Genomic DNA, 54,999 nt, shown 5'->3' on the forward strand with positions numbered 1-54,999 from the left:
GAACACGCGGCCGATCAGCGCATGCGCCGCCGCCAGCGCGCCGAGGAGATGGCCCAGAAGGTCCCGGTGAAGCTCCTGTTCCCCGTCATGTTCTGCATGTTCCCCGCCATCTTCATCGTCGTCGTCGGCCCAGCCGTCATCACCCTCTCGAAGTCCTTCGGCTGACCCTGTCGTCGCGGCTGCGCCGTTCGCTCTCCAGGGCCGTTAAGGTGACCGGCCAGGATGCCGATCGGAGAAGATGATGTCCGACCTCGGATCGGAGAGGGAGCGGCGCCGGCTGGCGGCGCTGCACGAGTACCGCCTGCTCGACGCGCCGGCCGACGACGAGCTGTCAGCCGTCGTCCGGGTCGCCGCGATGGTGGCCGAGGTGCCGACCGCGACTCTCAACCTGATCGACGAGAACCGGCAGTGTCAGCTCACCACCGTCGGCTTCGAGGGCGGCGACTCGGCGCGCTCCGACTCGATGTGCGACATTCAGCTGCGCACGGGCCGGTTCGTGTACGTTCCGGACGCCCGCGAGCACCCGCTGTACGCCGGCAACCCGTGGGTCGACGGCCGGATGGCGAACGTCCGCTTCTACGCCTCGGCCCCGCTGATCGCCCCGAGCGGCTACCCCCTGGGCACGCTCTGCGTCTTCGACGACGTGGTCAGACACCTCACGCCCGGTCAGATCGAACGGCTCACCGACCTGGCCGGTGTGCTGGTCGGGCTCTTCGAACGCCGTCGGCAGGGCCGTCTCGCGGCGGAGATGGCGGTGAACGCCGAACGGAGCCGCAAATTCGTCGAGACCCTGGTCGACACCGTGGACATCGGCATCGCCGCCGCCGACGAACAAGGTCAACTGACGATTCTCAACCGGGCCGTACGGCGGTGGGGTGGCGCCCTGAGCGGCGCCGGCGACCTGACCGAGATCGCCGGACGCATCAACCTGCTCGAACCGGACGGCGTGACCGAGTTGCCCCAGGAGAACGCGCCCCTGTTCCGAGCCCTGCGCGAGGATGTCAGGGTCGACGACGAGGAGCTCGTCCTGCGTACGGCCGATGATGCTCTCCTGACGTTGACGGCCAGCGCCCGCAGCATGATCGCCGACAGCGGCGAGCGGATCGGCGCGGTCGTCGCCCTGACCGACGTCACCCGCGAACGCGCGAACCTGCGCCAGATCGAGGACCTGGTCACCGAGCTGCGGCGTTCGAACGACGAGCTGGAGGGTTTCGCGGCCGCGGTCAGCCACGACCTCGTGCGTCCCCTGGCCGGCGCCCGGGGCTACCTGGAGATGCTGTTCGAGACGTACGGCGATGTGATGGACGACCGGGCGCGGAAGTGGATGTCCGGCGCGGTCGCCGCGACGGACCGCATGCAACAGCTGGTTCAGGCCTTGCTTTCGTACGCCCGGGCGGGCCACGCCCCGAGCACGGCCGAGCCGGTCGACCTGACGGACGTGCTGACCCACGTGACGACCGACCTGCGCACCCTGATCGAGACCAGCGGCGCCACGGTGACCGCCCAGGACCCGCTGCCCACGGTCACCGGCGACCCGACACTGCTCCGCCAGCTCCTGCAGAACCTGATCGACAACGCCATCAAGTACCGCCACCCCGACCGTTCCCCACGGGTGTCGGTGGCCGGCACGCCCTCCTCGTCCGGCTGGGACATCACGGTGACCGACAACGGCCAGGGCATCCCATCCGACCAGCGCGCCCGCGTCTTCGACATGTTCGCCCAGGTGGACCCCACCTCCCGCCAGGGACACGGCATAGGCCTGTCCACCTGCCGCCGCATCGTCGAACGCCACGGCGGCCACATGACCATCGACGAGGCCCCCGGCGGCGGCACCGTCCTGCACCTCCACTTGGCCCGCTGACATAGGCGTGGAGCAAGAGCCAGGAGGCGCGCCACCCGAGGGCTTCGTGCGCTCTGCCAAGATCGAGGACTTCTTGAAGCGCAGGTCGAAGGCCGCCTGACGGTGCTGGATCGCCGAAGATCTTGCCGGTTTTGTGGGGCTGCGGCGGTTCAGCGGTTAGGTCGCGGCCGCTCGGACGGCGGTCAGGAGGATGCCGGCGGTCACCAGGCCGGTGATCAGGACTGTGACGACCGTGGAAGTGTCGAGGCCTACGCCTCGGCGGTCGGCCACGCGCTTGGCGGCGACCACCGCGAGCACCGGGCAGGCCAGCAGGACCAGGAGGGCCACCACCGGGAGGGCGTCCTTCCACGTGCCGGTGGCCGAGCCGCCGTTCTCGCGCAGCGCCTGGTGCAGGATCACGCCGACGACGCCGCCCAGGAAGCCGAAGACGCCGAACAGCAGCTTCACGCCCCCGGTGATCGGGCGGGCCGGGGCCGTGTACTTGACCTTCGTGGCCACCTCGTCGAAGTAGTCGTCCGCGTCGCGGTCGGAGCGCTGGCGCGGGATCGCCGCCGTCGGGACCGTGCGGCCGTAGCGTTCGGCCACCGGGCCCACCTTGTGGACGTACTCCGACCACAGGCCCGCCGCCCGGGCGTCCGCCTCCTCGAGGGCTCGCTGGGCCCGGGCCACCTCCTGCGACGCCGCGAGCACCGCCTCGTCGGCCGCGTGGATCGCCTCCTCGGCCGCGGCCACCCGTTCGTCGTGCCAGTGGGCCGCCTCGGCGCGCATGGTCGCCGCCTCGTCGTCGAGGGTGGTCAGCCGGCGCAGGACGCTGCGGTAGTCGGCTGTCGCGAAGTCGGCCGGCTGCAGGCCGCCGCCCTGGGTCATGAGCCGGCTCCATAGGGGATGATCACCTCGGCGCCACGGTGCACCGAGCGGTCGAAGTGCAGGGCCCGCCACGGGCGCGGGTACCAGGCCGGCGCGCCCGCCCCGGGGTAGAACGGGGCGAGTTCGCTGCCGTGCACGTCCAGGGCCACCCACGCGCCGATCGGGTCGGTGCGTGACGCCTGCCCGCCCAGCGCGTCGCGCAGCAGGGCCGCCCCCCGCCACCAGCCGAGCACGTGCAGGCGGCGTTCCGGACCCTGGCGCAGGATCGTGCGCAGCTGCTCGGCCGCCTCCTTGCCGCCCGGCAGCGCGTCGGCCGCGTAGATGACCAGGAAGTGCGGCCGGTCGGCCGGCCACGACGCCGACGCCTCGCTCGCCGCGTCCTCCAGCAGCCAGTCGGCGTTGTCGGCCTCGTACCAGCCGCAGTCGGGCAGGTCGTTGCAGAGGGCCGCCGCGGCCGCCCGCGCGTCCGGGTCGAGGCAGAGGATCGAGAATCGGGCGCCGTCGGGCGGGAACTGGGCCGCCAGCGACATGCCGGCCGTGGCCAGGACCGCGCACGCCTCGTCCATGCGGGTGCCCAGCACGGCCAGGTTGCGGCCGGGGGCGCGGCGCAGCACGGTGCGGGCCGAGCGGGCGGCCACGTCGATGGTCTCGCCGAGGAGCACCATGGGCGCCGCCACCGACTCGGCCGGGGTGAGCCGGCGGAAGTCGGGGCTGTCGGCGAGCCGTGGCACCACGTCGCCGTCGAAGAGCCGGGGCGGGCCCAGCTCGGGCGGGCGCCGGCGCCACAGCCGGTGTTGCAGCGCGTTCCAGCGTTCACGGTCGCCGGCCGCCGGCACCCGGACGACCTTGTTGGCCTCGGTCGCGCCCGAGTCGGCGTTCACCACCGCGTGGTAGCGCGGCAGGGACTCGGCCGCCGTGTTCGTCTCGGCCAGGATCCGCCGGGCCCGGGGCAGCGCGATGCGCAGCGAGAACTGGGCGACCAGGGCCGGCCGTCCCCACAGCGCCTCGATGCCGCTGACGTCCTGCGAGGCCAGGATCAGGTGGATGCCCTGGGAGCGCCCGCGCCGGGCCAGGTCCTCCAGCAGGTCGACCGCTTCGGCGGCGACCGCGTCGCGCCCGGAGAGCAGCACCTGGAACTCGTCGACCACGGCCACGATGCGCGGCCAGCTGCCCTCGGGGTCCTCGGTGCGCAGTTCGGCCAGGTTGGTCACCTCGTACCGTTTGGCCGCGTCGGCCCGGCGCCGCAGCTCCTCGCCGAGGAAACGCAGCAGGGCGAGCCCGAACTCGCGGTCGGTGTTGACGTTGACGCCGACCAGCCGGACGTGCGGCAGCCAGCTCGGGTCGCGCCGGCCGGGCGCGAACCGGGCGAACGACACGCCCTCCTTGAAGTCGAGCAGGTAGAAGGCGAGCTCGGCGGGGGAGTAGCGGGCGGCCAGGGCGCCCATCCAGGCGTAGATCAGGTTGGTCTTGCCGGTGCCCGACGGGCCCGCGATCAGCGCGTGCGGCGGGTAGTCGGCCAGCGTCACCTGCACCGGCACACCCTGCGGGCTGTCGCCCAGAGGCGCGCTCAGCCCGGTCGCCGCGCTCTGGTTCCATTCCTCCCGCGGTAGCAGGCTGTCCAGCGCCACGGGGGCCGGCCCGGCCTCGACGGCCTCGGCGATCCGGCGACAGGTCGCGGCCACGACCGCTTGCGGGGGACCACCGTCCAGCCGTACGGGAAGAGCACCCGCACCGCTGATCCGCGCGTGATCGTCGCTCGCGGCGGTGATGAACTCGATCCCGTCGCCGGCCGGCACCGGCAGGCCCTGAATGACCAGGTGGACGCCGCAGGCGGCGCCGGTGCGCAGCAGCCGCTGCAACTGCGCCTGTTCGGCCCGGCTCAGTTCGCCCGCGCCGAGCAGCACGGCGACCCGCCACGGCTCCGGCCGCCGGTGGGTGGCCGCGTTGAGTTCGCGCAGCGACGTGTATTCGCCGGCCAGCACGGTCTCGTTGATCCGGCGGACGTGGGCGGTCAGGTCGTCGAGCAGCGCCGGCAGGCCGCCGGGCCCGACGAAGGTGAGCACGCCGGCCGGGGCGAGCGGCGCGAACCGGGCCAGGCCGCCGCCCAGGTGTTCCGGGTCGTAGCCGATGAGCTTGACCTGGCCGGGCGCCGCGGTGCCGAGCGCCCGCAGCAGCAGGCCGGCCACCACCTCGTCGCCGAGGGTGCGGTCGCCGCGGACCACCACGTGACCGCGGTCGAGCAGCGGCACCAGCGCCGGCACCTTCTCCGGATGCGGCAGCAGCAGGCGGCCCACCCGCAGCTCGGCGGCCCGGTCGAGCGGGGTCGCCTGCCAGTCGTCCCACGGGTCGCCCGCGGCGCCGGGCGCGGCCCGGTCGGCGGCGGCCGCGGCCGCCTCGGCGTACGCCGCGAGGTCGGCCCGGTGCTGGTCGTCGATCTCGGCCATCCGGGCGTCGCGCGCGTCCCCGATCTTGCGCAGGCGCGCCTCGGCCGCCGACTCGATCTTGCGGCGGCGCTCGACGGCGGCGGCGTGCGCGCCCCGGGCCCGGTCGAGGGCGATCGCGGCCGCGCCGAGCGCGTGCGACAGCCCGGCCCGGATCTCCATCACCTGCTGTGCGGTCGACTCAGCCATGTCGGGTGGGGCTCCCGGAGGAGTCGGAGGATTCGGCGGGGCGGCGCAGCGGGTCCGGCGCCGACGGGTCGAGCGTTCCCGCGTCCCGGCCCAGCCGGGCCAGCAGGACGCCGGTCAGCACGCTGGCGGTCACCGCGTTGTCGGCCGGGTGGCCGGGTGGCCGCCGGCCGCCCTCGGCCGGTACCCGGCAGATGCGCGCGATGAGGGTCTCGAGCACGGCCGGTGAGGTGCCCGGCAGCAGCGATTTGACGCGGCCCTCGGCGGCCGAGCGCAGCCGCGGCACGTCCTCGGGGCGGGGTTCGTGGCCGAGCAGGTCGCCGGCGAGGCGGTGCAGCACGGGCGGCGTGACGGCGGACAGCGCGAGCCCGGTCGAGGCGTTCACCCCGTGCAGCTCGCGCCCGAGCCGGGCGCGGTCCCCGGCCCGTACGCCGCTGGCCACCCGCCGAAGAAGCTCGGCCGTGTCCGGCTTGTCGGACTTGTCAGACGACGCGGGAGCCGGCTCGCCGGTCAACTGGGTGACCCGCTCCTGCCACCACGGCCCCAACTGCTCCGCCTGGTCGGGGGCCGCGGGCGGTGGGGCGCTCTCGTCGCGCTGTTCGAGGCCGGCCTTCCAGTCCCGGTCGGGCGGCGCGCTCGCGTCGCCGCTGAGACCCACCGAGGCGAGGTACTGCGCGATGGCGTCCTGGGCGAGGCGCAGCGCGGCGGCGGCCCGCTCGGCCGCCTCGGTGGCGTTCGACAGCTGCGGCACGCCGATCGGGTCGACCGACTGCTCCCGCACCCACATGAGGATCTCGGTGGCGCTGCGCAGTTTCTCCATCGCCACGGTCACCTGCCCCGTGGGCAGCTCGTCCGAGGTCGCGCGGAGCCGGGCGCCGAGTTCCTGGATCAGCGACATCGCGTCAGAGCATCGCCGTGTAGGTCTGCGCCTGCTCCACCGCGAGCAGTGTGGCGCCCAGGCACTCCTCGAGCGACTGGTCGGCCTGCGACAGAGACGCGTGGGCCGCGCCGACCGCGTCGTTGCCGCTGCCGTCGAGCGCGGCGGCCAGGCTCTGCTGGGCCTCGCCGATCTTCTCCCGGGCCGCCTGTATCGCCGCCTGCCCTTCGGTCACTTGCTGAAGTGCGGCATCGACGGCCGCTTTGACCTCGGCGACACTGGCCACCCGTGCAGCCTCCTGCTGTGCGGAAACCGGACTACTGTCGCAAGCGTACTGCCCCCTTCCTGTCCGGGTATCCCCGCACGCCCCTTTTGCCACGCCCCCAGTCGACGTGTGGCACGACCTGCGAAAAGACTCTTCCGGTACGCGGCCGGACAGTCCACTTCGGGCGATTTGGCGTACGGCGGCAGTCGCTCTTGAGTGAACAGGATTGAACCCGCGGGGTGATCTTTCACCCGGCCCGCGTGCGGCGCGCCGCGTCGGCCAGGGTCCGCGGCAGGTCGCCGGTGCGCTCGTGCTCGCGGCGCAGCCGGTCCGTGCCGGTGCCCACGGTACGCAGCGGCGCCAACAGCTCGTACGCCGTGCCGAGGTCGCCGTGCCGGTCCAGGGCCGGCGTCACCGTCTCGACGAGCTCGTCGACCAGCTCCCACGCCGGCCGGGTGCTCTCCCGCGACGGATCCAGCAGCGTGCCGCCCAGCCCGCTGTGCGCCGCGTTCCAGTGCGCCGCCTTCAGCACCCAGTCGGGGACGGGCAGGGCCCGCCGGCCGGCCGCGATGTCGTCCAGGGCCGTCCCGACCAGCGCCCGGACCAGGGCCGTGAGCAGCACCCCGTCCGCCACCGACGGGCACACGTCGGCGACGCGCACCTCGACGGTCGGATAGCGCGCCGACGGCCGGGCGTGCCACAGCAGCAGGCTCTCGTCCATCATCACGCCGGCGCCGACCAGCAACCGGACCATGCGCTTCAGATCGGCGGGCGATTCGAAGTACGGCGTCGGCCCCAGGCTCGGCCACCGGTCGAGCTGCATGGCCCGCCAGCTCGCGTGCCCGGTGTCCGCGCCCGCGGCGAACGGCGAGTTCACGAACATCGCCTGCAGGACCGGCAGCCACGGCCGCAGATGGTTGCCGACCTGGACGGCCGTCTCCACGTCGGGCACACCGACGTGCACGTGACACCCGCAGACCGCCGGGTCGCCCACGATCGGCCCGTAGTGCCCGGCGATGGCCCGGTACCGGGGATCGTCGGTGACCGTCAGATCCGGCTCGCCGACCGGCGTGGCGCCGAGCGCGACCAGGTTCGCCCCGGCGGCCGCGGCGGCCTCCCCGGCGGCCTGCCGCATGGTGCGGAGGCTGTCCGCCACCTCGTCGAGGCTCGAGCAGACCGGCGTCACCATCTCGATCATGCTGTGCCGGAACTCGCGCCGGCTCTGTTCCCGCAGCGGCTCCGGCAACTTCCCGGCCACCGCCGGCGCGACCGGCACGTTCTCGCCGGTGCGCGGGTCGAGCAGCAGGTACTCCTCCTCGACCCCGATCGTCGGTCCGTTCATCGGGTCGCGGTCAGCAGCACGAGGGCGATCCGCTCGGCGTGGGCGTAGGCCGGCCCGTCGAGCTCCTCGTCGTACACGTCCGGGTCCCACTCCCGGTAGTCCCACCGCAGGCCGGTGCCCGCCAGCCGCTCGGCCGCGGCCTGGCGGAACGGATCGGTCCCGCCGACGATCCCGGTCCCGGCGAACAGGACCAGACAGCCGTCCGGGGCCAGGCGCTCCGCGGCCGCGTCGATGATCGCCATGGACAGCTCGTGCCCGTGCGCCCCGCCGTGCCGGTACGCCCGGCCGGCCGGGTCGATCATGAAGGGCGGGTTGGAGAAGATCAGGTCGAACTCCCCGTCCACGTCGTCGAGCAGGTCGCTGCGGCACGGCAGTACACCGGGCGTGCCGGCCAGCTCCGCGTTGATGCGGGCCAGCCGCAGCGCCGCCGGGTTGATGTCGACCGCGAGAACACCGGCCTCCGGCGCCCGCTTGGCCACCGTGATCGCGCCGGCCCCGGTGCCGCAGCCGATGTCGACCGCCCGCCGGATCGGGTGCGCGCGGCTCTCGACGTGCGCGGCCACGGCGTCGGCCATCCGGTAGGTGTCCGGCCCGAAGAAGACCGAGTCCTCGGCGTCGGTCGGAAAGGCCGAATGGACGAAGAGCTCTCCGTCGTACGAGGAGAACCGCACCGTGCTGCGCCACTCGTCGCCGTCGCGCCGTAGCACCCCGGCCGCGTCCATCAGCTCGACGATGCGCTCGGGGAGCACGCCCGGCCCGAACGGCCGGCTCCACCCGAACACGTCCCGCGGGCCGCACGCCCGCTGGTTCTGCGGCCGCCGGTTGACCCTCTCGTGCGTGGCCGGTGTGACGGTCGTGAACTCGTAACCGGTCTCACGCAGAGCCCGGCCCAGGTCGATCAGGGCAGCGTCGATCGCGTCGGTCGGCGCGGCGGTCATGGCGGTGATCGTCATGGCGTGCCGCATGCCCACGATCGTCCCGCCCATTCCTGCCGGCTCCCGGCCTGTCTCGGTCCCCGCGTGGCGACGAGCATGACCAGTGCGATCGGCCGCGGCCTGCTGGAACTCGTCACGGCCGCCGACCACGCCAGCGCCGCTGAACAGCACGAGCGAGCCGTGCGGGGCCAGGTGGGCGGCGGCCTGGTCCAGGATCGCGGTCGGCAACTCGTCCGGGCCGTCACCGAGGTAGGGCTGCCGGGCCGGGCCGAACAGAACGGGGCAAATCATTCACCGGCGGCGCTGGCGAGTGACCGGGGTTACGGGCTGTGGGAGAGTGGTCACAATTCAGCGCCTCGGTACGCTCGACGGCCCCCTCACCTCGGCGCCCAGTTGTGTCACGCGATCGCGCAATCCGCGATCTGCTGTCACAACCACGACGCGTCTGGCCGGCGCCTCCGCCCGTACCACGTCGACGATCTTGTCATCGCCCGAGCCGTCGGCGCGTTCCACGCGGACGCCGCCCTCGGCTTGCGGTGTCTGGCCGGCCTTACCCTCCACGACCAGCGCGACCTCGACCGGGCCGGCCAGATCGGGCAGGCCGGTTTCCATGATCGGAGTCAATGCGTCGCGCAGCCGCAGGGCCGCGGCGGCCCGGTCACGCCACCACCCATCAGGTACAGAACCGACGACGTTCGCCCCGTCGACGATCACGAGAGGTACGGTCATGAAGTTGAGCGTACCTGAGTCAACTTTTGTGGCGGATGGGGAATCAATCGATCCCGCGCGGCGCTGATAGGGGTCGTGCAAGGTGGGTAAAGGCCCCCGGCACAACGGCTACGGAGAAGAGAGAAGACGTATGAGCATCGGACCGATCGGACCGGGTGGGCCCGGCCAGTGGGACGACTTCTTCGCGCGCTTCTTCGGCGCGGCGGACCCGCGCCGTTCGCAGCGCATCGACATCACCAAGTACATGAGCGGCGACGCCCGTGAGGTTCTTTCCGCGGCGGCGCGCCGGGCAGCCGAGCTGGCCGACCCCGACCGCACCATCGCCGACCTGGACACCGACCACCTGCTCTGGGCGACTCTGCAGCTCGAGCCGATGAAGCAGACCGTGCGCCGCGCCGGGGCCGACCCCGAGCAGCTGCTGTCCGCTCTCGGCCGCCCGGCGGGCGTCAGCGAGGAACTGCCCACGCAGGTCCAGCTCACCCCCGCCGCGAAGCGGGCGCTGCTCGACAGCCTCCAGATCTCGCGCGCGGTCGGCGCGTCCTACGTCGGTCCCGAGCACATCCTGATGGCCCTGGGCCTCAACCCCGACTCGGCGGCCGGCCGGCTGCTGGGCGGCAAGCTCGACCCGCAGGCGCTCCAGCAGTCCGCCGAGCCGCAGCCGGGCGCCCCGCGCGCCGCGGCGCAGCGCGGCGGTGGCGGCGGCAACGCCAACACCCCCACCCTCGAGCAGTTCGGCGTCGACCTGACCGAGCTCGCCCGCCGCGGCGAGATCGACCCGGTCATCGGGCGCGCCGGCGAGATCGAGCAGGCCGTGGAGATCCTGTCCCGGCGTACCAAGAACAACCCCGTCCTCATCGGTGAGGCCGGCGTCGGCAAGACCGCGATCGTGGAGGGCCTGGCCCAGCGCATCGTGGACGGCGACGTGCCGCTGACCCTGGAGAACAAGCGGGTCATCCAGCTCGACCTGGCCGGCCTGGTCGCGGGCACCCGCTACCGCGGCGACTTCGAGGAGCGCCTGCGCAAGGTCATCGACGAGATCCAGGACTCGGGCGACAGCATGATCGTCTTCCTGGACGAGATCCACACGCTGGTCGGCGCCGGTGGCGGCGGCGAGGGCGGCGGCATGGACGCCTCCAACATGCTCAAGCCGGCCCTGGCCCGCGGCAAGCTGCGCGTCGTCGGCGCGACCACGCTCGACGAGTACCGCAAGCACATCGAGAAGGACGCGGCCCTGGCCCGTCGCTTCCAGCCCGTGCTGGTCGGCGAGCCCAGCGTCGAGGACACCGTCGCGATCCTGCGCGGCCTGCGCGACAACTACGAAGCGCACCACCAGGTGCGGATCACCGACGAGGCCCTGCAGGCCGCGGCGGAGCTGTCCGACCGCTACATCACCGACCGGTTCCTGCCGGACAAGGCGATCGACCTGATCGACCAGGCCGGCGCCCGGGTGCGGCTGAGGGTCAAGACCCCCGACGCCGACGTCCGGGAGAAGGAGCGCCGCCTCGAGCAGCTCTCCCGCGACCGTGACCAGGCCGTGGCGGCCGAGAACTACGAGAAGGCGGTGGCCCTCCGCGACGAGATCAACTCCCTGAAGGAGCAGATCGCGTCGGCCGGCGTCTCCGCCGACGGCGTGCCCCAGGTGACCGACGCCGACATCGCCGACGTCGTGTCGCGGGCCACCGGCATCCCGGTCGCCCAGCTCACCGAGGAGGAGAAGGAGCGCCTGCTGCGCCTCGAGGGCTACCTGCACGAGCGGGTCGTCGGACAGGACAACGCGGTCGAGGCGGTCGCGGAGGCGGTCCGCCGCTCGCGGGCGGGGCTCGGCGACCCGGACCGGCCGGTGGGCAGCTTCCTGTTCCTCGGGCCGACCGGTGTCGGCAAGACCGAGCTGGCCCGTTCGCTGGCCGAGGCGCTGTTCGGCGACTCGGACCGGATGATCCGGCTCGACATGAGCGAGTTCCAGGAGCGGCACACCGTGTCGCGTCTGGTCGGTGCCCCTCCCGGCTACGTCGGCTACGACGAGGCCGGCCAGCTGACCGAGGCGGTGCGCCGCCGCCCGTACAGCGTCGTGCTGCTGGACGAGATCGAGAAGGCCCACCCGGACGTCTTCAACATCCTGCTCCAGGTGCTCGACGACGGCCGGCTGACCGACAGCCAGGGCCGCACGGTGAGCTTCAAGAACACCGTGCTGATCATGACGAGCAACCTCGGCTCGGACATCATCAGCGGCACCCGGCGCAGCGTCGGCTTCGGCACGGGCGCCGACGGCGCGGCCGAGGAGGAGCTGCGCGACCGGCTCGACCGCCGCCTCAAGGAGCAGCTGCGGCCCGAGTTCATCAACCGGATCGACGAGATCATCGTCTTCCGGCAGCTCGAGCAGGAGCAGGTCCGGCAGATCACCGAGCTCATGCTCGACGAGACGCGGCGGCGCCTGCACGCGCAGGACATCACCCTGGAGATCACCACCGAGGCGATCGACTGGCTGGCCGAGAAGGGCTTCCAGCCCGAGTTCGGCGCCCGCCCGCTGCGCCGGGTCATCCAGCGGGAGCTGGACAACCGGCTGTCGAAGATGCTGCTCGGCGCCGACCTGGCGCAGGGGCAGAAGGTCAAGGTCGGCGCGGCCGACGGCAAGCTGACCTTCGACGCCTCCTGAGGTACCAGTTAGCGACGAAGGGGCTCGGCTTACGCCGGGCCCCTTCCGCTGTGTATCAGGCCGTCGTAGACGCCCAGGTGGGGATAGTCGACGCGCCAATCGAGGTACGCGGGATTGCGCGCGGCCACTTCGACGTACGCGTCCTGGGCCATCTCGATCAGCTTGTGCGCGCTGAGCGCGGCCGGCGAGTCGGGATGCCACCCGATCACGTACCGCCAGCGCAGGGGCGCCCCGCGCAGCGGGCGGTGGGCCAGACCGGCCGGAGCCCGGAACGTGGGCTGGCACAACCCCAGCGCCGACCCGGCCTCGACCATGTCGACGCAGCCGCGGATGTCGCTCTCGAGCACCCGCCGCGGGGTGAAGCCGGCCCGCGCGCAGGCCGCCGCGAAGCAGTCGCCGAAGCAGCCGTCGCCGGTGCCGGCCACCCACTGCTCGTTGGCCAGCTCGGCCAGGTCGACGTCGGTGCCCTTGGCGTTCGGGTGGTCCTCGGGCATCAGCACGCACACCGCGTCCACCGCGACCGTCTGCCACACCAGGCCGTAGTCGGCCGACGGGATCGCGTCGCCGCAGACACCGACCTGGCAGTAGTCGAGCTTGCCGGCGATCACCATGTTGGCCAGCTCGTCGACGTAGTACGAGGCGTACGTGGTGATCTGGGCCTCCGGCTCGGCCATGGACAGCCGGTGGACCATGCCGCCGAGGATGGGACCGCCGATCGCCCCGAACCGGTAGCGGCTCATCCGGCCCTCGCCGGTCGCGCCGGCCAGCCGGGCCGCCTCGTCCTGCAGGCCCTTCATGGCCGGCAGGAGCACCCGGGCCCGGGCCAGGACGAGCTCGCCGAGCGCGGTCGGCCGCGCGCCCCGGCGGTCCCGCTCGAACAACGGGCCGCCGAGGGTGCGCTCGATGCGCTGCAGCTGCGCGGTCAGCGCCGGCTGTGCGAGCCCCAGCTGCGATGCCGCCTTGGTGACACTGCCGGTCTCCGCGATGGCGCAGACCACCTTGAGGTGCCGCAGCTCCAGGTTCATAGCGTGACGTTAGGACCACATATACATAGATGGCTAGCCCTACGCGCCTTCGAAACATCCCTCACTTGTGACAAATGGGTTAACGAATCCGGTGTTTTCCCTACAAATCCTTGGCGTACGTCGTACGACGGGTGACGGCATCGCGCAATTTGTCCACCACGGCCACGGCCGGATCGACGACCTTGTTCCACGGGGGAACCGACGGCGTCGCCGGGTGCGGACGGGTCGGCGCCGCCTCCTCGGCCGTCTCGAACCGGTTACCGACCCGGATCAGATCCTCGATCGGCACCATCTGCACGAGAACCGGCAGAAGCTCCTCGGCGTCCGCGTCGACGTGCCGGCGCACGGCCGCGGCCACGTCGTCCCGGGCCGCGGGGTCCCGTTGCAGCCGTTGCAGGGTGACCAGCAGCGCCTGGTCCTCGGCCAGTTCCCGGTCGGTCAGCTCCTCGCCACCGGGCACGGCCTTGCGGATCGCCGGGTAGAGATACTGCTCCTCGCAGCTCAGATGCCGCGACAGCGTGGCGATCACGACGTCGGTGACCCGCTTGTCGTCCGGGTCGGCGAGCATGCGGTCGCACAGCTTGAGCAGGTCGCGGTGTTGCTGGGTGATGACGTCGACGACATTGCGCCCGGTGGTCTCGCCACCCAGCGGCGGAAGCGGGGGAAGATTCAGCGAAGTCACGGCCGTCACGTTTCCCGCAGTGGTGGCCGCCACAAACCTCCCAGTCCAACCACCCCACCGCCGCCCTTGATCTGACTGAAGGCCCGTAATCATCTGCTGGTAGGAATAGGCGATGAAGACCACCGCCGTCGAGGAGGTCACCGGCCTCTGCCGCGACCTGCTGCGCATCGACACCACGAACACCGGCGACCCGCGCACCACGGTCGGCGAGCGCGTCGCCGCCGAGTACGTCGCCGAGAAGCTCGGCGAGGTGGGCATCGAGTCCGAGATCCACGAGTCGGCGCCGACGAGGGCCAACCTGCTCGCGCGCATTCCCGGCGCCGACCGCAGCCGTGGCGCCCTGCTCCTGCACGGGCACCTCGACGTGGTCCCGGCCGACGCCAGCGAGTGGTCGGTCGACCCGTTCTCCGGCGAGGAGAAGGACGGCTACCTCTGGGGCCGCGGCGCCATCGACATGAAGGACTTCGACGCGATGATCCTCGCGGTGGTCCGCGAGTGGAAGCGCACCGGCTACGTGCCGCCCCGCGACATCGTGCTGGCCTACACGGCCGACGAGGAAGCCGGCATGGAGTACGGCTCGCAGTGGCTCGTGCGCAACCACCGCGACGCGTTCGACGGCGTCACCGAGGCGATCGGCGAGGTCGGCGGCTACTCCTTCACCGTCAACGACGACCTGCGCCTCTACCTGGTGCAGACCGCCGAGAAGGGCCTCGACTGGCTGCGCCTGCACGCCACCGGCCGCCCCGGGCACGGCTCGTTCGTGCACGACGACAACGCGATCACCACCCTGGCCGAGGCGGTGTCCCGGGTCGGCCGGCACCGCTTCCCGACCGTGCTCACCCCGACCGTGCGCACGTTCCTCGAGCAGATCAGCGAGGCGCTGCAGGTCGAGCTCGACCCGGAGAAGCCGGAAGAGGTCATCGCCAGGCTCGGCCCGATCGCCAACCTGATCGGCGCCACCGTCCGCAACACGGCCAACCCGACCCGGCTCGAGGCCGGATACAAGGACAACGTGATCCCCGGCCGGGCCAGCGCCACCATCGACTGCCGCACCCTGCCCGGGCACGCCGACACCTTCCTGGCCGAACTGCGCGAGCTGATCGGCCCCGGCATCGACATCGAGCACGTCTCCCAGCAGACCGCCGTCGAGACCGGCTTCGACGGCGCGCTGGTCGAGGCCATGGCCGACGCCCTGCGGGCCGAGGACCCGGCCGCGCGCACCATCCCGTACATGATGTCCGGCGGCACCGACGCCAAGGCCTTCGCCACCCTCGGCATCCGGTGCTTCGGGTTCGCCCCGCTGAAACTCCCGGCCGACCTGGCGTTCTCCTCGTTGTTCCACGGCATTGACGAGCGCGTTCCGGTCGAGGGACTAGAGTTCGGCGTGCGTGTGCTCGACCGTCTGCTCCGAAACAGCTGATTTTGTGTGGAAGGACCCACTTCGATGACCGACCAGAACGCGGAGCTCGACGCCGCCCTCGAGCGGGTCGTTGAGGCCGCCCGGGCGCATCTGACCGCCGTCAAGGCCGCCGAGGGCCGCATGGATGACGACGATGTCTGGCAGGCGTACGTCAACCTCAACAACGCCTCTTTCGCGTACGACGAGAAGATGCTCGACGCGTACGGCGAGGTGACGCCCTGGGACGTCGAGTCGATCGACCCCGACGAGGCCGACCAGCGCTTCGGCCTCGGCGTCGACGGCTTCGACCCGGCCGAGTCGACGGACCCGTACCCGCAGGTGCTCTCGGTGCGCCAGCGCCGCGACTACCGCGTGCCCAGCATCTCGGCGCTGCTGCGGCGGGCCGAGACGGCCCGGCGCGGCGCCGTCCCCGAGGACGAGGACCCGGGTCCGGTCGAGACGGTCGGCGAGGCCGTGCTCGAGCTGCTGCAGGCCGGCGACGGCTCGCTGAGCTCCCTGGACGTGCCCGAGCTGGAGCCGCTCGACGGGTTGCTCACGGTCAGCGAGATCTCCGAGCCGCTCGACCTGGAGGCCTTCGAGGACTCCGACGGCGACGGCCCGTTCGCCCCGAAGCAGGGCGACCTGCTGGTCGGGCGCCTCGACGAGCACCCGTACCTGCCCGACGAGGAAGAGGACCACGCCGGTCACCACCACTGAGGCTCTTCGGTTGTCGACGAGAAAGGCCCGTCCGCGTTCGGACGGGCCTTTCTCAGTAGCTCAACCCCGGTTGCGGGGTGGGCTGCACACGACGGCGGAGCATCACCTTGCGGGTGCCGTCCCGGTAGAGCTGCACCCGGGCCAGCTCCCATCCCGAGAACTCCGCCTGAATGGCGAGCTGCGCCGCCGCGGTCAACCGATCGACATTCGAGGGCAACCTCAGCGGCGCGTATTCGTAGTCCATGGCACCTAGAGTGCACCCGCTCACGGGGCTCCGACAAGCACTGACCAGCGGTTATCCACCCCGGCGTCAGATCTACGCTGGTCAACGCCGGTGCCCGCCCGGACGCTGCGGCGGTGGTCACAATCGGCGATCTTCGCCGTCCGTGAGGGGTCAGGGCTCGCCGTCGCGTTCGGGGTAGCCGACGTCGATGGCGGAGACGTCGTCGAGGGCGTTGGCGATCTCGGCCGGCAGGGTCAGGTCCTCGCTGAGCAGGGCGCCCTGGAGCTGGGCGGCCGTGCGGGCGCCCAGGATCGGGGCGGCCACGCCGGGGCGGTCGCGCAGCCAGGCGAGGGCGACCTCGACGGGGGAGACGCCCAGGCCGGCGGCCGCCGTGACGACCGCCTGGACGATGCTCGAACTGCGGGGTTCCAGGTACGTCTGCACGAACGCGGCCAGGTGTTCGGTGGCGGCCCGGGAGTCGAGCGGGCGGCCGTTGCGGTATTTGCCGGTGAGCACGCCCCGGCCCAGCGGCGACCAGGCCAGCACGCCGAAACCGAGCGCGGCCGCCGCCGGCAGGAGTTCGCGTTCGATGCCGCGTTCCAGCAGCGAGTACTCCATCTGGGAGGCCACGATCGGCGCCCGGCCCGGGTAGGCCGCCTGCCACGTCGCCGCCCGGGTGGTCTGCCAGGCCGCGAAGTTGGAGACGCCCACGTAGCGGACGCGGCCGCTGTTGACCGCGTGGTCCAGGGCGCCCAGCGTCTCCTCCAGGGGCGTCATCGGGTCGTACCCGTGCACCTGCCAGAGGTCGACGTAGTCGGTGCCGAGCCGGCGCAGCGAGGCGTCGAGCGAGCGCAGCAGGTTGCCGCGGGAGCCGTCGCGGGTGCGGAAGCCGTGCGGGGTGAGGCCGGCCTTGGTGGCGATGACCACCTCGTCGCGGGGGACCAGGTGGTCGAGCAGGGAGCCGATCACGGCCTCGGCGTCGCCGTCGCCGTAGACGTCGGCCGTGTCGAGCAGGGTGCCGCCGGCCTCGAGGAAGAGTTTCAGTTGCGCGGCCGCGTCGTCCGGGTCGGTGTCCCGGCCCCAGGTCATGGTGCCGAGAGCGAGCCGCGACACCGCCAGCCCGCTTCGGCCGAGCGGTCGCTGTTGCATGAGTGAACCTTATTCAGACAGTCTCCTTAGGGAAATGCTGACGCCCTGCTAGAACCGGTCGGTTACCTGACCGAGATCACTCAGGGTGGGCCATTAGGCTGCGATCAGCTGAAACGAAGGGGAGCGCACGTGCGTCTGGGACTGAGCCTCGGCTATCAATCGGCGTGGAGCACACCGCAGGACCATCTGGCGATGGCGCAGGAGGCGGACCGGCTGGGCTACGCCGTCGCCTGGTCGGCCGAGGCGTACGGCTCGGACACGGTCAGCATGCTCTCCTGGATCGCCGGGCAGACCCAGCAGATCGACCTCGGCGCGGCCGTCATGCAGATCCCGGCCCGCACCCCGGCCATGACCGCGATGACGGCCGCGACCATCGACACGCTCTCCGGCGGCCGGTTCCGGCTCGGCCTGGGCGTCTCGGGCCCGCAGGTGTCCGAGGGGTGGCACGGCGTGCGTTTCGGCAAGCCCCTCGCCCGTACCCGGGAATATGTCGAGATCGTGAAAATGGCGATCGCCCGGCAGCCGGTGTCGTATCAGGGCGAGCACTACACGCTGCCGTTGCCGGACGGGCCGGGCAAGGCGCTGCGGCTGGGCTTCCACCCGCCGCGCGAGGCGATCCCGATCTACCTGGCCGCCGTCGGGCCGAAGAACCTGGAGCTGGCCGGCGAGATCGCCGACGGCTGGCTGGCCATCTTCTTCGCGCCGGACGCGGCGGGGGAGTACCTGCAGCACATCGAGCGGGGCCGGGCCAAGAAGGGCCTGGGCCTGACCGGTTTCGACGTGGCGCCGACGGTGCCGGTGGTGCTCGGCGACAACGTGGCCTGGTGTGCCGACGTCGTGCGGCCCTACGCCTCGCTCTACGTGGGCGGCATGGGCAGCCGGGAGCAGAACTTCTACAACCAGCTTGCCGTACGTATGGGGTACGCCGACGAGGCGGCCAAGGTGCAAGATCTGTACCTCAGCGGCAAGAAGGCCGAGGCGGCCGAGGCCGTCCCGCAGGAGTTCATCGAGCGCACCTCGATCCTGGGCAACAAGATCCAGGTCAAGGAGCGGATCCGGCAGTACGCCGCGGCCGGCGTGGGCACGCTCTCGATCAGCCCGTACGTGGGCGACCTCAAGAGCGGCATCGACACCCTCCGGATCGTCGCCGAGGCGTACGAAGAGTCCGGCGTGGCCGAGTAGTGGCCACCGTTCTGCTGCTCCGGCACGGGCGTACGACCGCCAACGCCACCGGTGAACTGGCCGGGCGGCTGCCGGTGGAGCTCGACGACACCGGCCGCCGCCAGGCCGAGCGGGCCGGTGAGCGGCTGCGGGCGCTGCCGCTCGCGGCGGTGGTCACCAGCCCGCTCATCCGCTGCCGGACCACCGTCGAGCTGGCCCTGCCCGGGGCCACGCCGGTGGTGGACGAGGCCTTCACCGAGTGCGGCTACGGCGACTGGGAGGGGCGGCCGCTGAAGGAGCTGGCCAAACAGGAGCTGTGGCCGGTGGTGCAGCAGCATCCCAGCGCCGCGGTCTTCCCGAACGGGGAGGCGATGGCCGCCATGTCGACGCGCGCGGTCGCGGGCGTCCGCAAGTGGGACGCCCGGGTGACGGCCGAGCACGGGCCCGAGGCGCTGTGGGTGGTGTGCAGCCACGGTGATGTGATCAAGGCCATCGTGGCGGACGCGCTCGGCCTGCACCTCGACCAGTTCCAGCGCATCGTGGCCGACCCGGCCTCGGTGAGCGTGATCAGGTACACCCCGACACGGCCCTTCGTCGTGCGCGTCAACGACACGTCGGATCTGTCGTCGCTCGTGCCGCAAGCGGCTGTCGCCTCGGACGCCGCCGTCGGCGGCGGGGCCGGAGCAGGGGTCTAGGAGAGCACAGTGTGACCGGCGGGTTACCGCTGGCTGGTGTGCGTTGCGCCGTGGGCGAACCCGGCCCCGTGGGGATGCGCGAGGGCCGCCGACGGTGGATAGGGTTGTCGTCATGACCCACCAGGTGCACTCCTTCGAGCCGCCGGAGCGGTTCGTGGCCGGGACGGTGGGCGAGCCGGGTGACCGGACGTTCTTCCTCCAGGCCCGCGGTGGCGGCCGGGTGATCAGCGTTGCGCTGGAGAAGGTCCAGGTGTCGTTGCTCGCCGAGAAGCTCGAGGAACTGCTCGTCGAGGCGAACAAACGCTTCGGTGTCTCGCTGCCCGAGACGGCCATGCTGGCCGGGCACGACAACGAACCCCTCGACACCCCGGTCGACGAGGAGTTCCGCGTCGGCACGCTCGGGCTCGCCTTCGACGTCGACACGAGCACTGTGGTGATCGAGGCCATCGAGGCGGGTGAGTCCGAGGTCGAGATCGAGCTCGGCGGCGACCCCGACGACGACGACCCCGACGAGGACGACGCCGATGTCGAGGACGACGAGGACGACGAGCCCGACGACGACCTCGACCGGCTCCGGGTCCGGCTGACCCCCGAGGCGACCCGCGCGTTCATCGACCGGGCCCGCCGCGTGGTGAACGCCGGCCGCCCGCCGTGCCCGCTCTGCGGCCAGCCGCTCGACCCGGCCGGCCACCTCTGCCCCCGGCACAACGGCTACCACCGGTGACGGCTGAGCCCGCGGCGGCGCTTGCCGAGAGTGACGCCCTCGAACTGCTCGCCCGCGGCGAGATGGAGATCGAGGGACGGCTCGTCGACGCGTCGAACACGACGCTGCGGGCCGAGATCACGCTGTCCGGGCTGACCCGCCGCTGTGTGTACAAGCCGGTGCGCGGCGAGAAACCGCTGTGGGACTTCCCGGACGGCACGCTGGCCGGGCGCGAGGTGTCGGCGTACCTGGTGTCCCAGGCCACCGGCTGGGACGTGGTGCCGCCGACGATCCTGCGTGACGGCCCGCTCGGGCCGGGCGCCCTCCAGCTGTGGATCGACGAGCCCGAGACGGCGGAATCGCTGATCGGCTTCGTGCCGGCGTACGACGTTCCCGAGGGCTGGCTGGCGGTGGCCAACGCCCGCGACGAGGACGGCGACGCGTACGCGCTGGCCCACGCCGACGACCCGCGGCTGGCCCGGCTGGCCGTGTTCGACGCGGTGATCAACAACGCCGACCGCAAGGGCGGCCACGTGCTCTACCCGGCCACCGGCTCGGTGCACGGCGTCGACCACGGCGTCTCGTTCCACGTGGAGAACAAGCTGCGGACGGTCCTGTGGGGCTGGACCGGCAAGCCGCTGATCGACGAGGCCGCCACGGTGTTGCCCGAGCTGATCGCCAAGCTCGACGGCGAACTGGGCGCGAGCCTGGAGGAACACCTCACGATCTCCGAGGTGCAGCACGTACGCCTGCGCGCCAAGCGCCTGCTGCGCGCCGGCCGGTTCCCGCAGCCGCCGCAGGACTGGCCGGCGATCCCCTGGCCGCCCGTGTAGTAAGTCACGGTCGCCGCCTTTGTTCCTACCAGCTGGATAGGCTTCAGAACCATGGACGCTTGGACCGGGCACGATGTGCCGACCCTGCCCGGATCGGGGCAGCCGCCTCGCCTGTACGACTCGGCCCGCCGCTCGGTGGAGCCGTCGCTGCCCACCGGCGACGCGGCGACGATGTACGTCTGCGGCATCACCCCGTACGACGCCACCCACCTGGGCCACGCCGCCACGATGATCACGTTCGACCTGGTCAACCGCCTGTGGCGCGACAACGGCCACGACGTGACGTACGTGCAGAACGTGACTGACATCGACGACCCGCTGCTCGAGCGGGCCGCGCGTGACGGCGAGGACTGGGTCGTCCTCGGCATGCGCGAGACGGCCCTGTTCCGCGAGGACATGGAGGCGCTGCGGATCATCCCGCCGGCGCACTACGTGGGCGCCGTCGAGTCCATCCCGTCGATCGTCGAGCACGTCAACTCGCTGATCACCGCGGGCGCGGCCTACACGCTCGACGACGGCACCGGCGACGTCTACTTCTCGGTGGCCGCGGCCCCGCGTTTCGGCTACGAGTCGTCGCTGAGCCGCGACGAGATGACCGTGCTGTCGGCCGAGCGCGGCGGCGACCCCGACCGGGCCGGCAAGCGCGACCCGCTCGACCCGCTGCTGTGGCGCGGCGCCCGCGACGGCGAACCCGCCTGGGACGGCGGCGACCTCGGCCCCGGCCGCCCCGGCTGGCACATCGAGTGCGCCACCATCGCCCTCAACCTGCTCGGCGACACCATCGACGTGCAGGGCGGCGGCAACGACCTGATCTACCCCCACCACGAGTGCTCGGCCGCCCACGCCGAGACCCTGACCGGCGCCGAGCCGTTCGCCGCCCACTACGTGCACGCCGGCATGATCGGCCTCGCGGGCGAGAAGATGTCGAAGTCCAAGGGCAACCTGGTCTTCGTCTCCCGCCTGCGCGGCGACGGCGTCGACCCGATGGCCGTACGCCTGGGCCTGCTCTCGGGTCATTACCGCACCGACCGCGAGTGGACCGACGAGGTGCTGAAGACCGCCGAGGAACGCCTGGCCCGCTGGCGCGCGGCGGCGGCCGCGCCGTCCGGCCCGTCGGGGGAGGGCCTGCTGGCGGCCGTCCGCGAGAGCCTGTCCAACGACTTGGACGCCCCGGCCGCGCTGGCGCTGGTCGACGCGTGGGCCGAGGCCGCCCTGTCCTCGGCCGGTGACGACGAGCAGGCGCCCGCCCTGATGTCCCGCACCGTCGACGCTCTGCTCGGCGTCAAACTCTGAGGCGGTTCCCGGCCCCGGCCCTCCGATGAGTTTCGGCGGGCCGGGCGGTCTACCGGGCATGACCTCGATCCAGCCCATCGCCAGCACGCCCGATCTGCCCCGGCTGCGCGCCTTCTACGAGAAGGTGCTCGGCGCGACGGAGACCCTTCGCTTCCCCGACGAGGGCCCCGAGTTCTACGTCGAGTTGCGGATCGGCGAGACCACACTCGGCCTCGCCCAACGCGACAGCACCGAAACCGGGGCGCCGGTGCGGATCATCCTGAGCGCCGAGGTGGCCGACGTCGACGCGCTGCTCCCGGCGGTCGAGCTGGCCGGCGGCTCCGCTCCGTCCGATGCCAACGACATGCCGTGGGGTCAGCGGGTGGCCCACGTCCTCGACCCCGACGGCAACATGCTCAACCTGACCAAGCGGCTCTGAGATTTTTCTCGGCGTGTCGCGGTCTCCGGCCCGGCCCGTACCACGGGGAGCGCTCAGCACACCGTTCGCCCGCGCTCGAATGTGGAGCGCCCCCGCGAGGACCCTAGACCGTGATCTTGGGTTACTGGGCGGTTCAGCGATTTTGTACGCGGTCGGTCGGACCTATCCGAAATCAGCCACATTTTGGTCACAAAAGGGCCAGACTTTCGGTGGTCAAACAATCGTCCGAAAGGAAATACCATGCGTCGTCCGGTCATGTACGTTGGTGGTCTTCTGCTGGCCGCCGGTGCGAGCCTCGCCTTCGCGGGTCCCGCCTCCGCCGCTGCCTCCCACGACAGCCACGCTGCCGTTGTCGCCCACAACCCGTACGGCGACGACAACGACGTCGACTTCGACTACGACTACCGTTCGCTGAACTACGACCTCGACTACCGCCTGAACAACGAGGACAACGACGAGTACACCCAGGTCAGCCTCGTGAACCTGCTCAGCCCGAACGGCGAGAAGAACCAGGGCCTGGGCCTCGGCGTCCTCGGCAACGGCGGCATCTTCGGCTGACCAGCCACAACCTCACCGGCGCCAGCCGCCGCTGACTAGAACCCGAGGTGTCCGGTGTGGACACCTCGGGTTTCTCGTTTCCCACCCGCTCTTCCGCGGCGTCGCCCCGCGCCTTCGAACCGCCCCCTGACAGCTGCCGAGCTATGTGGACTCCGCCGCCTCCCGTGTTGCCGCGTGGTGCTCCAGCTGCCGGCCCCAGTCGCCCTCCGCTCTCAGGGCGCGCGCCGGCCCCGCGTGTGGGCGCCCAGGCCGAAGCGTTCCGCAACCGGCCCCTATGTGTTCGTCTGCGAACCGACGTGCCTGGCCTGGTCGCGGTCGGGGTCAAGTTCCCACGTCCGCGCGACGCCGCCGAACACCTCGACGAACGCCCGCGCCGGCCTGCTCGCCTTTACCGCGTTCCCGCGTGAACTCTGCCGTCGGATCTGGTCGAACGACCCGCAGGCACGCCTGCACACAGAGATCCGCCGCCGCGCCGACGTCATCGGCATCCTCCCGGAACCGGTCCGCGGTCATCCGTCTCGTCGGCGCCGCCGCTACATGGGCCGCGACCTGATCCCGGCCAGCCCCTGCGCCGGCGCGGACCGGGACGCTCGCCTCCACATCGACCGCGCCTGTGGCGATGTCAAGAACGCCCGACGAAAAGACAAGGACGCTTGACATCATGACAAGGAAGCGCGACAGTCGGAGGCATGGCTGATCGAAGGTCGGAACTGACGCGGACAGAAGCCGTCGCCGTCTGGGCGGGCAGCGCCACCTGGGTGGCCGGCATCGCCGGCGCTGTAGCGCGCACGCTGATCGCCGAGGAAGCCGAGGGCTGGGTTGCGGCGGCTGTCGCCGGGGTGGCGGCCGTTGGGTTTTTGGTGGTTGCGCTTGTCGTGGGGCGGGCGGCTCTGCGGCGGGAGGGCGTCGAGCGTACCGTCGCTGTTGAATCGTCCGCTCTGGCCTTCTGGGCTACCGTGGGCGCGGCTCTGACCTACAGCATTGTGGACTCGTTCGCCGACGTGCCCGCGCTCAAAGGTCCCTGGGTGCTGCTCTTCGGGCTGCTCGCCTGGACCGTGGCGCAGGCTACCCGCCAGGAGCGGTACCGCTGATGCGCAATTGCCTTCGGGTGCTGCGGGCCGAGCGGCGGTGGACGCAGGAAGCCCTGGCCGAGAAGCTTGGCGTGTCCCGCCAAACTGTCAACTCGATCGAGACCGGCAAGTACGATCCGAGCCTGTCCGTCGCCTTCGGACTGGCCCAGGTCTTCGGCTGCCGCATCGAGGACATCTTCACCCCGGCGCCGTCCGAAGTCCTGACCCCCGGCCACGGTGGCGGCGACGCCTAAGTCAGGGCCAGGCCCGGCCCGGGCTCCGGCTCCGGCATCGGGGCGGGAATCTTGTACTCCTCGGTGAGCGTGGTCATCGGGCCCGGCCATGTCGCCTGCGCCACCTCGATCGGCTTGCGCGATTCGTCGAAGGCGACATGCAGCAGGTGCAGCACTGGCGTGTCGGGGCGGATCTGCAGGATCTCGGCCTCGTCGCGGCTCGGCTGGCGGGCGCTGATCGTGTCGGTCGCCGAGGCGTACCGCTTGCTCAGAACGTCCTCGGCCTCCTGGTAGAGGGGCCGGCCGAACGCCTCCGCGCGCTCCAGCGACGTGCCGCTCGCGTCGGTGACGCGGAACCACGAGGCGCCCAGCTCCACCGTGGCGTCGTCCGTCTTGACGATGTGGCGGCGGACCAGCATCTCCGTCCCGTCCCGGACCCCGAACGCGTCGGCCACCTCGGGCGGGGCCGGTTCGCGGCCGACGCTGACGAGCTGCTGGCGGTACCGGGCGGCCAGGTCGGCGTGGTAGCCGCGGTGGGCGCCGTAGCGGCCGCGGGACAGGCGGTTGAGGCGGCGGCGGGTGCCGCGTACGTACGTACCGGAACCCGGTTTTGTGATCAGAATGCCTTCGACCCGCAGCTGGTCGACGGTCCGCTGCACGGTCTGCTTGGCCACGCCGAACATCTCCGCCATGGCCGGGATGGAGGGCAGCCGCTCGCCGGGTTGCCAGTCGCCGCTCCGAATGCGTTCCCGCAGCTGGGCGGCGATCTGCCGGTGAGGGAACTCCGCGGCGCCGGGATTGATCGTCATGCCGACCTCCTAACCCTAGGTTCCTAGGATGCACAAGAGGGTGCGACATGCCCGGAGCGACACGCCGGGAAGCATAAGAATGTCGTAGCGGGGTGGGGCGTACGGACCGTAACTCCCGTCGAGGGCCGCGGCGGGCCGAGCTGGGCGCTGGCGCGCCCAGGACGCTCGGCCCACCACGGCGACGTGCGTGAGTGGTGGCGCTCGGAAAACCGTTACCAGGAACCGGCGGTGGGGCCGGCCGAGCCGCCGCGGCGGCGCAGGTACTTCTCGAACTCGCTGGCGATCTCGTCGCCGGTCAGGGGCTGGATGCCCTCGTCGCCGACGCGTTCCTCGAGCTCGCGGACGTACTCACCCAGCTCGGCGTCCTGCTCGGCGGCGGCGCGGACGCGCTTCTCCCACTCGTCGGCCTCCTCGGCCAGGTCGGTCATGGGCACCGGCAGGTCGAGCACGTCCTCGAGGCGGCTCAGCAGGGCCAGCGTCGCCTTGGGGCAGGGCGGGTTGTTGGCGTAGTGCGGCACGTGCACCCAGAAGCTCAGCGCGTCGAGCTCGGCGCGGCCGGCCGCTTCCTGCAGGACGCCGACGATGCCGGTGGGCCCGTCGTAGCGGGTGGGGGCCACCTTGTACTTCTCGGCCGCGCCCTTGTCGGTGGCGGAGCCGCTGATCGGCAGGGGCCTGGTGTAGGGCACGTCGGCGAGCAGCGCGCCCAGCAGCACGATCCGGGTGACCTCGAGGCTGTGGCAGACCTCGAGGATCTGCTCGCAGAAGGTGCGCCAGCGCATGCTCGGCTCGATGCCGCGGATCAGCACCACGTCGCGGTCGCTGCCGGGCGGGCTGGCCACGGTGAACCGCGTCGTCGGCCACTCGATCTTGCGGGTCTCGCCGTCGGACATCGTGACGGTGGGCCGGCTCACCTGGAAGTCGTAGAAGTCCTCCGGGTCGATGGTGGAGATCTCGCGGGCCTGCCACACCTGCTCGAGGTGTTCCACGGCCGCGGTCGATGCGTCCGCAGCATCGTTCCAGCCCTCGAAGGCGGCGATAGCCACGGGGGAGCGGAGCAGCGGAAGGCCGTCGAACTCAGTCATAGCCAAAGCCTACTTGCGCCCGCACCACACCACCCGTCGGCCGCGCCGCCGCAGTGTCACGCTCAGCGCCGGAACATTCCGCCTCTAAAACGCCAAAACATGCTTATTTCGTATGGCCTGGCTCGGTCAAACTTTGGCGGGGATGCGGCGGTGCAGTTCGGTGATCAGCACGTCCGGGCCCGGCGACATGAGACCGACGTCGACCAGATACGCCACGCGGCCGTCGCGGCGGCGGGTGCGGGGCGCGCGGCCGGGGCCGTCGAGTTCCTGGGCGAACTCGCCGTCGCGCGGGGTGACGATCAGCTCGGCGAACGGGCCCCGGTAGCGCAGGGCGACCGTGTCGACGCCGGCCCAGGGCAGGTGGACGGGGCGGCGTCCGGTGGCCGCGAAGTCGAGGCCCCGCATCGAGGTGTGCAGCCAGCCGAGACGGCGCCACACCAGCAGCATGATCAGGGCCGAGGTGACCACCGGGACGATCAGCGCCAGCTCCACGGTCACGACCAGGTCGCCGACCGTGAGGGTGGCGCCCAGGGCGAGCCGCAGCACGGTGAACAGGCCGAGCGTGGTGACCCAGACCGCGGCCACGACCCAGAGCATGGTGACGAAGACGTGGGCCCGGGGCTGGAAGAACGTCAGCGTGTCGTCGTCCGGTCCGAGCACTTCGTCGATGTGCGCCACGCTCGAATTATGACCGATCTTTCGGGACATAGCGGGCGATTATGGGTGGGTGGGCGTGATGCGACTGACCGGGCCGCCGTACGGCGAGGCGGCGAGGGTGCTCGACGAGTACCGGCAGCACTACGGGGCCAACCCGGCGCCGGAGGCGGTGGAGGCCTGGCTGGGGGAACAGGTCGACTCGGGGCGGATGAAGGTCTGGGTGGCCGGCGACGCGATCTGCACGGTGGCGGTGGTGCCGGCGGCCCTGACCCTGCGTACGGTCTGGCTGATCCGAGATCTTTATGTCCGCCCGGCGGCCCGCCGGCAAGGGCTGGCCCGGGCGTTGCTGGCCGCCGTCGAACAGGAGGCCCGGGCCGGCGGCGCGCACCGGCTGTCGCTGCAGACCGAGACCGCCAACAGCCGGGCGATCGACCTTTACGCGGCCAGCGGCTTCGCGGCGGTCACAGAGGTGACAGTGATGGACGATGTGCTCGGGTGAAGTTGTACAGCCGGTAGATCAGCAGCAGCTCGAACGCGAGCATCAGCAGCGCCGACACCACGGTCAGCGCGACGACCTGGTGCAGAACCGGCCCGACGATGAAGACGAACATCATGAACTCGATGCCGCTGAACAGGTGCGGCCGGATGCGGCGGCCGACGAGCATGTTGCGGTACCTCCACCAGCGGGGCGCCACCGTGGCGCCGACCGGCGCGTCCACCACCACGACCGGGTCCGGGGCGCCGACCTCGGCCCGCACCTTCCCCATCTGCAGGGCGTTCAGGTACCGGAACATGTCCAGGAAGATCACCAGGCCGGCCAGCCAGATGTACGTGAAGTCGCGCGTCGCCTCGTACTGCCCGCCGAACAGGCCGACCGCGCACGCCAGCACCCGCAGCCGGTCGAACACGTAGTCGAGCCACGAGCCGAACGGCGACGACTCGTCGCGCAGCCGCGCGATCTTGCCGTCCATGCAGTCCAGGACGAAGCTGAGGTGGAACAGCAGCGCGCCGGCGAGCAGCCACGGGTAGCTTGCACGCCAGAAGCACAACGCCGCGCCGAGCCCGACCACGAAGGCCAGGACGGTCAGCCGGTTCGGCGTGACCGAGCGGAAAGGGGCCACCAGCTTGACGAGCCGCGCCGCGAGCGGGTCGACCAGCAGCACGGTCCACCACGCGTCCTTCTCCTTGTAGGTGCGCGACCGGATCTCGTCGAGGGTGTAGTGCCGCCCCATGCTGCCGCCCCAGAAAGTGAATTTCGGACCTCGCGGACCTTACTAGAACCTGAATCGTCCTGGACAGACAAAGATCCTCAAGCACCCGGGAGTACTAACGGTGGAGGCCATCCACGTCGCCGGCGATCTCGAAGCGGTGATCCTGACCGAGGAGCAGATCCTCGCCCGGGTCGCCGCGCTCGCCACCGACCTGCACGCCCGCTACGCCGACAGCGTCCCCGTCCTGGTCGGTGTGCTGGGCGGCGCCGCCACCTTCACCGTCGACCTGGCCCGCGCCTACCCGGCCCAGGCCGAGATCGGCTGGATGGCCGTCAAGTCGTACAGCACCCGCAATCGTGCCTCCGGCTCCGTCCGCCTCCTCAAGGACCTCGACGTCGACATCCGCGACCGCGACGTGGTCATCCTCGACGGCGTCATCGACACCGGCCTCACCATGACCTGGCTGATCGCCAACCTGGCCCAGCGCGCCCCGCGGTCGCTCTCGGTCTGCGCTCTGCTCCGCAAACCGGAAACGGCCCGCTTCGCCGACACCCCGACCTATGTGGGCTTCGACGTGGGCCCCGGCCTCATCGTGGGTTACGGCCTGGACCACGAGGGCCGCTACCGGAACCTGCGCTGCGCCGCGATTCTTGCCCCGCAGGCGCGCCATGCCGCAGGCCGTCGAAGAGGATAGTGGTGATCAGCCGGGCTTCCGCTGCCAGCCGTCGACGGCGCGCATCTCGCAGACGCCGCCCATCGCGCGCAGGAGGGTGCGCCCGGTGACGTCGCCGCGGACGGTGCCCACGGCCGTCCCGGCCGGCGAGCAGCTGATCGAGAGACCCGGCCATCCGCGTGCGGGCGTCCTCGAAGACCGGCGAGTCGGTGGTCATGATGCTCTCGAGCGCTTCGGCCATGCCCGTGCCGACGGCGGCGTGGTCGAGCGGCGGACAGCGCGGCCCGCCAGTCCGGCGCCCGCCGAGTGCGCCCCTTGGACGACGCCGACCTCGCCACGCACCAGGGCGGCCGCGTCTTCATCAGCCCATCCGGACATCCCTTCTGCCTCCGGCCTGCCTAACGCCGTTTCTGCCTTTGGCCCGCTTGACGCCCTTTAGCCCGCTTGACGCTGTTTCTGCCTTCGGCCTGCCTAACGCCGCTTTTGCCTCCGGCAGCCTGACGCCACCTTTGCATGGCTGGCCCGAGTCCACTCCCGGGTCTGTACCTCGCCGTCTCGCGCGTCGGCGAAGGCGATAGCTGGCAGGCGGCGCTCCGCGCGACGAAGCGAGCGGGCGGCCCAGCGTCGCCGTGGCGGTCGAGGGCGCGCTTCGGGCGGGGAACTCGGGCGGCGAGGCGTGGTCCGCGGCGCTGGTGTGGGGGCGGTGGGGCGGGGAAGCTGGGTGGATGCGGGAGCAGGTGCATTCGGTGCCGGTGGGGGTGCCGGTCGCGGCCTGCGAAGTTGCCGTGGGACGGCCGGACTGCCGGCTGCGTGGGCATGTGATCGGGTACTCCGGGTTTCGGTCCGGCGCCCGCGCGCCGATCGCGCACCGGCTGCTGGCGGTGTCCTCGGCAACGCTGATCATCGACTTCGGGTCGGCGTCGGGGCTGGTCACGGGCCCGCGGTCGGAGCATACGACCGACGGCGACACCACGTGGGGCCATGGCGTGTCGGTCGGGCTCACCCCGGCCGGGGTGGCCGCCCTCCTCGGCGTGCCGATGGGTGAGCTGGCCGGTGAAACGGTGGCCCTGTCGGAGCTGATGGGCCCGAACGCCACGCGGCTACCGTCGCGGCTGGCCGCCGCACCGGACTGGGCGGCCCGGTGCGAACTGCTCGACCTGATCCTGGGTGGCGCGCTCGGCCTCGAAGCACCCGCGCAGGGCTCGTCCGCTGTTCCCGCGCCGAGGGCTGCGGGGCCGGATCCGGCGGTGGTGTGGGCCTGGCGGCGGTTGCAGGAGGCCGGGGCGCCGCGGGTCGAGGCTGTCGCCGGGGAAGTGGGACTGGGCCGGCGGCGGCTGGAGCGCGAGTTTCGGCGGGACGTCGGGCTGTCGCCGGGGCAGGTGGCGCGGATCGCGCGGTTTCAGCGGGCGGCCGTGCAGCTCGGCGGTGGGGCGGCGCCGGCCGCGGTGGCGGCCGGCAACGGGTATGCCGACCAGTCGCATCTCACGCGGGAGATGCGGGTGCTGGCCGGGGTCACGCCGGGGGAGCTGCGGGTGCTGTTCGAGGAGGCCGGTGCGCGATTGTTCAAGACCGGTGGGCGGCCGGCTCCCTAGCGTGCGGGCATGACTCTGAGGGGAAAGACGGCGCTGGTGACCGGTGGGTCGCGGGGGATCGGGCGGGCGATCGTGAAGCGGCTCGCCGCGGCGGGGGCCCGCGTGGTGTTCACGTACAAGGAGAATCGAGCGGCGGCCGAGGAGGTGGCCGGTGCCGTGGCCGTACGGGCCGATCAGGAGGACCTCGGCAACCTGGCGGCGATGTTCGAGCCGGTGCGCGACGGGCTGGACATTCTCGTCGCCAACGCGGCGATCGTGGCGGCGGCGCCGATCGGGGAGCTGGGCGGGGACGACATCGACCGGGCGTTCCTGGTGAACGTGAAGTTTCCGCTGCTGGCCATCCGCGAGGCGATTCCGCTGCTGCGCGACGGTGGCCGGATCATCACCATCTCCACCCTCAACACCCTGGTCGCGGCGCCGGGACTGGCGCTCTACTGCGCCACCAAGGGCGCGCTCGAGCAGATCACCGTGGTCGCGGCCAAGGAGCTCGGGCCCCGCGGTATCACCGTCAACACGGTGTCGCCGGGTGCCACCGACACCGACCTGCTACGCGGCGCGAACTCGGCCGAGGTGCTGGCGCGGACGGCCGAGCTGACCTCGCTGCGGCGTCTCGGGCGGCCGGACGACGTGGCCGCCGTGGTGGCCTTCCTGGCGTCGGCGGACGGGGGCTGGGTCACCGGGCAGAACATCCGCGCTACAGGGGGTCTCTTCCTGTGAGCGGAGCGTCTACCCTCGCGGGGGTGAAGATCGTGACGCGCGTCGATCACCCGGAGCTGCAGGAGGAGGCCGCGACGGTCTTCCGCGAGCGCTGGCCGGAGTTCATCTTCCACGACGACGTACCCAAGAAGTATCTCGCCCGCGTCGAGGAGCACTTCAGCTTCTTCGACGTGATGGCGCTCGACGACGACGGCGCGGTGGTGGCCGGCGGCTGGGGTGTCCCGCTGGCCTGGGACGGCACCGTGGCCGACCTGCCGTCCGGCTACGACGGCGCGCTGGTGCGCGCGGTCGAGGGGCACGAGGGCGGCCGGGAGGCGACGACGCTGAGTTTCATGGCGGCGGCGGTCGGGTCGGCGCACGACAAGCGCGGCCTGGCGGCCGTCGTGCTCCGGGAGCTCACCCGACGGGCGTACAGCAAAGGTCTGGTGCATGTGATCGCGCCTTTGCGGCCGACCTGGAAACACCGCTATCCGACGGTGCCGATGTCCGAGTACGCGTCGTGGACGCGGGCCGACGGCCTGTCGATCGACCCGTGGATCCGGACGCACCAGCGGATGGGCGCCCGGATCCTGGGACCCGCGACCGAGTCGATGGTGATCGCGGGCACCGTGGCGGAGTGGGAGAGCTGGACCGGCATGGTCTTTCCCGTCACGTACGACTACGTGGTGCCCGACGCCCTCAACCTGGTGCGCGTCGACGTCGGGCAGGACCGCGGCGTCTATGTCGAGGAGAACCTATGGGTCCAGCACATGGGCCCGCCCGAGGTCAGATGAACGACCGGATCAGCACGATGGCGAAGAACACGATGATGAAGGCCAGGTCGATGGACATGCCACCGGCGCGGATCGGCGGAACGACCCGCCGGACGGGCGCCAGGATCGGCTCGGTCAGGTTGAACACGCCGCTGGTCAGGCGCGAGCGCAGACCGCCGGGCGCGGACGGGCCGGCCAGGACGACACTCCAGTCGAGCACCGCCCGGGCCACAAGCAGCAGCTGCACCAGCAGGAGCACCAGGCTCACGATGGCGAGGACAGCACCCACGAGGAACCTCCAGTAACCGGATGGGTTGGTGCACCTACTGTGCGTCGGAAAACTGTGGGATCGCTGTGCGCCCTCTGAGCGGTTAGGTTGTGGCCCCATGAGCGTGCGTGAACGGCGAACGGTCTTCGGCGAGGCGGCCGACGAGTACGACCGGGTACGGCCCGGTTATCCCCGGCAGCTGGCCGACGATCTGCTGGCCGAGGCGGCCCCCGGCCCGGTGCTGGAGGTCGGCGCGGGCACCGGCAAGGCGACCGCGCTGTTCGCCCGGCCCGGCGTCGACCTGACCTGCGTCGAGCCGGACGCCCGAATGGCACGGGTGCTGCGGCGCAACGTGCCCGGCGTGACAGTGGTCGAGTCGTCGCTGGAGGAGTGGCGGCCCGACCGGCCGTACGGACTGGTCTTCAGCGCCCAGGCCTGGCACTGGGTCGACCCGGCCCGGCGCGCCGATCTGGCCCTGGGCGCGCTGGCGACCGGCGGCCTCTTCGCGCCGTTCTGGAACCTCTTCCTGGTCGCCGACCCGGCCCTGCACGCGGCGCTGGCCGAGGTCGACGCCCGGCACGGCCTCGTCGAGGACACCAGCCACCGGTTCCCGGCCACGGAAAACGCGGGCACGGAGAGCGCGGGCACGGAGAACGCCATGCGCGCCGAGTTCGAGCAGGAGCTGCCATCGGCCGGCCTCACCGACGAGCGCTTCACCGCCCCCGAGATCCGCCGCTACGAGCGGACGCTGACCTACGACGCGCGGGCCTACCGCGACTACCTGAGCACCGTCTCGATGTACCGGATCCTCGAACCGGCCGCGGCCGAGGCCGCCCTGGCCGACACCGCGTCCGCCATCGAGCAGCACGGCGGCCACATCACGTTCCTGGTCGTCACCGACGTCGCGCTCGTCCGGAAGCGGTAGGGCCGAAGACGGCCGGGACCCCAGGGGAGTAGAGCACACTGACGGGCGGGCCTGCCGGCGCCGGCAGGCCGGCGGCCGCCACGAGCCCGTCCGCCAGCGAGACCACCGAGGCCCGATGCAGCGGCCAAGGGGGATGCTCGTTCGACAGATAGCGGGCGCGCGTGTGCAGCCCCCAGCGCGCGGTCAGGAACAGCTCCAGCGGTGTCGGATCGGTCACCGGTGAACCGACCCGGATCGTCATGTCGCTGCCCGCGCGGGCACCCCAGCGGCGCCGCGTCGAATACGTGACATGGTCCCCCTCTCTGGTCAGCCGCATGCGGGCCCACCGGTACGGCAGACCGAGCGTGGCCCGCGCGATGAGGACCGGAACGAGGCGCGACGCCTCCATGGAGAGGAAGACGACACCCCGTCGGCCCTGCGAATCCACAGAGTAGAGACGGACGTTCGTCTCCGGGAACCTACCGAAGTAGGGGGCGTGCAGAACGTCCTCCATCCGGAAGCCGATCAGCCCGACGTAGGTGACCCCGTCGAAGGTGTCGGGCATCGTGCCCGCCGGGAGCAGGGGCGCGGCCAGCGCCGGGTCCAGCGGCCAATGCAGGAACGCCACCGAGGCCCAGCGCTGGCCGAGCAGGGCCGGCCGCACCGGCCGGGGCGTGGTCGCGGTGACCGGCTCCAGTGAGACGTCTCTCATGAGCCAGACGCTACGCCGCAGGTGAAGGGACAATGGGCCGGCAGTGACGGCACACACGGATAGGGGCTCATCCTGAACGCGCGACGACCCGCAGCGGTGCTCTTCGACATGGACGGCACGCTGGTGGACAGCGAGAAGGTGTGGGAGATCGCGCTGCACGAGCTGGCCGCGCACGCCGGCGGGACGCTGTCCCCCGAGGCGCGGCACGCGATGATCGGCAGCAGCATGGCCAACAGCATGCGGATCCTGCGTGCGGATCTGGGCCAGCCCGACCGGCCCGAGGCGCCCGACGTCGAGTGGCTGACCGACCGCGTCTTCGAGCTGTTCGGCGAGGGCCTGGTGTGGCGCCCGGGCGCGATGGAGTTGCTTCAGGCCGTACGCCTGGCCGGGCTGCCCACGGCGCTGGTCACCTCGACCGGCCGCCGCCTGGTCGAGGTCGCCCTCAAGACCCTCGGCGCCGAGAACTTCGACGTCGTGGTGGTCGGCGACGAGGTCAGCATGCCCAAGCCCGACCCCGAGCCGTACCGGACCGCCGCCACCCTGCTCGGCGTGCCGATCGAGGACTGCGTCGCCATCGAGGACTCGCCGGCCGGCGTGGCCAGCGCGCTTGCCTCGGGGGCGGCCGTGCTGGCCGTGCCGGCGGAACTGGAGCTGCCGCCCACCGACGGGGTCCACCTGCGCACCTCGCTGGTGGGTGTGGACCCCGACTACCTGGCGAGCCTGCTCGTCAATCGTGGGCTATCGCCGCGAGAACGTTGAGCCGGGCCGCGCGGATCGACGGCAGCACCGCCGCCAGCACGCCGACCAGGGCGGCCAGGCCCAGGTACAGGCCCATCCGGTCCCACGGCAGGACCAGGTCCGTGATGCCCTCGCCGTCGAGGGCGCGGACCACCGCGGTGCCCAGCCCGGCGCCGACCACCACGCCGAGCAGGGCGCCGAACACCGAGATCACCACCGACTCGACGGTGACCATGCGCATGGTCTGCGCCCTTCCCAGGCCGACGGCCCGGAGAAGACCGAGTTCCCGGGTACGCTCGAGCACGCTCAGCGCCAGAGTGTTCACCACCCCGAGCACGGCGATGAGGATCGCCAGGCCCAGCAGCACCTGCACCATCGTGATGACCGTGTCGAAGTCGCCGCTCTGCTGCGCGATGAAGGCGCTGCGGTCGGTCGCGTTGACCTCCGGACTGTCCGCCACCAGCTGCTTGACCTGCGGCAGCACCTGCTCGACGGCGACGCCGTCGTCGAGCCGGACGAATCCGATCTCCGGCTGGACGAGCCCGAACTCCTTGGTCGCGGCGGCCGCGAGCAGGTAGCTGCCGGGCATCCGGTCCTCGTCGTATGTCGCCGCAATCGTGTATTTGTGCAGTTCGCCGCGGGGCAGCTGCACCTCGTGGACGCTGCCCACCGTCCAGCCGTGGTCCTTGGCCTCCTCGACGCTGACGGCCATCTGGTCGCCGCGCAGCGTGGTCAGCCCCGGCGTCCCGAAGGTGTCGGCCAGCTTGGCCAGATCATCCGTGGCATTGACGTACGTCCGTTCGCCGTCGATGACAGCCTGGTCGCTCCAGACCCCCGCGACCGAGCGCACCCCCGATATCTGCTGCGCCTTGGTCAGCACGGTCTCGTCGAACGTCGGCGGCCGGGGGCCGTTCTGCTCGCCCGAGACGACGATCTGCGCCTTGATGGTGTCCTCGGCCTGCGCGGTCAGGCTCTGCTTGGCCGAGTCCATGATCACGGTGACGCCGGTGACCAGGGCGATGCCGACCATGAGAGCGGCTGCGGTGATGGCCGTACGGCGGGGGTTGCGCCCCGAGTTGAGCCGGCCCAGCCGGCCCGGCACCGACCACGAGAACAGCCGGCCCAGCAGGGCCACCACCGGCTTCGAGATGAGCGGGGTGAGCAGCGCGATCCCGATGAACGTGACCAGCACGCCGGCCAGGATCAGCAGCAGCGAGCTCGCCCCGTACAGGCCCACGCCGAGCAGTGCCGCCCCGGCCGCCCCGACGATCGCGCCGGCCACCGTGACCTTGGTCAGCGGCCGGTCGGGCGTGGCCACGTCCTGCATCGCCGCGACCGGGGCGATCCGCGACGCCCGCAGCGCCGGCAGCACCGCCGCCACCACGGTCACGACCACACCGACGATCAGCGCGCTGAGCACCGCGGCCAGGGGCACGCCGACCGTGGCCGGGTCCATGCCGCCGCTCATCCGGCCGAACAGCCAGACCAGCAGCGCGCCCACCCCGATACCGGCGCCGAGGCCGAGCACCGCGGCGATCAGGCCGATCGCCACAGCCTCGGTCAGCACCGAGTTGATCACCTGGCGGCGGCTGGCGCCGAGCGCCCGCATCAGGGCCAGCTCCTTGGTCCGCTGGGCCACGATGATCGAGAACGTGTTGAGGATCAGGAAGATGCCGACGAACAGCGCCACCCCGGCGAAGCCGAGCAGGATGTTGTTGAAGAAGCTGAGCGCGTCCTTGAACCCGGCCGAGCTCTCCTCCGCCAGTTGCTTGCCGGTCTTGACCTCGTACGCGTCGCCGAGTTGCCCGGCGATCCGGTCACGCACCGCCGCCGGCGTCCGGCCGCCGTCGACCCGTACGGTGACCTGGGTGAAAACGCCCGTCTGGCCCAGCATGGAGCGTTGCGCGACCGGGGTGGTGAAGGCGACCTCCTGCACGCCGCCGATCGAGTCGCGGTCGTCGGTGTAGCCCCAGACGCCGACCAGTGTGAACGTCTGCTTCGGCAGCTGGGTCAGCACCGCCACCCGGTCGCCGACCTTGATGTTGGCGGCCTTGGCGACCTCGGCGTTGACCGCGATCTCGGTGTCGGCCGTCGGGCCGCGGCCCTGGCGCATCTCCATGATCGCGTCGAGGCCGGTCCAGTTGGCGCCGATCCGCGGCGGGCCGAAGCTGGTCACCACCTTGCCGTCCGAGCCGATCACCCGGGCGCCGTCGGCGCCCACCATGCCGATCGCCTCCTTGACGCCCTCGACCTTGGCCACCTGGTCGACGACGGAGGCCTTGAGCGGCGTGGGCACCTCTTCGCCGTCCATCTCGGCCACGGCGACCTTCGGCTTCGCGGTCACGGCCACGTCGGTGGTCGCGTAGCCCTCGGTGAACAGGTTGTCGAACGTACGCCCAAGCGTGTCAGTGGTGACGAAGGCGCCGGAGACGAACATGACGCCGAGCACCACGGCCAGGCCGGAGAGCACCAGCCGCAGCTTGCGCGCCAGCAAGCTTTTCAGCGTCGCGCGCAGCATCAGACCAGCACCTCCCCGGACTTCATCGCCTCGAGCACCGTCTCCGGGGTCGGGTCGTCGAGCTCGGCCACGATCTCGCCGTCGGCCAGGAAGACCACCCGGTCGGTGTAGCTGGCGGCGACCGGGTCGTGGGTGACCATGACGATGGTCTGCCCGTGCTCGCGCACGCTGTCCCGCAGGAACGACAGGATCTCGGCGCCCGACTTCGAGTCGAGGTTGCCGGTCGGCTCGTCCGCGAAGATCACGTCGGGGCGGCTGACCAGCGCCCGCGCGCACGCGACGCGCTGCTGCTGACCGCCGGAAAGCTGGCTCGGCCGGTGGCCCAGACGGTCCTTGAGGCCGACCGTCTCGATCACGGTGTCCCACCACCGCGGGTCGGGCTTGCGGCCCGCGATGTCCATGGGCAGCCGGATGTTCTCGGCCGCGGTCAGCGTCGGCAACAGGTTGAACTGCTGGAAGATGAAGCCGACCCGGTCACGGCGCAGCCGGGTCAGCGCCTTGTCGCCGAGCCCGGTCACCTCCGTGTCGCCGATGCGCACCGTGCCCCGGGTGACCGTGTCCAGGCCGGCCAGGCAGTGCATCAGCGTCGACTTGCCGCTGCCGGACGGGCCCATGATGGCCGTGAACCGGCCCCGGGCGAAGCTAGCGCTGACGCCGCGCAGGGCGACCACGCGCGCCTCCTCGGTGCCGTAGACCTTCCACACTTCCTCGGCGCGCGCCGCCACCGATGTGTCCATTGCCGTGCCCCCTTTGGTCCGGCCGGGGCGAGTCCCCGGCCGGCCGACTCAGTGTTTCGGCGCACCGGGGCGGAAACGTCAGCCCAGGGTCGTATCGGGACGCGGAGATTTCGGTACGGGAATTCCGTAGGTGACATCAGGGTGGTCCCTGAGATGTCACTGATGACGCTTGACTGACGTCACTCATGACGTCATAGTGGCGACATGGACCTGACGCCGTATCTCGAGACCCTCCGGGCGGACCTGGCCGCGGCCGCCGCCCCGGGCGGACCCGAGACCACCCGCGCGGCCGAACTGCTCGGCCACTCGCTCGAACCGTCGGCCCGGCTGGCCCTGCTCGAGGCGCTGGCCGACGCCGCCGCCGAGATCACCACCCGGCTGCGGGACGCGACCGTCGAGGTGCGGTTACGCGGCCGCGAGGCCGACCTGGTCGTCACCCAGCACGCCGACTTCACGCCGCCGGCCGCGCCCCCGCCGCCGCCGGTCGACGGCGGCGACCTCACCCGGCTCACGCTGCGCATGCCGGAAGCCCTCAAGACCCACGTCGAGCAGACGGCCGCGGCCGAGGGCATCTCGGTCAACGCGTGGCTCGTGCGCGCGGTCACCGCGGCCGTCAACGGCCCGGCGGTTCCTCAAACGCGCAGCTCGAAGCGCATCACCGGCTACTTCCAGGCCTGACCCCCTCTATCAGGAGACTCCCATGTACGAGTTCGAGCACCCGGCGCCGGTCGTCATCGCGCTGCGGGCCCTCAACGGCACGGTCGACCTGGTCGCCGAGTCCCGCGACTCGGTGCTGGTCGACATCGAGCCGTTCGACGACAAGGGCCGCGACGACGCCGACCGCACCCGGGTCGTCCTCGAGGGCGACCGGCTGCTCATCGAGCCACCCGGCGCCGACTCCGGCTGGCGGCTGCGCCGCTCACCGAAACTGCGCGTCACCGCCCGGGTGCCACTGGGCAGCGCGCTGACCGGCCGCAGCACGGCGGCCGACGTCCGGGCCGACGGCGTCTGGTCGGCCGTCGAACTCGACCTGGCCTCGGCCGACGTGGACCTGGCCGACGTCACCGGCGACGCCCGGCTCCAGGCGGCCAGCGGGGATCTGCGGGTACGCCGGGTCGGCGGCTCCCTGAAGGCGGAAAGCTCCTCGGGCGACCTGCGCATCGGTGACGTCACCGGTGACGTCAGCGCCAAGACGGCCAGCGGCGACATCCGCATCGACAGCATCGGCGGCTCGGTCCGCTCCACGGTCGCCAGCGGCGACATCGAAATCGGCCGCCTGGCGAACGGCACCGGCGACATCCGCACGGCCTCGGGTGACGTCAGCGTCGGCATCACGCCGGGTACGCGCGTCTGGCTCGACCTGAGCAGCGCCTCCGGCCGTACCACCAGCGACCTGACCCCGGAAGCGGCCGGCACGGCAGCACCACCGCCGGCGCCGGGCGTGGGCCTGGGCGCCTTCGTCGACCTGGACTCCCTGCCGGGCCTGTCGGCGGTGCCGGGCCTGAAGGCCATGCTCCAGTCCGTCCACGTACCGACCTTCGGCTACGAGCCCGGCACCGGCTTCCGCGCGACTCCCGGCCACCACCCCGGCCCCGGCCCCGACTTCCGCCCCGGCCCCGGTCCTGGGTTCCGGCCGGGTCCCGGCGGCGTTCCCGGCCCGCCGCCTTCTTCCGGGCCGACTGCTCCGCCGGCTCCCGGCGCTCCGCCCGCGCCGCCCGCGCCGCCGGGTCCCGGTGCCCCGCCCCCGCCCGGCTTCCCGCCTGTGCCTCGCTCACGGTTCGAGCCTGGTCCTGGTTCCGAGCCTGGCCCTGGATTCGAGCCTGGCCCTGGATTCGAGCCCGGTCCCGGGTTTGAACCTGGCTCCGTGCGCGGGTTCGGCCCCGCGCCCGAGGCTGTGCCCGACGACGTGCTCCCGCCCTCGGCCGACGGCGCCGGCACGGTCGAGCTGCGGGTCCGCACGGCCAGCGGCGACATCCACATCTTCCGCGCCACCGAGAGAAGGGCAGCCTGATGTTCCCGGACAACCGTTTCGGCGTCGAGAACTCCGCCACCGGCGTACGCCGCCGCCTCCTGACCGGCCGCCGAGGCCGCGCCGACCGCTTCGGCCCGCCGGAGTGGCCCGTGAGCCGCGGCCCCACCCCGAACCCGCGCCGCGGCTGACCCGCCGCCCGAAACGCCCCGAGCCCCGCTCGGGGCGTTTCGCCGTGCCGTGGGCCGCTCAGGACGCTTTCGCGGGGAACATGTCAACGTTGCCGGACGGCTCGACCTTCGGCGCCCGCACCACCTCGACCGGGCAGCCCGCGTGATGCAGCAGCGCCTGACTGACCGAACCGAGCACGAGCCCTTCGAAGGCGCCGCGTCCCCGTGCCCCGACCACGATCAGCCGCGCCGTCCTCGAGCGTTCGGTCAAGACCTTCCGGGCGCTTTCCCGTACGGCCTCCGCCCGCACCCGCACTTGCGGATAGCGCTCGCCCCAGCCGGCCAGCACCTCACCGAGCAGCAGCCGCCCCGCCAGACCGTCGTCACCGGCGAGGACGGCGACCAGCTCGGCACCGGCGGCGGCGCTCTGCTCGAACGCCGCCGCGACGGCAAGCCGTGAACTCTCGGACCCGTCCACGCCCACCACGACCGGTCCGCCGGGATGGCCGGCTCCCCGCACCACCAGGACGGGACAGTGTGCGTGGGCGCTCGCATGCACGGCCACCGAGCCGATGATCAGCCCGCTGACGCCACCCAGCCCCCGGTCGCCGAGCACGAGCAGAGAAGCCTGGCGGGATTCGCCAAGCAGCACAGGGGTGGCCGCCCCGTCGATCAGCGCCGTGCCGACCGGCACCCCGGGCGCGGCCTCGGCCGCCACCCCAGCCGCCTCCACCAGCAGATCCTCGGCGTGGTGCCGAAGCCCAGTGCCCGGCGTGTCATCGGCAACGGGCCCGACACCCACGTGAAGCGAGGGCCAGACGAAGGCGTGCACGATCCGAAGTGGAAGCTTCCGCTGCCACGCTTGAACGGCCGCGGCCCTGACAGCGGACAGAGCTTGCTCGGACCCGTCAATTCCCACAATCACCGGCGCGGCCATGATGTGCCTCCTCGTTTCCCACGAAGACACCGCAGCCCCGAGTTCCGTGACACCCGCCACCGCCATCCCTCACCCGCCACCCGTCATCCACACCCGCCACCTACGCCCGCCACCCACACCCGCCACCGTCACCCACACCCGCTACCGGCACCTGCACTTGGCTGCGGACAGCGGCACCGGAAGTACCAGCGGCGTCCCGCACCCGCACCGCATCCGCCAGCGCCTCGCGGCACTTCCAACAGCCCCGCGGCACCGGCAAGCCGCCCCGGCACTGGCAAGCCGCCCTCCGGCACTGGTAAGCCGTCCCCGGCACTGGTAAGCCGTCCCCGGCACTGGCAAGCCGCCCCCGGCACTGGCAAGCCGCACCCCGGCACCGGCAAGCCGCACCCCGGCAGCGGCAAGCCGTACCTGGCAGGGGCACGCGGCACCGGACGGCGGCACGCGGCGGGGGCACGCGGCACCCGGCAGGGGTACGCGGCACCGGGCAGCGACACGCCGCACGCGGCACCGGTACCCGGCAGCCACCCGGCGCACGGATACCCCGGCAGCGGCACCCCCGGTAGCGGCAGCGGGTCAGGCGCCCGGCTTGACCAGGCCCGTCTCGTAGGCGAGGACTACGGCCTGGGTGCGATCGCGTAGGCGCAGCTTGGTCAGCACGTGACCGACGTGGGTCTTGATGGTGGTTTCGCTGACCCGTAGCGCGGCGGCGATCTCGGCGTTGGAGTGCCCGCGGGCCACGTGCACGAGGACTTCCCGTTCCCGTTCGGTGAGCGCGTCGAGTTTGCTGGCCGTCGTGGTCTCGGGCGCCGGCAGCGCGTCGGCGACCCGGGCCAGGATCCGCGCCAGCACCGCCGGCGTGATGACCGCCCCGCCGGCCGCGACCGCCCGTACGGCCGCGATCAGCTCGGCACCAGGCACGTCCTTGCTCAGAAACCCGGCCGCCCCCGCCGCGATGGCGGCGAGCACGTCGTCGTCGGTGTCGCCGGCCCCCATGACGAGCACTCGCACCGGAAGCCCGGCCTCGGTGACCGCCCGGGCGACCCCGAGCCCGTCGACGCGCGGCAGCGCCAGATCGGTGATCAGCACGTCGGGCAGAAGCCGCCGAGCGAGGTCGACAGCTTCGCCGCCGTCCCCCGTCTCGCCCGCCACCACGATCTCGGCCGCGCCCCCATCGGCTGAGGCCCCGCTAAGAACCATCCGAAGCCCCGACCGCTGCATAGGAGCCGCATCAGCCACCAAGACCCGCAGCGGTCGCAGAACGGTCACCGGCACTCCCGGCCAACAGCGACGCACATGGCGGCCACCCTAAGCGATCCCGACACCCCGAACGACGTCCCACCGCCACCGGAGCCCTTGATCACCACCGCCGGCCCCGAGGCCCTGCCCGACGACAGGGCTCCGCGCCGCACGCGACCCCGACGCAGCATCCGGCCAGCGCCCGTTCGCCGCCGAACTCGTGCTCAGTCTGACGCCCGGCGCACCGACGCCCAGCCCAGTGCCGATCCCGCGCCCGGCCCAGCGCTCGGAACCGGCGACATGCCCGGAGCCCGCCCTACCGCCGGCCCGGCACGGGCCGCAGCGCTGACCCTGGCGCCCAGTGAAGCGCTGATCCCCGCGCCCAGTGAAGCGCTGACCCCGATACCCCAGTGCAGCACTAACCCCGGCACCCGGCCGCGACGCCACACCTGGTGCCCTGTCCGGACGCGAGGCTCAGGCAGTTGGTGGGTTTGGTGAGGCGGCGAGGATCGGCTTCTTGGCGACGCCGGAGTCCAAGGGCGGGCCAGAGCTTCCTGGGCGATGGGCCGCCAGCGCCGTTCGGCCAGTAGCGCGTGGGCCTCCGTACCGCCGATCCCGGCACCCGTGCCCTCGGGTGGGGTCGCGGGGCGTGAGACGGGCACGTGGGCGAGGGGCGCGGGCAGCCGGTAGCTCTCGTCCGGCTCGGGCACGATGTTGCGGAGTATTGCCGGGTCCGGCGGGACACACCGTCCATTGCCGACAAACCGTCCAGGAACAGGGTCGGGATGTGCCAGGCGGACGTCACGGTGGGGGACGGCACATAAGGACGGGGTCGAGTGGATCAGCCGGGGACTGCCGGTCATGCCAGGCGGTCGTCGTCGGTGGGAGTGGTGTCGATCTGGAGGACGTCGGGGGTGGCCGGGAACGGGGGCGGGGTGCCGCCGAACTCGGGGCACAGGGCCTGGTGGTTGCACCACCCGCAGAGGCGGCTGGGTTTGGGGCGGAAGTCCTGGTCCTTCTTGGCGCGCTCGATGGCGGCGGACAGGGCCACCAGCGTGCGCTCGAAGCGTTCCAGTTCCTCGGCCTCGGGGCTGTAGTCGAGGGCCTCGGCGTCCTTGAGGTAGAGCAGGCGCAGGACGCGGGGGACCACGCCCCGGGTGCGCCACAGGACCAGGGCGTAGAACTTCAGCTGGAACAGCGCGCGGCCCTCGAAGGCCTCGCGAGGGGCGCCGCCGGTCTTGTAGTCGACCACGCGCAGGTCGCCGGCGGGGGAGACGTCGAGGCGGTCGATGTAGCCGCGGATCAGCAACTCGTCGTCGATCAGGGTGGAGACCAGGCTCTCGCGCTGGGCCGGCTCGAGGCGTCTGGGGTCTTCGACCGCGAAGTAGCCGGGCAGCAGGTCGCGGGCACTGTCGAGGAAGCGGGCCAGCCGGGCGTCCTCGGGCACGTCGACCAGGGCCGTCTGGCCAGGGATGGCCGAGCCGGTGGCGTCGGCCTCGGCGGCGACGGCGGCCGGGTCGGTCACGCCGCGGCGGGGCGACTCGGTCAGGATCTCGGCGGCGCGGGGCTCCTCGGTCAGAATGCGCTGCCAGGCGGGCTCGACCAGGGCCGCCGCGGCCTCGGGGGTGCGCTCGGCGGCGGGCAGGTCGAAGAGGCTTTCCAGTACGGCGTGGACGAGCGTGCCGCGTACCTGATCGGCCGAAGGCTGCTCGGGGAGCTTGTCGATGGTGCGGAAGCGGAACAGCAGCGGGCACGTCTTGAAGTCGGCCGCCCGCGACGGCGACAGCGAGGGCCCGGCCGGCCGGTCGGTGGAGTCCCGGCGGGAGGAGCCGGGCGGGGGTGGGGAGACCGTGGGTGCTGTCATGTCCAAGAGGCTAGGGCAGGGGTACGACGAAAACGCGCTGACCGTCCCGTGACACCGACTCCGTAGCATCGACGGCGTGGACGAGAGCAGGACGACACCCAGGAACCGCCGCGGCGCCCGGCCGGTGGGTCACGTCCTCGGCATCCCGGTCTTCGTGAACGGGTCGATGATCCTGCTCGCCGTGCTGGTCACCTATGTGTACGGCAACTATGTCCGCGACGGGCTCGACCTGCCGGGTCCGGTCGCGTACCTGGTCGGGTTCGGCTTCGTGATCTGCCTGCTCGGCTCCGTGCTGCTGCACGAGCTGGGTCACGCGCTGACCGCGCGCCGCTTCGGCATCGGGGTGCGCGGGATCACCCTGGAGCTGCTGGGCGGCTGGACCGAGATGGACCGCGACGCGCCCACCCCACGGGTCGACGCCCTGGTCAGCCTGGCCGGGCCGGCCGTGTCCCTGGTGCTGGGCGGGGTGGCCACCGCGGCCACGTTCGCGCTCCCGGACCGGACGACCGCCGGGCAGATCGCTTTCCAGCTCGCCGCCAGCAACATCCTGGTCGCGCTCTTCAACGTGCTGCCGGGGCTGCCGCTGGACGGCGGGCGGGCGCTGCGGGCGGGACTGTGGGCCCTGATCAAGGACCGGAACCGGGCCACCGAGGCCGCCGGCTGGGCCGGGCGGGTGCTCGCCTTCGCCACCGGCATGGTCGCCCTCTGGTTCTTCCAGCTGGGCACGCTCACCCTGTTCGGCATGCTCTTCGTCCTGCTGGTCGTCTTCACGCTCTGGCAGGGCGCCGGCCAGTCGATCCGGCTGGCCCGGATGACCCGGCGTTTCCCGCTCGTCAAGCTGCGTGAGCTGGCCCGCCCGCTGCTCACCGTGCCGGCCGGCACGCCGCTGGGTGAGGCGCAGCGGCGCCGCTCGGAGGACCCCCGGCCGAACGTGGTGCTGGCCGTCTCGGACTCGGCCGGTAATCTCACCGCACTGGTCGACCCGGTCGCCGCCGAGCGGGTTCCCGTGGATCGCCGCCCCTGGGTGGCGGTGGACAGCGTGTCGCGTTCGCGTGACGCGGTGCCCGCGCTGCCGCTGGACCTCAGCGGCGAGCAGGTGGTGCGCGCGCTCCAGGCGCATCCCGCCGCGCAGTACGTGGTCATCTCCGGCGAGGACGTCGTCGGGGTGCTCCGCGTCGGCGACGTCGCCCAGGTGCTGGAGCCCCGCCGTCCCATTAAGCAACGGAAGTGAAAGACGCTGTGACCCTTACGCCTGAAGCTGTCGACACCGAATCGCTGCCCGCGCACCGCGGGCCGTTCCGGGAGGGCGATCGCGTCCAGCTCACGGACCCGAAGAACCGGATGCACACGATCGTGCTGCAGCCGGGCAAGGAGTTCCACACCCACCGGGGCGCGCTGGCCCACGACGCGCTGATCGGCCTGCCCGACGGCAGCGTGGTGACTTCTTCCGGTGGTACGGCCTATCTCGCGCTCCGCCCACTGCTCAGCGACTACGTCTTGTCGATGCCGCGCGGCGCGCAGGTCATCTACCCGAAGGACGCCGCGCAGATCGTCGCCATGGGCGACATCTTCCCGGGCGCCAAGGTGCTCGAGGCCGGCGTCGGCTCCGGCGCCCTGTCGATGTCGCTGCTGCGGGCCATCGGCACGTCGGGTGAGCTTCACTCGTACGAGTTGCGCGAGGATTTCGCCGCGATCGCCCGCAAGAACGTCGAGGCCTTCCTGGGCGGCCCGCACCCGGCCTGGCACGTGCACCACGGCGACGTGGCGACGAACACCGAGACCGGTTTCGACCGGATCATCCTCGACATGCTGACCCCGTGGGAGGCGCTCGACATGGTCGAGCGTTCGCTCATCCCGGGCGGTGTTTTCATCGGGTACGTGGCAACCACGCCGCAGATGTCCGAATTGGTGGAGGCGCTGCGTGAGCGTGGCGGCTGGACCGAGCCGCGGGCCTGGGAGTCGCTGGTGCGCGACTGGCACGCCGAGGGCCTGGCCGTACGCCCCGACCACCGCATGATCGCGCACACCGCCTTCCTGGTCTCGGCGCGCAAGCTAGCGCCCGGTGTGACCGCACCGCCGCGCCGGCGCAAGCCGAGCAAGGGCGCCGAGGCGTACGCGCTGCGCCGCGCCGCCCAGGCCGCCCTGGCCGCCGCGGCCGTGGCCGAGATCGATGACACTCGCTCGGACGAAGAGGGCCCCGAGACTGCCCCGGAGATGTGACGCCACCGGGCTGGGTCGGGTAGCTTCCAAGCGGCGACAGGAGAACTGCCTCAGTCCGTTCAAGTGTGGCGGGCGGGGTGGTCGACGGGGGAGGGACCGGTGGGCGCGATGAGCTCTCCGCCATTCGGCGGCAGCAACGAGATGCCGGCGGTCTTCCCCGACTGGTCGCCGTACCAGGATCTCGACTCGGCGGCCCGGGCCTATCTGCGTGACCCCGAAGTGGCGCTGGACGCGCTCTTCGGGGTCCTGCGCGGGGCCTCGGTGCTCTGCTTCACCCTCGAGCGTTTCGTCAACGAGGTGAACGGCGTCTGGCAGGAGGTCGTCATCTGCGACGGCAGCCGGCTGGTGTTGTGGCACGGTGAGGACGTGGCGCCCGGCGACGGCCCGGTCGGCTCGATGACCTCGTCGCTGCGGGTGGTGCCGCTGTCGACGGTCACCGAGGTGGGCTGCCGCCGCCGGCTCACCCGCACCTCGAACGGGCAGGCCCGGGTCGACAGCATCGACGTCTACCTGCTGCTGAGCTCGGTCGACGACGCGGTGCCGCCGCCCGGCATGGACGAGGGCGAGTCGCGGCAGACGATCCGGCACGACGCGCTGCGCTTCGGCAAGACCCTCGACGACGGCGGACCCGGACAAATCGCCCGTCTTGAGGAGTTTTCGCGCGTCGTTGCGTCGTTGGTGGGACGGCCGACACTCTAAACCTCGGTTACGTCCGTGTGACTTTTTCCGCGAATTTACGGCCGGTTCAGCCGACCGCGGATGCGGCGAAAGCTGTTGTGTGGCAAAGACCTCAGGCGGCGTCGGGGCCGGCGATCTCGACGTCGTCGGCGCGCCGCACGACGTGGATGCAGTCGCCCGGGCACTCCTTGGCCGAGTCGATCACCTCGAGCAGCAGGCGACGCGGCACCGGCGTGCGCTCACCGGGAGATTGCAGCAGCTCACCGGCGGTGTCCTTGACGTACGCGAGTCCGTCGATGTCGAGCTCGAAAACCTCCGGCGCGTACTGCACACAGAGCCCGTCACCGGTGCACAGGTCCTGATCGACCCAGACCTGCAACTCCTCGTTCCCGGTCCGCGCCGTCACCCCGTACCTCCCGCAAGTAGCCCCCGCCGACCGTACCGGAACGGTCCGACAAGACACTTGCGAGGACCGGCCGAATGGATCAAGACTCGGTGACGAGGGTGTTGCATGGGTCGAAATCCGGCCCGCAGCGGCTAGTGTTAACCCAAGACGTTCGAGCCCCCGGGGAGGTGGGACGTGGCACGCAGCGACGAGGCGGACAACCGCGCCGCACGTTGGGAAAAAGAGGCCAACGATCTCTCCAGCCAGGTCGCGTTCCTGCAGGAGGAACTCGCCCTTGTCAGGCGGAAGTTGACCGAAAGCCCACGACACGTCCGGCAGCTCGAGGAACGGCTTGCGGCGACGCAGGCGCAGCTGGCCCGAGTGACCGAGAACAACGACCGGCTCGTGGCGACCATGAAGGAAGCCCGGGCCCAGATCGTCACTCTCAAGGAAGAGATTGACCGGCTCGCCCAGCCGCCCAGCGGCTACGGCGTATTCCTGACGGCACACGAGGACGGCACCGTCGATGTCTTCACCGGCGGCCGCAAGCTTCGCGTGGCGGTCTCGCCGTCGCTGACGGTCGAGGACCTCCAGCGTGGCCAGGAAGTACTGCTCAACGACGCGCTCAACGTGGTCGACGCGTTCGGCTTCGAGCGCACCGGTGAGGTCGTCACGCTCAAGGAGGTCCTCGCGGGCCCCGACGGGCAGCGCGGCGACCGGGCGCTCGTGGTGTCGCACGCCGACGAGGAGCGCATCGTCTCCCTGGCCGACTCGCTCGAGATCGAGAAGCTCCGCGCGGGCGACTCGCTCATGATCGAGCCGCGGTCGGCGTACGCCTACGAGCGGATCCCCAAGAGCGAGGTCGAGGAGCTCGTCCTCGAGGAGGTCCCCGACGTCGACTACACCGACATCGGTGGCCTGCACTCGCAGATCGAGCAGATCCGCGACGCGGTGGAGCTGCCGTTCCTGCACGCCGACCTGTTCCGGGAGCACCAGCTGCGCCCGCCGAAGGGCATCCTGCTCTACGGCCCGCCCGGCTGTGGCAAGACCCTGATCGCCAAGGCGGTGGCCAACTCGCTGGCCAAGAAGATCGCCGAGCGCCGGGGCGAGGAGAAGCACACCAGCTACTTCCTCAACATCAAGGGCCCGGAGCTGCTGAACAAGTACGTGGGTGAGACCGAGCGGCACATCCGCCTGGTCTTCCAGCGGGCCCGTGAGAAGGCCGGCGAGGGCACCCCGGTGATCGTGTTCTTCGACGAGATGGACTCGATCTTCCGGACCCGTGGCTCCGGTGTCTCCAGCGACGTGGAGAACACGATCGTTCCCCAGCTCCTCAGCGAGATCGACGGCGTCGAGGGCCTGGAGAACGTGATCGTGATCGGCGCCTCCAACCGCGAGGACATGATCGACCCGGCCATCCTGCGGCCGGGCCGGCTCGACGTGAAGATCAAGATCGAGCGCCCGGACGCCGAGGCGGCCAAGGACATCTTCGGCAAGTACATCCTGCCGGGCCTGCCGCTGAGCTCGGAAGACCTGGCCGAGCACGGCAACGACGCCGACGTCACGGTCGCCGCGATGATCGACGCCGTGGTCATGCGGATGTACACGGAGTCCGAGGAGAACCGCTTCCTGGAGGTCACCTACGCCAACGGTGACAAGGAGGTCCTGTACTTCAAGGACTTCAACTCCGGCGCGATGATCCAGAACATCGTGGACCGCGGCAAGAAGATGGCCATCAAGGAATTCCTCACCTCCGGCAAGAAGGGGCTGCGCCTGCAGCACCTGCTCGACTCCTGCGTCGACGAGTTCCGCGAGAACGAGGACCTGCCCAACACGACCAACCCGGACGACTGGGCCCGCATCTCCGGCAAGAAGGGCGAGCGGATCGTCTACATCCGTACGCTCGTCTCCGGCGGCAAGGGCGCCGAGGCCGGCCGTTCCATCGAGACGGCCAGCAACACCGGTCAGTACCTGTAACGACAGCGGTAAGACGCGGGCCGGGGGTTTCCCCCGGCCCGCGTCGTCGTTCTCCACGGCATGAGACGTATGGCGTGGCTCGACGCGCTGCGCGGCTACGCGGCGCTCACCGTCGTCCTGTTCCATCTCAGCCCGCAGATGATCGGCGTCGACCGCCACCTGGCGATCTACCGCCAGATCGACGTCGGCAAGTACGGCGTACTCCTGTTCTTCCTGGTCAGTGGCTACGTCATCCCGATGTCGCTGGAGCGGCACGGCTCGCTGCGCCGGTTCTGGATCGGCCGTCTGCTGCGGATCTACCCGGCCTACCTGGTCACGATCGCCCTGGTCACGCTGCTGGTCACGGCCGGGCTCATGCGCTGGCAAGGTTCCCTGCGGGCCGAGACCGTGACCGGCGTCCTCGCCCACGCGAGCATGACCCCCGATCTGGCCGGGCTGCGCGGCGTGGTCCGGGTCTTCTGGACCTTGTCGTACGAGATGGTGTTCTACCTGATCGTCACCGGGCTCTACGCCTGGCGCCTGCACCGGCTCAGCGCCTGGTGGGCGGCCGGGCTCGCGATCGTCTCGCTGCTGGCCGGGCCGTACCTGCCCGACGATCTGTTCGGAGACACTTTCGCGCGGCGTCGCGTGCTCGCCGGCGTACTCCTCATTGTCGTGGCTCTGGTGGTCCTGGCCTGTCTGAAGCGGCGCTTCGTGAAGCTGGCCGGGGTTCTCGGCCTGGCCGTGGTGTTTGTGCCGGCGCTCAACGGGCATCCGACCGCCGACAGCACCGTCACCTCCTCCCGGCAAGCCCTGACGTTCCTGGCCGTGATGTTCGCGGGCACCGTCGTCTACCGCTGGCAGCACGGCCAGATCGGCCGCTTCGCCGGCCTCACGGCCCTGACGATGGTCACTCTCGGGCTTCTCGGTTCGCAAAGGACGTACGCGACGACGGCCGCGCTCGCCGTCACGTTCCTTTTCGCATACGCCATGCGAAACCGGGCCATGCCCCTCGTTTTGCCATGGCTCGGACGGATCAGCTACTCGCTGTATCTGCTGCACGTCGTTCTGCTCTTCCTGACCCTCCGCATCGTCCCGGAACTCGGGACGCAGCCCGTCCTCGTACGCCTGCTCGCTGGGGTTACGTACCTCATTGGAGCGATAGGACTGGCGTGGCTCTCGTACCGAATGGTGGAACTTCCCGCCCAGCGACTGGTTCGCAAGATCGCTGGACCCGGCCCGGCGAGGCCGATAACGGCCACCGAGCGTGCGCTGCCGGGCACGGCCCGGGGCGAGAACGAGCGCCAGAGCGTCTAGGCTCGGTACATGAGCAGCAGGGGCAGTACGGCGGGCGGGGTGGTCGCATGAGCGTTCGACGGATTATGGGCACCGAGGTCGAGTACGGCATCTCCGTCCCGGGGCAGCCCGGCGCCAACCCGATGGTCACCTCATCGCAGGTGGTCAATGCCTACGGCGCACGACCCGAGTTGAACCGCGGCGGCCGCGCCCGGTGGGACTACGAGGAAGAGTCGCCGCTGCGCGACGCACGCGGATTCACCTACTCCGGGGCCGCCTACGACCCGGCCGACGCCCTCGCCGACGAAGACCTCGGCCTGGCCAACGTGATACTGACCAACGGCGCCCGGCTCTACGTCGACCACGCGCACCCCGAGTACAGCACGCCCGAGTGCACCAACCCGCTCGACATCGTCAAGTGGGACAAGGCCGGCGAGCGGGTCATGGCCGAGGCGTCGCGGCGGGCCGCCACGATCCCCGGCACCCACCGCATCCAGCTCTACAAGAACAACACCGACAACAAGGGCGCCTCGTACGGGTCGCACGAGAACTACCTGATGCGCCGGCAGACGCCGTTCGCCGACATCGTCGCCCACCTGACGCCGTTCTTCGTCACCCGGCAGATCTTCACCGGTGTCGGCCGCGTCGGCCTCGGGCAGGACGGCTCCGGCTCCGGCTTCCAGATCTCCTCGCGGGCCGACTTCTTCGAGGTCGAGGTCGGACTCGAGACCACCCTGAAGCGGCCGATCATCAACACCCGCGACGAGCCGCACGCCGACGCCGACAAGTACCGGCGCCTGCACGTCATCATCGGCGACGCCAACCTCTCCGAGATCGCCACCTACCTCAAGGTCGGCACCACGTCGCTGGTCCTCAACATGATCGAGGAGAAGGTCTTCAGCGGCGACCTCGGCATCGCCGACCCGGTCAGCGAGCTGAAATCGGTCAGCCACGACCCCTCGCTCAAACACCTGATCCGCCTGCGCGACGGCCGCCGCCTCACGGCGCTCGACCTGCAGTGGGCGTACTACGAGCGGGCCCGCGCGTTCGTCGAGGAGCGCGAGGGCGACGACGCCGACGAGCAGACCCTCGACGTGCTCGACCGCTGGGAAGACGTCCTGGACAAGCTCGGCCGCGACCCGTTCGAGTGCGCCGACACCCTCGACTGGGTGGCCAAGCTGCGGCTGCTCGAGGGCTACCGCGAGCGGGAGAACCTCACCTGGTCGTCGCCGAAACTCCAGCTCGTCGACCTGCAGTACTCCGACGTGCGCCCGGAGAAGGGCCTCTACCACCGGCTGGTGGCCCGCGGCTCGATGAAGACGCTGCTCGACCCGGCCGACGTGCAGCTGGCCATGTCCGAGCCGCCGGAGGACACGCGTGCGTACTTCCGCGGGCGCTGCCTGGCCCAGTACGCGTCCGAAGTGGTCGCGGCGAGCTGGGACTCGGTCATCTTCGACGTCGGGCGCGAGTCGCTGGTGCGGGTGCCGATGATGGAGCCCGAGCGCGGCACCAAGAAGCACGTGGGCGCGCTGTTCGACAAGTGCGAGAGCGCGAAGGACCTCCTCGAAGTCATCACGAGCCGCTGAGAAACACGAGCGGCCACGGGCGGTTTTTTGTCGTAACGGCGAGGTAGGTTTTAGCCACCCGATGTCGCGGGCTTCGGGTGGCTAGAAAGGTGGTACCCCATGGCAACTCGAGACACCGGCGGTCAGTCGCAGTCCGGCAAGGGCCGGCAGGACTCAGAGGTTGAGGACGTCACCACTGAGGCCAACCCGGAGGTAGCCGAGCGGCACGCCGAAATCACCGAGGACGTCGACGACCTCCTGGACGAAATCGACTCGGTCCTCGAAGAGAACGCCGAAGAATTTGTGCGCGGATACGTGCAAAAGGGCGGAGAATAGGGCATAGCCGAACAAATCGGACATGCCTCTCCCGGGCGATGATGAGAACGGGCGGCGTCGCTGTCGCGATTGCGGCGAGTGGAAGCCGCCCGATCTCTGCTATTGCCCTGATTGCGGGGAGACGAAGCCGTTGGCGGAGTTTCCCCGCAGCCGAAACGACAGTGGTGGCCACGGCCGGTACTGCAAGCCCTGTCCCAACGCGCGCGGCCGGGAGTCGAGGGAACGGCTCTGGGGTGGCTCTCGCGAGTATCACCTTCGGCGGCGCTACGGCATCACCGAAGCTGACGTTGAAGAGCTTCTGGCGGAGCAGGGTGGGGTGCGATCTGTGGCGCTCCTGACCCTCAACACGTCGATCACGATCATCGCACTGGATGGGTGCGCGGGATATTGTGCTTCAACTGCAACGGCGGGCTCGGGCAGTTCCGGGACAATCCTGTGTTCCTCGCCGAGGCGATCACGTATCTGAAAGGAACCACGTGGCAATGGACTTTGATCCATCCGGGCGTCTACCAGCATTCTTCCAAAACTCGGGGACGTCGTCCTTCACGCAGTTCCTGACCCAGGCGGCGCCCGAGATGTTGCCGGGGCGCCGGCCGCTGCCGCCGGGGATGGCCGCTGACATCGCGCCGCACGGTACGACGATCGTGGCCATCGCCACCGCCGAGGGCGTGGTCATGGGCGGCGACCGCCGGGCGACCATGGGCAACCTCATCGCCAGCCGCGACATCGAGAAGGTGCACCCCGCCGACTCGTACTCGCTGATCGGCATCGCCGGCACCGCCGGCATCGGCATCGAGCTGATGCGGCTGTTCCAGGTCGAGCTGGAGCACTACGAGAAGATCGAGGGCACGATGCTCTCGCTCGACGGCAAGGCGAACCGGCTGGCCGGCATGGTCCGGGGCAACCTGGGCGCGGCCATGCAGGGCCTCGCGGTCGTGCCGCTGTTCGCGGGCTTCGACCTGACCCCGGCCGACCCGGCCCGGGTGGGGCGCATCTTCAGCTTCGACGTGGCCGGCGGTCTGTACGAGGAGACCGGCTACGACTCGATCGGCTCCGGCTCGCTGTTCGCCAAGTCGGCGCTGAAGAAGAAGTACCGGCCCGGCATCAGCACCGACGAGGCGGTCCGGCTGGCCGTCGAGGCGCTGTACGACGCGGCCGACGACGACACGGCGACGGGTGGGCCCGACCTGACCCGCAAGATCTTCCCGGTGGTGATGAGCGCGACGGCGAACGGCACGCACCGTCTGTCCGAGCAGGAGATCACCGCGGTGGCCGAGCAGGTGGTCTCCGGCCGCATGGAGAACCCGGGCGGCTAGACGCCCGCCGACCAGAGCCCGCAGTCGACTTCATGAGGGAGTAGCCACCCGTGGCCATGCAGTTCTACGCATCACCCGAGCAGGTCCAGCGTGACCGCTCGGAGTACGCCCGCAAGGGCATCGCCCGCGGCCGTTCCGCCGTGGTGCTGACGTACGAGGGCGGCATCCTGCTGGTCGCCGAGAACATCACCACCCTTCGCAAGATCAGCGAGATCTACGACAAGATCGGTTTCGCGGCGGTCGGCCGGTACAACGAGTTCGAGAACCTGCGCCGGGCCGGCGTGCGGATGGCCGACCTCAACGGCTACAGCTACGACCGGCGCGACGTGACCGGGCGCGGCCTCGCCAACGCGTACACGCAGACCCTGGGTGCGATCTTCACCGAGACCCAGAAGCCGTACGAGGTGGAGATCTGCGTCGCGCAGGTCGGCTCCTCGCCCGAGACCGACGAGCTGTACCGGATCACCTACGACGGTTCGGTGATGGACGAGCCGGGCTTCATGGCGATGGGCGGGCAGGCCGAGGCGATCTCGAACGTGCTGCGCGAGCGGCACGACACCGCGGCCGACCTGCCGTCGGCGCTGGCCCTGGCGGCCGAGGCGCTGGGCAGCGTGGGCGGCGAGAACGGCGCCACCCGTCAGCTGACCACCAAGCAGCTCGAGGTGGCGGTCCTCGACCGGCGCCGCAAGGGCCGCGCGTTCCGCCGGATCGCCGGGGCCGCCCTGTCCACGCTGCTCGAGGGCGGCCAGGACGTGCCGGAGAAGGAGCTGGGCGACGTCGACGCGGCGCCGCCGAGCCCGGCCACCGACAAGCCGACCGTGTCGGCCGCTTCCGAGGACACCGAGGACAAGGCGGCCGAGAAGGCCGCCGCCCCCCAGCCGTCCGAGCCGAAGGACCCGGCCGAGCCGGCCGACGGCGTCAACGGCGACGGTTCCTGACAACGCGGGGCGCGGCGGGAACGCCGCGCCCCACGGTCTGGACACTGTCCTGCGCTGGTTCTGGCCGCCTACACCGCACTACGCCTCGCCCGGAGCGCCGTCGCGGATCTACGCCGGCCCCGAGAACGCCCGCCCCCAGCGACCGGCTCACTCCCGTTCGTGTCCGGCGAGGGTTTCGGTTCCCGCACCGCGAAGCCGGCAACCCCGCCGCCGCGCCACAACCTCTCGGCCGGCCACCGGGACGCCGCAACCGGCATCCGGCACCCGCCACGACGCGTCCACCTCGTCACCACGAGCAAACCAGGCGCCGGCGCGGAAACAGGCCTTGCTGAACGGGTTGAAGTCGAACTAGGCCGTGTCCTGCCGATCAGTTGATCAGTTCTGGTTGATGTGTCAGGTGTGGGGCGTGGTGAGCTGACGGATAAGGCGTGGGCGGTGATCGCACCGT

General features: G+C 71.3%; 57 protein-coding genes and 1 pseudogene (1 of these 58 only partly in view). 35 read left to right on the forward strand and 23 right to left on the reverse strand.

Annotated elements, in window-relative coordinates; all coding sequences use genetic code 11:
- On the forward strand, nt 1-165 hold the final stretch of the coding sequence (locus ACGFJ7_RS40280; protein WP_392647222.1) for a type II secretion system F family protein. Its footprint begins 753 nt before the window's first position; only the last 165 of its 918 coding nucleotides appear in the window; the start codon falls outside the window, past its left edge; the stop codon is at nt 163-165.
- 76 nt (nt 166-241) lie between these two features.
- On the forward strand, nt 242-1,861 hold the full coding sequence (locus ACGFJ7_RS40285) for an ATP-binding protein (RefSeq protein WP_392647225.1): 1,620 nt from the start codon (nt 242-244) through the stop codon (nt 1,859-1,861).
- 156 nt (nt 1,862-2,017) lie between these two features.
- On the opposite strand, the gene ACGFJ7_RS40290 is transcribed toward ACGFJ7_RS40285, so the two are convergent.
- The 7 genes from ACGFJ7_RS40290 to ACGFJ7_RS40320 form a co-directional block, all read right to left on the reverse strand.
- Nucleotides 2,018-2,728, reverse strand: a complete 711-nt coding sequence (locus tag ACGFJ7_RS40290) for a hypothetical protein (RefSeq protein WP_360254450.1) — start codon at nt 2,726-2,728, stop codon at nt 2,018-2,020.
- Nucleotides 2,725-5,358 carry an FtsK/SpoIIIE domain-containing protein gene (locus ACGFJ7_RS40295; RefSeq protein ID WP_360254452.1) on the reverse strand — a complete coding sequence of 878 codons (2,634 nt, stop codon included), beginning with the start codon at nt 5,356-5,358 and terminating at the stop codon, nt 2,725-2,727. Before ACGFJ7_RS40295 ends, ACGFJ7_RS40290 begins: the two co-directional genes overlap by 4 nt.
- Entirely contained in the window at nt 5,351-6,253 is a 903-nt protein-coding gene (locus ACGFJ7_RS40300; RefSeq protein WP_360254454.1) for a hypothetical protein, read from the reverse strand. The genes ACGFJ7_RS40295 and ACGFJ7_RS40300 overlap by 8 nt, the downstream gene beginning before the upstream one ends.
- A 4-nt stretch (nt 6,254-6,257) precedes the next feature.
- Nucleotides 6,258-6,518 carry a hypothetical protein gene (locus tag ACGFJ7_RS40305; protein WP_097321034.1) on the reverse strand — a complete coding sequence of 87 codons (261 nt, stop codon included), beginning with the start codon at nt 6,516-6,518 and terminating at the stop codon, nt 6,258-6,260.
- A gap of 226 nt (nt 6,519-6,744) precedes the next feature.
- Nucleotides 6,745-7,839, reverse strand: a complete 1,095-nt coding sequence (locus ACGFJ7_RS40310) for a glutamate--cysteine ligase (RefSeq protein ID WP_360254457.1) — start codon at nt 7,837-7,839, stop codon at nt 6,745-6,747.
- Nucleotides 7,836-9,065 carry a class I SAM-dependent methyltransferase gene (locus ACGFJ7_RS40315; protein ID WP_360254459.1) on the reverse strand — a complete coding sequence of 410 codons (1,230 nt, stop codon included), beginning with the start codon at nt 9,063-9,065 and terminating at the stop codon, nt 7,836-7,838. The genes ACGFJ7_RS40310 and ACGFJ7_RS40315 overlap by 4 nt, the downstream gene beginning before the upstream one ends.
- 57 nt (nt 9,066-9,122) lie before the next feature.
- Nucleotides 9,123-9,503, reverse strand: coding sequence for a hypothetical protein (locus ACGFJ7_RS40320; RefSeq protein ID WP_360254461.1), 381 nt, complete (start codon nt 9,501-9,503; stop codon nt 9,123-9,125).
- 130 nt (nt 9,504-9,633) lie between these two features.
- On the opposite strand from ACGFJ7_RS40320, the gene ACGFJ7_RS40325 reads away from it, so the two are divergent.
- A complete protein-coding gene (locus tag ACGFJ7_RS40325) occupies nt 9,634-12,156 on the forward strand; it encodes an ATP-dependent Clp protease ATP-binding subunit (RefSeq protein ID WP_360254463.1) in 2,523 nt (840 codons plus the stop codon).
- Nucleotides 12,157-12,185: 29 nt separating this feature from the next.
- Here the strand turns inward: ACGFJ7_RS40325 and ACGFJ7_RS40330 are convergent, their stop codons facing one another.
- Both ACGFJ7_RS40330 and ACGFJ7_RS40335 read right to left on the reverse strand, forming a co-directional pair.
- Nucleotides 12,186-13,181 carry a LysR family transcriptional regulator gene (locus ACGFJ7_RS40330; RefSeq protein WP_360254465.1) on the reverse strand — a complete coding sequence of 332 codons (996 nt, stop codon included), beginning with the start codon at nt 13,179-13,181 and terminating at the stop codon, nt 12,186-12,188.
- 100 nt (nt 13,182-13,281) lie between these two features.
- Nucleotides 13,282-13,863, reverse strand: a complete 582-nt coding sequence (locus ACGFJ7_RS40335; RefSeq protein ID WP_360254467.1) for a hemerythrin domain-containing protein — start codon at nt 13,861-13,863, stop codon at nt 13,282-13,284.
- Nucleotides 13,864-13,975: 112 nt separating this feature from the next.
- On the opposite strand from ACGFJ7_RS40335, the gene ACGFJ7_RS40340 reads away from it, so the two are divergent.
- Both ACGFJ7_RS40340 and ACGFJ7_RS40345 read left to right on the forward strand, forming a co-directional pair.
- Complete coding sequence (locus ACGFJ7_RS40340; RefSeq protein WP_360254469.1) at nt 13,976-15,283, forward strand: M20/M25/M40 family metallo-hydrolase; 1,308 nt, start codon at nt 13,976-13,978, stop codon at nt 15,281-15,283.
- 24 nt (nt 15,284-15,307) lie between these two features.
- Nucleotides 15,308-15,979 (forward strand): hypothetical protein, encoded by a 672-nt coding sequence (locus ACGFJ7_RS40345; RefSeq protein ID WP_360254471.1) that lies wholly within the window; start codon nt 15,308-15,310, stop codon nt 15,977-15,979.
- A 52-nt stretch (nt 15,980-16,031) separates the two neighbouring features.
- Here the strand turns inward: ACGFJ7_RS40345 and ACGFJ7_RS40350 are convergent, their stop codons facing one another.
- Nucleotides 16,032-16,223, reverse strand: coding sequence for a DUF5703 family protein (locus tag ACGFJ7_RS40350; RefSeq protein WP_360254473.1), 192 nt, complete (start codon nt 16,221-16,223; stop codon nt 16,032-16,034).
- A 150-nt stretch (nt 16,224-16,373) separates the two neighbouring features.
- The gene (locus ACGFJ7_RS40355; RefSeq protein ID WP_360254475.1) at nt 16,374-17,351 is read right to left on the reverse strand and encodes an aldo/keto reductase; all 978 of its coding nucleotides are present in this window, start codon (nt 17,349-17,351) and stop codon (nt 16,374-16,376) included.
- A 129-nt stretch (nt 17,352-17,480) separates the two neighbouring features.
- Between ACGFJ7_RS40355 and ACGFJ7_RS40360 the strand changes: the two genes are divergently transcribed.
- The 10 genes and pseudogenes from ACGFJ7_RS40360 (at nt 17,481) to ACGFJ7_RS40405 (ending at nt 24,336) form a co-directional block, all read left to right on the forward strand.
- A complete protein-coding gene (locus tag ACGFJ7_RS40360; protein WP_360254477.1) occupies nt 17,481-18,533 on the forward strand; it encodes an LLM class F420-dependent oxidoreductase in 1,053 nt (350 codons plus the stop codon).
- Entirely contained in the window at nt 18,533-19,207 is a 675-nt protein-coding gene (locus tag ACGFJ7_RS40365) for a histidine phosphatase family protein (protein WP_392647234.1), read from the forward strand. Before ACGFJ7_RS40360 ends, ACGFJ7_RS40365 begins: the two co-directional genes overlap by 1 nt.
- 112 nt (nt 19,208-19,319) lie before the next feature.
- The gene (locus ACGFJ7_RS40370; protein ID WP_360254481.1) at nt 19,320-19,931 is read left to right on the forward strand and encodes a DUF3090 domain-containing protein; all 612 of its coding nucleotides are present in this window, start codon (nt 19,320-19,322) and stop codon (nt 19,929-19,931) included.
- Nucleotides 19,928-20,743: an SCO1664 family protein gene (locus ACGFJ7_RS40375; RefSeq protein ID WP_360254483.1), complete on the forward strand. Its 816-nt coding sequence runs from the start codon at nt 19,928-19,930 to the stop codon at nt 20,741-20,743. Before ACGFJ7_RS40370 ends, ACGFJ7_RS40375 begins: the two co-directional genes overlap by 4 nt.
- A gap of 51 nt (nt 20,744-20,794) precedes the next feature.
- Complete coding sequence (mshC, locus tag ACGFJ7_RS40380; RefSeq protein ID WP_360254485.1) at nt 20,795-22,036, forward strand: cysteine--1-D-myo-inosityl 2-amino-2-deoxy-alpha-D-glucopyranoside ligase; 1,242 nt, start codon at nt 20,795-20,797, stop codon at nt 22,034-22,036.
- A 58-nt stretch (nt 22,037-22,094) separates the two neighbouring features.
- Nucleotides 22,095-22,454 carry a VOC family protein gene (locus tag ACGFJ7_RS40385; RefSeq protein WP_360254487.1) on the forward strand — a complete coding sequence of 120 codons (360 nt, stop codon included), beginning with the start codon at nt 22,095-22,097 and terminating at the stop codon, nt 22,452-22,454.
- A gap of 240 nt (nt 22,455-22,694) precedes the next feature.
- Nucleotides 22,695-23,012: a hypothetical protein gene (locus ACGFJ7_RS40390; RefSeq protein ID WP_360254489.1), complete on the forward strand. Its 318-nt coding sequence runs from the start codon at nt 22,695-22,697 to the stop codon at nt 23,010-23,012.
- Nucleotides 23,013-23,317: 305 nt separating this feature from the next.
- A pseudogene (locus ACGFJ7_RS40395) lies at nt 23,318-23,541 on the forward strand (transposase); the annotation flags it as partial.
- Between the two features lie 160 nt (nt 23,542-23,701).
- The gene (locus tag ACGFJ7_RS40400; protein WP_392647237.1) at nt 23,702-24,103 is read left to right on the forward strand and encodes a hypothetical protein; all 402 of its coding nucleotides are present in this window, start codon (nt 23,702-23,704) and stop codon (nt 24,101-24,103) included.
- A complete protein-coding gene (locus ACGFJ7_RS40405; protein WP_392647240.1) occupies nt 24,103-24,336 on the forward strand; it encodes a helix-turn-helix transcriptional regulator in 234 nt (77 codons plus the stop codon). Before ACGFJ7_RS40400 ends, ACGFJ7_RS40405 begins: the two co-directional genes overlap by 1 nt.
- Here the strand turns inward: ACGFJ7_RS40405 and ACGFJ7_RS40410 are convergent.
- The 3 genes from ACGFJ7_RS40410 to ACGFJ7_RS40420 form a co-directional block, all read right to left on the reverse strand.
- Complete coding sequence (locus ACGFJ7_RS40410) at nt 24,333-25,124, reverse strand: GntR family transcriptional regulator (protein WP_392647242.1); 792 nt, start codon at nt 25,122-25,124, stop codon at nt 24,333-24,335. The two genes, ACGFJ7_RS40405 and ACGFJ7_RS40410, sit on opposite strands and share 4 nt — an antisense overlap.
- A 212-nt stretch (nt 25,125-25,336) precedes the next feature.
- Nucleotides 25,337-26,206 (reverse strand): PAC2 family protein, encoded by an 870-nt coding sequence (locus ACGFJ7_RS40415; RefSeq protein ID WP_360254499.1) that lies wholly within the window; start codon nt 26,204-26,206, stop codon nt 25,337-25,339.
- 126 nt (nt 26,207-26,332) lie between these two features.
- Entirely contained in the window at nt 26,333-26,914 is a 582-nt protein-coding gene (locus ACGFJ7_RS40420) for a hypothetical protein (RefSeq protein WP_392647245.1), read from the reverse strand.
- Nucleotides 26,915-26,942: 28 nt separating this feature from the next.
- On the opposite strand from ACGFJ7_RS40420, the gene ACGFJ7_RS40425 reads away from it, so the two are divergent.
- Entirely contained in the window at nt 26,943-27,362 is a 420-nt protein-coding gene (locus tag ACGFJ7_RS40425; RefSeq protein ID WP_360254788.1) for a GNAT family N-acetyltransferase, read from the forward strand.
- Here the strand turns inward: ACGFJ7_RS40425 and ACGFJ7_RS40430 are convergent.
- Nucleotides 27,325-28,095, reverse strand: coding sequence for a CDP-alcohol phosphatidyltransferase family protein (locus ACGFJ7_RS40430; protein WP_360254503.1), 771 nt, complete (start codon nt 28,093-28,095; stop codon nt 27,325-27,327). The two genes, ACGFJ7_RS40425 and ACGFJ7_RS40430, sit on opposite strands and share 38 nt — an antisense overlap.
- Before the next feature lie 100 nt (nt 28,096-28,195).
- On the opposite strand from ACGFJ7_RS40430, the gene ACGFJ7_RS40435 reads away from it, so the two are divergent.
- The 4 genes from ACGFJ7_RS40435 (at nt 28,196) to ACGFJ7_RS40450 (ending at nt 31,829) form a co-directional block, all read left to right on the forward strand.
- Nucleotides 28,196-28,768 (forward strand): phosphoribosyltransferase family protein, encoded by a 573-nt coding sequence (locus ACGFJ7_RS40435; RefSeq protein ID WP_360254505.1) that lies wholly within the window; start codon nt 28,196-28,198, stop codon nt 28,766-28,768.
- 704 nt (nt 28,769-29,472) lie between these two features.
- A complete protein-coding gene (locus tag ACGFJ7_RS40440; RefSeq protein ID WP_392647247.1) occupies nt 29,473-30,339 on the forward strand; it encodes a helix-turn-helix domain-containing protein in 867 nt (288 codons plus the stop codon).
- Nucleotides 30,340-30,348: 9 nt separating this feature from the next.
- Nucleotides 30,349-31,056, forward strand: a complete 708-nt coding sequence (locus ACGFJ7_RS40445) for an SDR family oxidoreductase (RefSeq protein WP_360254511.1) — start codon at nt 30,349-30,351, stop codon at nt 31,054-31,056.
- Between the two features lie 23 nt (nt 31,057-31,079).
- Nucleotides 31,080-31,829 (forward strand): hypothetical protein, encoded by a 750-nt coding sequence (locus ACGFJ7_RS40450; RefSeq protein WP_392647249.1) that lies wholly within the window; start codon nt 31,080-31,082, stop codon nt 31,827-31,829.
- On the opposite strand, the gene ACGFJ7_RS40455 is transcribed toward ACGFJ7_RS40450, so the two are convergent.
- Nucleotides 31,822-32,076: a YggT family protein gene (locus tag ACGFJ7_RS40455; protein WP_245923074.1), complete on the reverse strand. Its 255-nt coding sequence runs from the start codon at nt 32,074-32,076 to the stop codon at nt 31,822-31,824. The two genes, ACGFJ7_RS40450 and ACGFJ7_RS40455, sit on opposite strands and share 8 nt — an antisense overlap.
- Before the next feature lie 118 nt (nt 32,077-32,194).
- Here ACGFJ7_RS40455 and ACGFJ7_RS40460 point away from each other — a divergent pair, with 118 nt between their 5' ends.
- A complete protein-coding gene (locus ACGFJ7_RS40460; RefSeq protein ID WP_392647252.1) occupies nt 32,195-33,001 on the forward strand; it encodes a class I SAM-dependent methyltransferase in 807 nt (268 codons plus the stop codon).
- On the opposite strand, the gene ACGFJ7_RS40465 is transcribed toward ACGFJ7_RS40460, so the two are convergent.
- Entirely contained in the window at nt 32,970-33,692 is a 723-nt protein-coding gene (locus ACGFJ7_RS40465) for a DUF2071 domain-containing protein (RefSeq protein ID WP_360254519.1), read from the reverse strand. The genes ACGFJ7_RS40460 and ACGFJ7_RS40465 overlap by 32 nt on opposite strands.
- A gap of 96 nt (nt 33,693-33,788) precedes the next feature.
- On the opposite strand from ACGFJ7_RS40465, the gene ACGFJ7_RS40470 reads away from it, so the two are divergent.
- Nucleotides 33,789-34,451 (forward strand): HAD family phosphatase, encoded by a 663-nt coding sequence (locus ACGFJ7_RS40470; protein WP_360254521.1) that lies wholly within the window; start codon nt 33,789-33,791, stop codon nt 34,449-34,451.
- Here the strand turns inward: ACGFJ7_RS40470 and ACGFJ7_RS40475 are convergent.
- Together ACGFJ7_RS40475 and ACGFJ7_RS40480 are read right to left on the reverse strand one after the other, a co-directional pair.
- The gene (locus ACGFJ7_RS40475; protein ID WP_392647254.1) at nt 34,420-36,948 is read right to left on the reverse strand and encodes an ABC transporter permease; all 2,529 of its coding nucleotides are present in this window, start codon (nt 36,946-36,948) and stop codon (nt 34,420-34,422) included. The genes ACGFJ7_RS40470 and ACGFJ7_RS40475 overlap by 32 nt on opposite strands.
- Nucleotides 36,948-37,685, reverse strand: coding sequence for an ABC transporter ATP-binding protein (locus tag ACGFJ7_RS40480; RefSeq protein ID WP_360254525.1), 738 nt, complete (start codon nt 37,683-37,685; stop codon nt 36,948-36,950). Before ACGFJ7_RS40480 ends, ACGFJ7_RS40475 begins: the two co-directional genes overlap by 1 nt.
- Before the next feature lie 204 nt (nt 37,686-37,889).
- Here ACGFJ7_RS40480 and ACGFJ7_RS40485 point away from each other — a divergent pair, with 204 nt between their 5' ends.
- The 3 genes from ACGFJ7_RS40485 to ACGFJ7_RS40495 are packed head-to-tail and all read left to right on the forward strand — an operon-like array spanning nt 37,890 to nt 39,845.
- Nucleotides 37,890-38,363 carry a hypothetical protein gene (locus ACGFJ7_RS40485; protein ID WP_392647257.1) on the forward strand — a complete coding sequence of 158 codons (474 nt, stop codon included), beginning with the start codon at nt 37,890-37,892 and terminating at the stop codon, nt 38,361-38,363.
- Between the two features lie 22 nt (nt 38,364-38,385).
- Nucleotides 38,386-39,696, forward strand: a complete 1,311-nt coding sequence (locus ACGFJ7_RS40490; protein WP_392647260.1) for a DUF4097 domain-containing protein — start codon at nt 38,386-38,388, stop codon at nt 39,694-39,696.
- Nucleotides 39,696-39,845, forward strand: coding sequence for a hypothetical protein (locus ACGFJ7_RS40495; RefSeq protein ID WP_392647263.1), 150 nt, complete (start codon nt 39,696-39,698; stop codon nt 39,843-39,845). The genes ACGFJ7_RS40490 and ACGFJ7_RS40495 overlap by 1 nt, the downstream gene beginning before the upstream one ends.
- Before the next feature lie 58 nt (nt 39,846-39,903).
- Here the strand turns inward: ACGFJ7_RS40495 and ACGFJ7_RS40500 are convergent, their stop codons facing one another.
- The 3 genes from ACGFJ7_RS40500 to ACGFJ7_RS40510 form a co-directional block, all read right to left on the reverse strand.
- Nucleotides 39,904-40,761: a universal stress protein gene (locus ACGFJ7_RS40500; RefSeq protein WP_392647265.1), complete on the reverse strand. Its 858-nt coding sequence runs from the start codon at nt 40,759-40,761 to the stop codon at nt 39,904-39,906.
- 573 nt (nt 40,762-41,334) lie between these two features.
- Nucleotides 41,335-42,033, reverse strand: coding sequence for a response regulator transcription factor (locus ACGFJ7_RS40505; RefSeq protein ID WP_360254790.1), 699 nt, complete (start codon nt 42,031-42,033; stop codon nt 41,335-41,337).
- Between the two features lie 823 nt (nt 42,034-42,856).
- Complete coding sequence (locus ACGFJ7_RS40510) at nt 42,857-43,861, reverse strand: PD-(D/E)XK nuclease family protein (protein ID WP_360254535.1); 1,005 nt, start codon at nt 43,859-43,861, stop codon at nt 42,857-42,859.
- 76 nt (nt 43,862-43,937) lie between these two features.
- On the opposite strand from ACGFJ7_RS40510, the gene ACGFJ7_RS40515 reads away from it, so the two are divergent.
- From ACGFJ7_RS40515 to ACGFJ7_RS40525, 3 genes are all read left to right on the forward strand, one after another.
- Nucleotides 43,938-45,092: a site-2 protease family protein gene (locus ACGFJ7_RS40515; protein ID WP_392647268.1), complete on the forward strand. Its 1,155-nt coding sequence runs from the start codon at nt 43,938-43,940 to the stop codon at nt 45,090-45,092.
- Between the two features lie 8 nt (nt 45,093-45,100).
- Nucleotides 45,101-46,081, forward strand: coding sequence for a tRNA (adenine-N1)-methyltransferase (locus ACGFJ7_RS40520; protein ID WP_360254537.1), 981 nt, complete (start codon nt 45,101-45,103; stop codon nt 46,079-46,081).
- Between the two features lie 108 nt (nt 46,082-46,189).
- Nucleotides 46,190-46,780 (forward strand): hypothetical protein, encoded by a 591-nt coding sequence (locus tag ACGFJ7_RS40525; protein WP_360254539.1) that lies wholly within the window; start codon nt 46,190-46,192, stop codon nt 46,778-46,780.
- 91 nt (nt 46,781-46,871) lie between these two features.
- On the opposite strand, the gene ACGFJ7_RS40530 is transcribed toward ACGFJ7_RS40525, so the two are convergent.
- Nucleotides 46,872-47,165, reverse strand: a complete 294-nt coding sequence (locus tag ACGFJ7_RS40530; RefSeq protein WP_360254541.1) for a ferredoxin — start codon at nt 47,163-47,165, stop codon at nt 46,872-46,874.
- 174 nt (nt 47,166-47,339) lie between these two features.
- On the opposite strand from ACGFJ7_RS40530, the gene arc reads away from it, so the two are divergent.
- From arc to prcA, 7 genes are all read left to right on the forward strand, one after another.
- The gene (arc, locus tag ACGFJ7_RS40535; protein WP_360254543.1) at nt 47,340-49,121 is read left to right on the forward strand and encodes a proteasome ATPase; all 1,782 of its coding nucleotides are present in this window, start codon (nt 47,340-47,342) and stop codon (nt 49,119-49,121) included.
- Nucleotides 49,122-49,181: 60 nt separating this feature from the next.
- Nucleotides 49,182-50,417 carry an acyltransferase gene (locus tag ACGFJ7_RS40540; protein ID WP_360254545.1) on the forward strand — a complete coding sequence of 412 codons (1,236 nt, stop codon included), beginning with the start codon at nt 49,182-49,184 and terminating at the stop codon, nt 50,415-50,417.
- 47 nt (nt 50,418-50,464) lie between these two features.
- Nucleotides 50,465-51,982 carry a depupylase/deamidase Dop gene (gene dop, locus ACGFJ7_RS40545; RefSeq protein ID WP_360254547.1) on the forward strand — a complete coding sequence of 506 codons (1,518 nt, stop codon included), beginning with the start codon at nt 50,465-50,467 and terminating at the stop codon, nt 51,980-51,982.
- Between the two features lie 99 nt (nt 51,983-52,081).
- On the forward strand, nt 52,082-52,297 hold the full coding sequence (locus ACGFJ7_RS40550) for a ubiquitin-like protein Pup (RefSeq protein ID WP_097321086.1): 216 nt from the start codon (nt 52,082-52,084) through the stop codon (nt 52,295-52,297).
- 375 nt (nt 52,298-52,672) lie between these two features.
- Nucleotides 52,673-52,855 (forward strand): endonuclease domain-containing protein, encoded by a 183-nt coding sequence (locus ACGFJ7_RS40555; RefSeq protein ID WP_360254550.1) that lies wholly within the window; start codon nt 52,673-52,675, stop codon nt 52,853-52,855.
- Complete coding sequence (gene prcB / locus ACGFJ7_RS40560) at nt 52,774-53,613, forward strand: proteasome subunit beta (protein WP_360254552.1); 840 nt, start codon at nt 52,774-52,776, stop codon at nt 53,611-53,613. Before ACGFJ7_RS40555 ends, prcB begins: the two co-directional genes overlap by 82 nt.
- A 50-nt stretch (nt 53,614-53,663) precedes the next feature.
- A complete protein-coding gene (gene prcA, locus ACGFJ7_RS40565; protein ID WP_360254554.1) occupies nt 53,664-54,551 on the forward strand; it encodes a proteasome subunit alpha in 888 nt (295 codons plus the stop codon).
- The last annotated feature ends 448 nt before the right edge of the window (nt 54,552-54,999 follow it).

The organism is Actinoplanes sp. NPDC048988, from assembly GCF_043197815.1.
Taxonomy (GTDB): Bacteria; Actinomycetota; Actinomycetes; order Mycobacteriales; family Micromonosporaceae; genus Actinoplanes.

Coding starts and splice junctions, on each gene's coding strand:
- ACGFJ7_RS40290 (WP_360254450.1), bottom strand. CDS start 2,728: ATGACCCAGGGCGGCGGCCTGCAGCCGGCCGACTTCGCGACAGCCGAC.
- ACGFJ7_RS40325 (WP_360254463.1), top strand. CDS start 9,634: ATGAGCATCGGACCGATCGGACCGGGTGGGCCCGGCCAGTGGGACGAC.
- ACGFJ7_RS40345 (WP_360254471.1), top strand. CDS start 15,308: ATGACCGACCAGAACGCGGAGCTCGACGCCGCCCTCGAGCGGGTCGTT.
- ACGFJ7_RS40480 (WP_360254525.1), bottom strand. CDS start 37,685: ATGGACACATCGGTGGCGGCGCGCGCCGAGGAAGTGTGGAAGGTCTAC.
- ACGFJ7_RS40350 (WP_360254473.1), bottom strand. CDS start 16,223: ATGGACTACGAATACGCGCCGCTGAGGTTGCCCTCGAATGTCGATCGG.
- ACGFJ7_RS40320 (WP_360254461.1), bottom strand. CDS start 9,503: ATGACCGTACCTCTCGTGATCGTCGACGGGGCGAACGTCGTCGGTTCT.
- ACGFJ7_RS40405 (WP_392647240.1), top strand. CDS start 24,103: ATGCGCAATTGCCTTCGGGTGCTGCGGGCCGAGCGGCGGTGGACGCAG.
- ACGFJ7_RS40415 (WP_360254499.1), bottom strand. CDS start 26,206: ATGACTGAGTTCGACGGCCTTCCGCTGCTCCGCTCCCCCGTGGCTATC.
- ACGFJ7_RS40355 (WP_360254475.1), bottom strand. CDS start 17,351: ATGCAACAGCGACCGCTCGGCCGAAGCGGGCTGGCGGTGTCGCGGCTC.
- ACGFJ7_RS40390 (WP_360254489.1), top strand. CDS start 22,695: ATGCGTCGTCCGGTCATGTACGTTGGTGGTCTTCTGCTGGCCGCCGGT.
- ACGFJ7_RS40425 (WP_360254788.1), top strand. CDS start 26,943: ATGCGACTGACCGGGCCGCCGTACGGCGAGGCGGCGAGGGTGCTCGAC.
- ACGFJ7_RS40495 (WP_392647263.1), top strand. CDS start 39,696: ATGTTCCCGGACAACCGTTTCGGCGTCGAGAACTCCGCCACCGGCGTA.
- ACGFJ7_RS40465 (WP_360254519.1), bottom strand. CDS start 33,692: ATGAGAGACGTCTCACTGGAGCCGGTCACCGCGACCACGCCCCGGCCG.
- ACGFJ7_RS40445 (WP_360254511.1), top strand. CDS start 30,349: ATGACTCTGAGGGGAAAGACGGCGCTGGTGACCGGTGGGTCGCGGGGG.
- ACGFJ7_RS40295 (WP_360254452.1), bottom strand. CDS start 5,358: ATGGCTGAGTCGACCGCACAGCAGGTGATGGAGATCCGGGCCGGGCTG.
- ACGFJ7_RS40500 (WP_392647265.1), bottom strand. CDS start 40,761: ATGGCCGCGCCGGTGATTGTGGGAATTGACGGGTCCGAGCAAGCTCTG.
- ACGFJ7_RS40370 (WP_360254481.1), top strand. CDS start 19,320: ATGACCCACCAGGTGCACTCCTTCGAGCCGCCGGAGCGGTTCGTGGCC.
- ACGFJ7_RS40330 (WP_360254465.1), bottom strand. CDS start 13,181: ATGAACCTGGAGCTGCGGCACCTCAAGGTGGTCTGCGCCATCGCGGAG.
- mshC (WP_360254485.1), top strand. CDS start 20,795: ATGGACGCTTGGACCGGGCACGATGTGCCGACCCTGCCCGGATCGGGG.
- ACGFJ7_RS40550 (WP_097321086.1), top strand. CDS start 52,082: ATGGCAACTCGAGACACCGGCGGTCAGTCGCAGTCCGGCAAGGGCCGG.
- ACGFJ7_RS40490 (WP_392647260.1), top strand. CDS start 38,386: ATGTACGAGTTCGAGCACCCGGCGCCGGTCGTCATCGCGCTGCGGGCC.
- ACGFJ7_RS40485 (WP_392647257.1), top strand. CDS start 37,890: ATGGACCTGACGCCGTATCTCGAGACCCTCCGGGCGGACCTGGCCGCG.
- ACGFJ7_RS40340 (WP_360254469.1), top strand. CDS start 13,976: ATGAAGACCACCGCCGTCGAGGAGGTCACCGGCCTCTGCCGCGACCTG.
- ACGFJ7_RS40310 (WP_360254457.1), bottom strand. CDS start 7,839: ATGAACGGACCGACGATCGGGGTCGAGGAGGAGTACCTGCTGCTCGAC.
- dop (WP_360254547.1), top strand. CDS start 50,465: ATGAGCGTTCGACGGATTATGGGCACCGAGGTCGAGTACGGCATCTCC.
- ACGFJ7_RS40300 (WP_360254454.1), bottom strand. CDS start 6,253: ATGTCGCTGATCCAGGAACTCGGCGCCCGGCTCCGCGCGACCTCGGAC.
- ACGFJ7_RS40510 (WP_360254535.1), bottom strand. CDS start 43,861: ATGACAGCACCCACGGTCTCCCCACCCCCGCCCGGCTCCTCCCGCCGG.
- ACGFJ7_RS40285 (WP_392647225.1), top strand. CDS start 242: ATGTCCGACCTCGGATCGGAGAGGGAGCGGCGCCGGCTGGCGGCGCTG.
- ACGFJ7_RS40430 (WP_360254503.1), bottom strand. CDS start 28,095: ATGGGGCGGCACTACACCCTCGACGAGATCCGGTCGCGCACCTACAAG.
- ACGFJ7_RS40385 (WP_360254487.1), top strand. CDS start 22,095: ATGACCTCGATCCAGCCCATCGCCAGCACGCCCGATCTGCCCCGGCTG.
- ACGFJ7_RS40400 (WP_392647237.1), top strand. CDS start 23,702: ATGGCTGATCGAAGGTCGGAACTGACGCGGACAGAAGCCGTCGCCGTC.
- ACGFJ7_RS40410 (WP_392647242.1), bottom strand. CDS start 25,124: ATGACGATCAATCCCGGCGCCGCGGAGTTCCCTCACCGGCAGATCGCC.
- ACGFJ7_RS40525 (WP_360254539.1), top strand. CDS start 46,190: ATGAGCTCTCCGCCATTCGGCGGCAGCAACGAGATGCCGGCGGTCTTC.
- ACGFJ7_RS40440 (WP_392647247.1), top strand. CDS start 29,473: ATGCGGGAGCAGGTGCATTCGGTGCCGGTGGGGGTGCCGGTCGCGGCC.
- ACGFJ7_RS40540 (WP_360254545.1), top strand. CDS start 49,182: ATGAGACGTATGGCGTGGCTCGACGCGCTGCGCGGCTACGCGGCGCTC.
- ACGFJ7_RS40420 (WP_392647245.1), bottom strand. CDS start 26,914: ATGTCCCGAAAGATCGGTCATAATTCGAGCGTGGCGCACATCGACGAA.
- ACGFJ7_RS40460 (WP_392647252.1), top strand. CDS start 32,195: ATGAGCGTGCGTGAACGGCGAACGGTCTTCGGCGAGGCGGCCGACGAG.
- ACGFJ7_RS40475 (WP_392647254.1), bottom strand. CDS start 36,948: ATGCTGCGCGCGACGCTGAAAAGCTTGCTGGCGCGCAAGCTGCGGCTG.
- ACGFJ7_RS40315 (WP_360254459.1), bottom strand. CDS start 9,065: ATGATTTGCCCCGTTCTGTTCGGCCCGGCCCGGCAGCCCTACCTCGGT.